Source organism: Hymenobacter saemangeumensis (assembly GCF_039541835.1).
Taxonomy (GTDB): Bacteria; Bacteroidota; Bacteroidia; order Cytophagales; family Hymenobacteraceae; genus Hymenobacter; species Hymenobacter saemangeumensis.
The window spans coordinates 115,343-170,278 of the sequence record NZ_BAABGZ010000008.1 but is presented as its reverse complement, the minus strand read 5'-3'; the positions used below and the strand labels follow the sequence as shown (position 1 = coordinate 170,278).

General features: G+C 63.2%; 53 protein-coding genes (2 of these 53 only partly in view). 23 read left to right on the top strand and 30 right to left on the bottom strand.

Going from position 1 to position 54,936, the window contains the following annotated elements:
• The 3 genes from ABD919_RS01985 to ABD919_RS01975 all read right to left on the bottom strand — a co-directional run.
• On the bottom strand, window positions 1-389 hold the beginning of the coding sequence (locus ABD919_RS01985) for an O-antigen ligase family protein (protein ID WP_345233303.1). The gene continues 880 nt to the left of window position 1, outside the view; the window shows 389 of its 1,269 coding nt (coding positions 1-389); its start codon is at window positions 387-389; its stop codon lies beyond the left edge, outside the window.
• A 78-nt stretch (window positions 390-467) separates the two neighbouring features.
• On the bottom strand, window positions 468-1,511 hold the full coding sequence (locus ABD919_RS01980) for a glycosyltransferase family 9 protein (protein WP_345233302.1): 1,044 nt from the start codon (window positions 1,509-1,511) through the stop codon (window positions 468-470).
• Window positions 1,508-2,347, bottom strand: a complete 840-nt coding sequence (locus tag ABD919_RS01975) for a glycosyltransferase family 2 protein (protein WP_345233301.1) — start codon at window positions 2,345-2,347, stop codon at window positions 1,508-1,510. Before ABD919_RS01975 ends, ABD919_RS01980 begins: the two co-directional genes overlap by 4 nt.
• A gap of 99 nt (window positions 2,348-2,446) precedes the next feature.
• Here ABD919_RS01975 and ABD919_RS01970 point away from each other — a divergent pair, with 99 nt between their 5' ends.
• The 3 genes from ABD919_RS01970 (at window position 2,447) to ABD919_RS01960 (ending at window position 4,568) form a co-directional block, all read left to right on the top strand.
• Window positions 2,447-3,634 carry a hypothetical protein gene (locus ABD919_RS01970; RefSeq protein WP_345233300.1) on the top strand — a complete coding sequence of 396 codons (1,188 nt, stop codon included), beginning with the start codon at window positions 2,447-2,449 and terminating at the stop codon, window positions 3,632-3,634.
• 86 nt (window positions 3,635-3,720) lie between these two features.
• Window positions 3,721-3,951, top strand: coding sequence for a hypothetical protein (locus ABD919_RS01965; protein WP_345233299.1), 231 nt, complete (start codon window positions 3,721-3,723; stop codon window positions 3,949-3,951).
• A gap of 107 nt (window positions 3,952-4,058) precedes the next feature.
• The gene (locus tag ABD919_RS01960; protein WP_345233298.1) at window positions 4,059-4,568 is read left to right on the top strand and encodes a GNAT family N-acetyltransferase; all 510 of its coding nucleotides are present in this window, start codon (window positions 4,059-4,061) and stop codon (window positions 4,566-4,568) included.
• A 93-nt stretch (window positions 4,569-4,661) separates the two neighbouring features.
• Here the strand turns inward: ABD919_RS01960 and ABD919_RS01955 are convergent, their stop codons facing one another.
• A complete protein-coding gene (locus tag ABD919_RS01955) occupies window positions 4,662-6,797 on the bottom strand; it encodes a T9SS type A sorting domain-containing protein (RefSeq protein WP_345233297.1) in 2,136 nt (711 codons plus the stop codon).
• Between the two features lie 59 nt (window positions 6,798-6,856).
• The gene (locus tag ABD919_RS01950) at window positions 6,857-7,744 is read right to left on the bottom strand and encodes a LysR family transcriptional regulator (RefSeq protein ID WP_345233296.1); all 888 of its coding nucleotides are present in this window, start codon (window positions 7,742-7,744) and stop codon (window positions 6,857-6,859) included.
• A gap of 427 nt (window positions 7,745-8,171) precedes the next feature.
• Between ABD919_RS01950 and ABD919_RS01945 the strand changes: the two genes are divergently transcribed.
• On the top strand, window positions 8,172-8,525 hold the full coding sequence (locus tag ABD919_RS01945; protein ID WP_345233295.1) for a hypothetical protein: 354 nt from the start codon (window positions 8,172-8,174) through the stop codon (window positions 8,523-8,525).
• Window positions 8,526-8,609: 84 nt separating this feature from the next.
• On the opposite strand, the gene ABD919_RS01940 is transcribed toward ABD919_RS01945, so the two are convergent.
• Window positions 8,610-9,593 (bottom strand): glycoside hydrolase family 43 protein, encoded by a 984-nt coding sequence (locus tag ABD919_RS01940; protein WP_345233294.1) that lies wholly within the window; start codon window positions 9,591-9,593, stop codon window positions 8,610-8,612.
• Between the two features lie 26 nt (window positions 9,594-9,619).
• Window positions 9,620-9,814, bottom strand: a complete 195-nt coding sequence (locus tag ABD919_RS01935; RefSeq protein WP_345233293.1) for a hypothetical protein — start codon at window positions 9,812-9,814, stop codon at window positions 9,620-9,622.
• A gap of 49 nt (window positions 9,815-9,863) precedes the next feature.
• Here ABD919_RS01935 and ABD919_RS01930 point away from each other — a divergent pair, with 49 nt between their 5' ends.
• Window positions 9,864-11,672 (top strand): M61 family metallopeptidase, encoded by a 1,809-nt coding sequence (locus ABD919_RS01930; protein WP_345233292.1) that lies wholly within the window; start codon window positions 9,864-9,866, stop codon window positions 11,670-11,672.
• Between the two features lie 32 nt (window positions 11,673-11,704).
• Window positions 11,705-11,905, top strand: a complete 201-nt coding sequence (locus ABD919_RS01925; protein WP_345233290.1) for a hypothetical protein — start codon at window positions 11,705-11,707, stop codon at window positions 11,903-11,905.
• Window positions 11,906-12,020: 115 nt separating this feature from the next.
• Here the strand turns inward: ABD919_RS01925 and ABD919_RS01920 are convergent, their stop codons facing one another.
• Together ABD919_RS01920 and ABD919_RS01915 are read right to left on the bottom strand one after the other, a co-directional pair.
• Complete coding sequence (locus ABD919_RS01920) at window positions 12,021-12,542, bottom strand: DinB family protein (protein ID WP_345233289.1); 522 nt, start codon at window positions 12,540-12,542, stop codon at window positions 12,021-12,023.
• Window positions 12,543-12,640: 98 nt separating this feature from the next.
• The gene (locus ABD919_RS01915) at window positions 12,641-13,603 is read right to left on the bottom strand and encodes a helix-turn-helix transcriptional regulator (RefSeq protein WP_345233287.1); all 963 of its coding nucleotides are present in this window, start codon (window positions 13,601-13,603) and stop codon (window positions 12,641-12,643) included.
• A gap of 184 nt (window positions 13,604-13,787) precedes the next feature.
• Between ABD919_RS01915 and ABD919_RS01910 the strand changes: the two genes are divergently transcribed.
• Entirely contained in the window at window positions 13,788-14,066 is a 279-nt protein-coding gene (locus ABD919_RS01910) for a hypothetical protein (protein WP_345233286.1), read from the top strand.
• A gap of 16 nt (window positions 14,067-14,082) precedes the next feature.
• Here ABD919_RS01910 and ABD919_RS01905 read toward each other — a convergent pair whose 3' ends face one another.
• Window positions 14,083-14,784, bottom strand: a complete 702-nt coding sequence (locus ABD919_RS01905) for a head GIN domain-containing protein (RefSeq protein ID WP_345233284.1) — start codon at window positions 14,782-14,784, stop codon at window positions 14,083-14,085.
• Between the two features lie 753 nt (window positions 14,785-15,537).
• On the opposite strand from ABD919_RS01905, the gene ABD919_RS01900 reads away from it, so the two are divergent.
• Complete coding sequence (locus ABD919_RS01900; RefSeq protein WP_345233283.1) at window positions 15,538-16,725, top strand: hypothetical protein; 1,188 nt, start codon at window positions 15,538-15,540, stop codon at window positions 16,723-16,725.
• Between the two features lie 292 nt (window positions 16,726-17,017).
• On the opposite strand, the gene ABD919_RS01895 is transcribed toward ABD919_RS01900, so the two are convergent.
• The 5 genes from ABD919_RS01895 to ABD919_RS01875 form a co-directional block, all read right to left on the bottom strand.
• Window positions 17,018-19,303: a PAS domain S-box protein gene (locus ABD919_RS01895; protein WP_345233281.1), complete on the bottom strand. Its 2,286-nt coding sequence runs from the start codon at window positions 19,301-19,303 to the stop codon at window positions 17,018-17,020.
• Between the two features lie 120 nt (window positions 19,304-19,423).
• A complete protein-coding gene (locus ABD919_RS01890; protein WP_345233280.1) occupies window positions 19,424-19,864 on the bottom strand; it encodes a BLUF domain-containing protein in 441 nt (146 codons plus the stop codon).
• A gap of 347 nt (window positions 19,865-20,211) precedes the next feature.
• Window positions 20,212-20,952, bottom strand: coding sequence for a LytR/AlgR family response regulator transcription factor (locus tag ABD919_RS01885; protein ID WP_345233278.1), 741 nt, complete (start codon window positions 20,950-20,952; stop codon window positions 20,212-20,214).
• Window positions 20,933-22,057 (bottom strand): sensor histidine kinase, encoded by a 1,125-nt coding sequence (locus ABD919_RS01880; RefSeq protein ID WP_345233277.1) that lies wholly within the window; start codon window positions 22,055-22,057, stop codon window positions 20,933-20,935. The genes ABD919_RS01885 and ABD919_RS01880 overlap by 20 nt, the downstream gene beginning before the upstream one ends.
• A gap of 100 nt (window positions 22,058-22,157) precedes the next feature.
• Window positions 22,158-23,093 carry an alpha/beta fold hydrolase gene (locus tag ABD919_RS01875; protein WP_345233275.1) on the bottom strand — a complete coding sequence of 312 codons (936 nt, stop codon included), beginning with the start codon at window positions 23,091-23,093 and terminating at the stop codon, window positions 22,158-22,160.
• Window positions 23,094-23,356: 263 nt separating this feature from the next.
• Here ABD919_RS01875 and ABD919_RS01870 point away from each other — a divergent pair, with 263 nt between their 5' ends.
• From ABD919_RS01870 to ABD919_RS01860, 3 genes are all read left to right on the top strand, one after another.
• A complete protein-coding gene (locus tag ABD919_RS01870) occupies window positions 23,357-23,866 on the top strand; it encodes a carboxypeptidase-like regulatory domain-containing protein (RefSeq protein ID WP_345233273.1) in 510 nt (169 codons plus the stop codon).
• A gap of 89 nt (window positions 23,867-23,955) precedes the next feature.
• Window positions 23,956-24,510: an RNA 2'-phosphotransferase gene (locus tag ABD919_RS01865; RefSeq protein ID WP_345233271.1), complete on the top strand. Its 555-nt coding sequence runs from the start codon at window positions 23,956-23,958 to the stop codon at window positions 24,508-24,510.
• 309 nt (window positions 24,511-24,819) lie between these two features.
• The gene (locus ABD919_RS01860) at window positions 24,820-26,232 is read left to right on the top strand and encodes a T9SS type A sorting domain-containing protein (RefSeq protein WP_345233270.1); all 1,413 of its coding nucleotides are present in this window, start codon (window positions 24,820-24,822) and stop codon (window positions 26,230-26,232) included.
• A gap of 199 nt (window positions 26,233-26,431) precedes the next feature.
• Here the strand turns inward: ABD919_RS01860 and ABD919_RS01855 are convergent, their stop codons facing one another.
• Window positions 26,432-26,815, bottom strand: coding sequence for a transmembrane 220 family protein (locus ABD919_RS01855; protein WP_345233269.1), 384 nt, complete (start codon window positions 26,813-26,815; stop codon window positions 26,432-26,434).
• A 209-nt stretch (window positions 26,816-27,024) separates the two neighbouring features.
• On the opposite strand from ABD919_RS01855, the gene ABD919_RS01850 reads away from it, so the two are divergent.
• Both ABD919_RS01850 and ABD919_RS01845 read left to right on the top strand, forming a co-directional pair.
• On the top strand, window positions 27,025-28,500 hold the full coding sequence (locus ABD919_RS01850) for a PQQ-dependent sugar dehydrogenase (RefSeq protein WP_345233268.1): 1,476 nt from the start codon (window positions 27,025-27,027) through the stop codon (window positions 28,498-28,500).
• Between the two features lie 101 nt (window positions 28,501-28,601).
• Window positions 28,602-29,012 carry a c-type cytochrome gene (locus tag ABD919_RS01845; RefSeq protein WP_345233267.1) on the top strand — a complete coding sequence of 137 codons (411 nt, stop codon included), beginning with the start codon at window positions 28,602-28,604 and terminating at the stop codon, window positions 29,010-29,012.
• 15 nt (window positions 29,013-29,027) lie between these two features.
• On the opposite strand, the gene ABD919_RS01840 is transcribed toward ABD919_RS01845, so the two are convergent.
• The 9 genes from ABD919_RS01840 to ABD919_RS01800 all read right to left on the bottom strand — a co-directional run bounded on the left by ABD919_RS01840 (window position 29,028) and on the right by ABD919_RS01800 (window position 36,609).
• Window positions 29,028-29,471, bottom strand: a complete 444-nt coding sequence (locus ABD919_RS01840) for a hypothetical protein (protein ID WP_345233265.1) — start codon at window positions 29,469-29,471, stop codon at window positions 29,028-29,030.
• Window positions 29,472-29,805: 334 nt separating this feature from the next.
• Window positions 29,806-30,516 (bottom strand): pirin family protein, encoded by a 711-nt coding sequence (locus ABD919_RS01835; protein WP_345233264.1) that lies wholly within the window; start codon window positions 30,514-30,516, stop codon window positions 29,806-29,808.
• Entirely contained in the window at window positions 30,513-31,097 is a 585-nt protein-coding gene (locus ABD919_RS01830; RefSeq protein WP_345233263.1) for a nitroreductase family protein, read from the bottom strand. The genes ABD919_RS01835 and ABD919_RS01830 overlap by 4 nt, the downstream gene beginning before the upstream one ends.
• Window positions 31,098-31,223: 126 nt before the next feature.
• Window positions 31,224-31,940 (bottom strand): pirin family protein, encoded by a 717-nt coding sequence (locus tag ABD919_RS01825; RefSeq protein ID WP_345233262.1) that lies wholly within the window; start codon window positions 31,938-31,940, stop codon window positions 31,224-31,226.
• Between the two features lie 135 nt (window positions 31,941-32,075).
• Window positions 32,076-32,609, bottom strand: a complete 534-nt coding sequence (locus ABD919_RS01820) for a YceI family protein (protein WP_345233260.1) — start codon at window positions 32,607-32,609, stop codon at window positions 32,076-32,078.
• Between the two features lie 256 nt (window positions 32,610-32,865).
• The gene (locus ABD919_RS01815) at window positions 32,866-33,594 is read right to left on the bottom strand and encodes a LytR/AlgR family response regulator transcription factor (RefSeq protein ID WP_345233258.1); all 729 of its coding nucleotides are present in this window, start codon (window positions 33,592-33,594) and stop codon (window positions 32,866-32,868) included.
• A 1-nt stretch (window position 33,595) separates the two neighbouring features.
• Complete coding sequence (locus tag ABD919_RS01810; RefSeq protein WP_345233257.1) at window positions 33,596-34,684, bottom strand: sensor histidine kinase; 1,089 nt, start codon at window positions 34,682-34,684, stop codon at window positions 33,596-33,598.
• A 228-nt stretch (window positions 34,685-34,912) separates the two neighbouring features.
• Entirely contained in the window at window positions 34,913-35,704 is a 792-nt protein-coding gene (locus ABD919_RS01805; protein ID WP_345233255.1) for an SDR family NAD(P)-dependent oxidoreductase, read from the bottom strand.
• Window positions 35,705-35,793: 89 nt separating this feature from the next.
• Window positions 35,794-36,609: a phytanoyl-CoA dioxygenase family protein gene (locus tag ABD919_RS01800; protein ID WP_345233253.1), complete on the bottom strand. Its 816-nt coding sequence runs from the start codon at window positions 36,607-36,609 to the stop codon at window positions 35,794-35,796.
• A gap of 275 nt (window positions 36,610-36,884) precedes the next feature.
• On the opposite strand from ABD919_RS01800, the gene ABD919_RS01795 reads away from it, so the two are divergent.
• A complete protein-coding gene (locus ABD919_RS01795; protein ID WP_345233252.1) occupies window positions 36,885-37,646 on the top strand; it encodes an energy transducer TonB in 762 nt (253 codons plus the stop codon).
• 103 nt (window positions 37,647-37,749) lie between these two features.
• Window positions 37,750-39,312 (top strand): hydroxymethylglutaryl-CoA reductase, encoded by a 1,563-nt coding sequence (locus ABD919_RS01790; RefSeq protein ID WP_345233250.1) that lies wholly within the window; start codon window positions 37,750-37,752, stop codon window positions 39,310-39,312.
• A 312-nt stretch (window positions 39,313-39,624) separates the two neighbouring features.
• On the opposite strand, the gene ABD919_RS01785 is transcribed toward ABD919_RS01790, so the two are convergent.
• The 3 genes from ABD919_RS01785 to ruvX form a co-directional block, all read right to left on the bottom strand.
• The gene (locus tag ABD919_RS01785) at window positions 39,625-40,602 is read right to left on the bottom strand and encodes a zinc dependent phospholipase C family protein (protein WP_345233248.1); all 978 of its coding nucleotides are present in this window, start codon (window positions 40,600-40,602) and stop codon (window positions 39,625-39,627) included.
• A gap of 140 nt (window positions 40,603-40,742) precedes the next feature.
• Window positions 40,743-41,354: a peptide deformylase gene (gene def, locus ABD919_RS01780; RefSeq protein WP_345233247.1), complete on the bottom strand. Its 612-nt coding sequence runs from the start codon at window positions 41,352-41,354 to the stop codon at window positions 40,743-40,745.
• A 102-nt stretch (window positions 41,355-41,456) separates the two neighbouring features.
• Complete coding sequence (ruvX, locus tag ABD919_RS01775; protein WP_345233245.1) at window positions 41,457-41,882, bottom strand: Holliday junction resolvase RuvX; 426 nt, start codon at window positions 41,880-41,882, stop codon at window positions 41,457-41,459.
• Window positions 41,883-42,230: 348 nt separating this feature from the next.
• On the opposite strand from ruvX, the gene ABD919_RS01770 reads away from it, so the two are divergent.
• The 3 genes from ABD919_RS01770 (at window position 42,231) to ABD919_RS01760 (ending at window position 46,363) form a co-directional block, all read left to right on the top strand.
• Window positions 42,231-43,910: a S41 family peptidase gene (locus tag ABD919_RS01770; RefSeq protein WP_345233243.1), complete on the top strand. Its 1,680-nt coding sequence runs from the start codon at window positions 42,231-42,233 to the stop codon at window positions 43,908-43,910.
• Between the two features lie 546 nt (window positions 43,911-44,456).
• On the top strand, window positions 44,457-45,659 hold the full coding sequence (locus ABD919_RS01765) for a homogentisate 1,2-dioxygenase (RefSeq protein WP_345233241.1): 1,203 nt from the start codon (window positions 44,457-44,459) through the stop codon (window positions 45,657-45,659).
• Window positions 45,660-45,832: 173 nt separating this feature from the next.
• Window positions 45,833-46,363 carry a hypothetical protein gene (locus tag ABD919_RS01760; RefSeq protein ID WP_345233239.1) on the top strand — a complete coding sequence of 177 codons (531 nt, stop codon included), beginning with the start codon at window positions 45,833-45,835 and terminating at the stop codon, window positions 46,361-46,363.
• A 162-nt stretch (window positions 46,364-46,525) separates the two neighbouring features.
• On the opposite strand, the gene ABD919_RS01755 is transcribed toward ABD919_RS01760, so the two are convergent.
• Window positions 46,526-47,215 (bottom strand): hypothetical protein, encoded by a 690-nt coding sequence (locus ABD919_RS01755; RefSeq protein ID WP_345233237.1) that lies wholly within the window; start codon window positions 47,213-47,215, stop codon window positions 46,526-46,528.
• A gap of 195 nt (window positions 47,216-47,410) precedes the next feature.
• Between ABD919_RS01755 and ABD919_RS01750 the strand changes: the two genes are divergently transcribed.
• The 5 genes from ABD919_RS01750 (at window position 47,411) to ABD919_RS01730 (ending at window position 53,981) form a co-directional block, all read left to right on the top strand.
• Complete coding sequence (locus ABD919_RS01750) at window positions 47,411-47,938, top strand: hypothetical protein (RefSeq protein WP_345233236.1); 528 nt, start codon at window positions 47,411-47,413, stop codon at window positions 47,936-47,938.
• Window positions 47,939-48,091: 153 nt separating this feature from the next.
• Window positions 48,092-48,463, top strand: a complete 372-nt coding sequence (locus tag ABD919_RS01745; protein WP_345233235.1) for a DMT family protein — start codon at window positions 48,092-48,094, stop codon at window positions 48,461-48,463.
• A 162-nt stretch (window positions 48,464-48,625) separates the two neighbouring features.
• Window positions 48,626-48,958: a CD225/dispanin family protein gene (locus ABD919_RS01740; protein ID WP_345233233.1), complete on the top strand. Its 333-nt coding sequence runs from the start codon at window positions 48,626-48,628 to the stop codon at window positions 48,956-48,958.
• 6 nt (window positions 48,959-48,964) lie between these two features.
• Window positions 48,965-49,363: a DUF2752 domain-containing protein gene (locus tag ABD919_RS01735; RefSeq protein WP_345233231.1), complete on the top strand. Its 399-nt coding sequence runs from the start codon at window positions 48,965-48,967 to the stop codon at window positions 49,361-49,363.
• Window positions 49,364-50,000: 637 nt separating this feature from the next.
• Window positions 50,001-53,981: a cadherin-like domain-containing protein gene (locus tag ABD919_RS01730; protein ID WP_345233229.1), complete on the top strand. Its 3,981-nt coding sequence runs from the start codon at window positions 50,001-50,003 to the stop codon at window positions 53,979-53,981.
• Between the two features lie 228 nt (window positions 53,982-54,209).
• On the opposite strand, the gene ABD919_RS01725 is transcribed toward ABD919_RS01730, so the two are convergent.
• Window positions 54,210-54,936: the end of a hypothetical protein gene (locus tag ABD919_RS01725; RefSeq protein ID WP_345233227.1), read on the bottom strand. Its footprint extends 776 nt past the window's final position; the window shows 727 of its 1,503 coding nt (coding positions 777-1,503); its start codon lies off the right edge, out of view; it ends in the stop codon at window positions 54,210-54,212.

Below are 54,936 nucleotides of genomic sequence, written 5' to 3'. Positions count from 1 at the left end.
GCCACCGCCGCCGCTACCAGCACGTAGCAGCGCCCCACCCAGCGCCGCTGCTCGCCGCTGAGCGGCACGGCCAGCGCAAACACCAGCGGGATACCAAGCCAGGGCAGCTGCCGGAACAGCTGGTGCCGCCACTCAGCGAGGTTTTCGGTGTAGAATACACTCAGCAGCAAAAGCAGATACACAGCAGCCAGCGCCCACACGGCCCGGATGCGCAGGGCCTGGCGCAGGGCAGGCCGCCAGCCGGGATTGGTAAAGGCAGCCACCACCCCCAGCACGGGGCTAAGCGACACCAGAGCCCGGGAGGCAAACAGCCCGATGGCCCCTGCCAGACAGGCAATAAACAGCAGCAGCTGAGATAAGCGGCCGGAACGGTATAAGTCAGTTAGCAATGAGCAATGAACAGTTAGCAGTTAACAATGAGCAGTGAACAGTGAGCAGGTGGCAGTGCGCCTTTAATCTGAGCTAAGCTACGAAGGGAGCATGGGCAAAGGCTGCCAGGCCAGCACCTGGGCGGCCACGGTAAGCGGGGCAATGGCTCGGATGCAGGCGCAGGTAGCGGGCTCGTCGCGGCAGTCCTCGCAGCCGGGCTTGTCGAATACCGTGAAGGCGGCATGCTCGCCCAGGGGGCCCCAGCGGCCGGGGTGCATGGGCCGGATGGGCGGGTACAAGCCCAGGGCGTGGCGGCCCAGCGCGGCAGCCAGGTGCAGGGGCCCGGTGCTGCCGGCCACCAGCCCATCGGCCGCGGCGATGAAAGCCAGGAACTGCGGCAGGGCCAGCTGCCCGGTGAGGTCGGCCGTGATGAAGAAGCTGTGGGCGGCCAGCCAGGGCGCCAGCTCCTCCCCCTCGGCGGCGGTACCGGTGATGAAGACGCGGTGCCCGGCCTCGTGCAGGAGCTGGGCCAGCTGGCCGAAGTTGGCCAGGCCCCACTCGCGGGCGCTGCCGCGGCTGCGCGGGTGCAGGATGACGTTGAGCTGCCCATGCTGGCGGGCCTGCAGGAGCTGCTGCCATTGTGGGGCCAAGGTCTCGGGGGCCTGCAGCTTTACCAGTGGCGCTATTTCCAGCAGGGGCAGCTCCCCGGCGTGCCCCAGGGGCTGCAGCAGGCTGAGGTTGAGCTGGGCCTCGTGCAGGGGCGAGTGGCGGCGGCTAAGCTTGACGAGGCGGTTGCAGGTAAGCCAGTGAATCCAGCGGTTGCGGGTGCCGATGCGCACCGGGATTTTGGCTTTCTGGGCCAGGCGAGCCAGGGCTTTCCGGGGGAAAACGTGGATAATAGCCGTTGCTTCTTCCCGGCGCAGGCGCTGCACCTGCTCGGCTTCGGGCAGCTGCTGCAGCTCGTCGAAGTTGATGAAGCCATCCACCCAGGGGCAGGCGGCGGCAATAGGCGCGGTATAGGTGCGGCCGATGAGCACCACCCGGCAGCCGGGAAACAGCTGCTTCAGCCGCCCGCACACGGGCAGGGTGAGCACAACGTCGCCAATGGCGTCGGTGCGGGAGACGAGGTAGGTCTGGCTCATGGGGCAGTGGTGCTGGGCCCCGCCCCCCGGCCCCCTCCCCTGCGGGGGGGGGGGAGGCGGCTGGGGGTTGACAACACGTCGGGGTCGGTTTTCAGCTTGGCGAACTTCAGGAATACGCCCAGGGCGGAGATGGTGGCGATGCTGAGGCCGGCGAAGCCGTCGAGAAAGCCCAGGCGGAAGAAGTAGCCGTGCACGAACTTCCACCAGGGCTTGAGCAGCAGGTGGAAGAGCGTAACCCGGGTGTTGCCCTTCAGGGCCTGCTCCTGGGCCGTGATGGTGGTGAACTTGTTGAGCTGGGCCACGTGCTGGGCAATGGAGTGGTAGCTGTAGTGCAGGGCATCGCCGGCCAGCTGCCCGGTGCTGAGGCCGGCCTCCACTTCATACCGCTCGTGCAGCAGCAGGCCGGTCCAGCGGCCCTGGCGCCGGTCGTAGAGGCGCAGCTTGCGGTCGGGGTACCAGCCGCCGTGGCGCACCCAGTGCCCGCAGTAGTTGGTGAGCCGCGCCAGGGAGTAGGCCGCGTGCTCCCAGTGGGCCTTCGCCCGGCGGATGGACTGGCGCAGCTCCTCGGTCAGCACCTCGTCGGCGTCGAGCTGCAGTACGTGGTCGTACTGGGCCTGGGCGGTGGCGAAGTTCTTCTGCTCGACGTAGCCAGCGAAGGCGTTTTGCACCACGCGGGCCCCGTGCCGCTCGCAGATGGCCACGGTGCGGTCGGTAGAAAAAGAGTCGACTACCAGCACCTCGTCGGCCACGTCGCCCAGCGCCTCCAGGCAGCGGGCGATGTTGGCTTCTTCGTTGAAGGTGATGATGACGACAGACAGGGGCAGCAAGCGGCACATGCCGGCTAAGGACCGGGCCGGGCAAAGGTAAGGCCGCCGGGAGGCTCCATTCGGCCCCATATTTACCGGGCGCTTCGGCCAGCCCACTCTTTTCTGCTTATGCCCCTGGTTTTACCACCTTCGCCCACTTTCGCTACTGCCAAAGGCTGGCGCATCTTCCTCTATGTGCTGCTGCCGCCCATGGCCGCCATTTTTCTTGCTATGCCGCTTCTGGCGCAGAACGCCAAGGAGCCCAGCCTGGGACTGACGGCCTTCATGGCCGTGCTGGGTATTGGCATGGGTGGCTTTTTCATCTATGGCTTGCTGGAAACGGTAAGATGGCGGCTTATCCTGGGCCCGGAGCAGCTAAGTCAGGTAGGTGCTTTCAAAACCAAAACCCTGGCCTGGGATGAAGTAAAAGGTTACCGCATCACGCAGCAATACACCTTTGTCGTACCCAAGGACAAGCGGAAGAGCACGCTCAAGATTGGCTACACCACGGAGCGCTACGTCGAGCTGCAGTCCTGGCTGGCCCGGCATTTTCCCAACGCGGATGTTCTGGAGCAGGAGGCCGCCGAAAAGGAGGCGCTGGCCGACCACGCCCTGGGCAACAGCACCGAGGAAAGAAGCGAGCAGCTGGCCCGGGCGGCCGGCACCGCCAAGCTGCTCAACATTGCCGGCGGCCTCAGCGCTGCCTGGCTGATTTTCTTTCCGCGCCCTTACGAATGGGCGGTTATCTGCGCCCTGGCGGTGCCGCTGCTCGCGGCGGCCGCACTGTGGCGGCATCAGGGGGCGCTGCGCCTGAATGAAACCACCAATAGCCCCTACCCTTCTGTATTGCTAGCCGTGCTCCTGCCCAGCCTGGCCCTGAGCATCCGGGGCTTGTTCGACTTCGAGATAGTAGCCTATCAGCAGCTCTGGCCGGTGGTGGGCCGGGCGGCAGTAAGCATGGCCCTGCTGCTGGGACTGGGCACCCGCGAGTGGCTGTTTCGCCGGCAAACGGCCTTTGCGGCTTCGCTCACACTGGTTTTTATGGCCGCCCTCTACGGCTATGGCGCCAGCACCTGCATCAACGCGGCGTTTGATGGGCAGCGGGGCCGGGTCTTCCACACCCAGGTACTGGCCAAGCATTCTTCCTCCGGCAAAACCACTACGTACTACCTCACCGTGCAGCCCTGGGGCCCTTTCCCGGAAGTGGCCGACATACAGGTAGCCCAGGAGCAGTACCAGCTGATGCGCCCCGGCAGCGTAGTCGATATTCGCCTGCGGCCCGGCCGGCTGGGGGTGCCCTGGTATGCGGTAGAATAGCCCCGGCTACCTCACCACGCTCCAACTTTCGTAACGCTAAGCCGCCCGCCTTGCGTAACTTGCACCGCCAATCGATTCCCCTTCACATGAAACAGAAGTTCCTCTCCGGCCTGCTGGCCCTTGCCCTGCTCTCGTTCACGCTGCCCTCCTGCGGCCCGTCGGTAAAAGAGGGCGACGATGACATTGTTACCACCGAGCTGCCCCCGCTGCCTGCTGCCCCCGACACCACCGGCGGCAAGGCCATGCCCGCGCAGTACCGGGAGCTGAACGCCGTGAACGCCACGGAAGACATCAAGAAGATGCAGCCGCAGATGTAATCTTTACAATGAACAGTTAACAGTGAGCAATGAGCAATGCCTACCGGGCACGCTCATTGCTCTTTTTTTGCCTGAAATTCCCCTCACACTTCATTGCTCATTGTTCATTGCTCACTGATAATTGCATCCTGCGCCGCGGCGTGGAAGCCGACCTGCCCCAGGTGCTGGGCCTGATTAAGGAGCTGGCCGAGTACGAGCGGGCTCCCGAGGCCGTCACGAATACCCTGGAGGCCATGCGGCGCGACGGATTTGGCCCGGTGCCCATATTCGGCTTTTTCGTGCTGGAGCGCGGCGCCGACATCATCGGGCTGGCCTTGTTCTACACGGCTTACTCCACCTGGAAAGGGCGCATGCTCTACCTCGAAGACCTGGTGGTGACGGAAAGCGCCCGGCGCGGCGGCTACGGCAAGCTGCTGTTCGACGCTGTGGTGGCCGAGGCCCGCGCCACCGGCGCCCAGCGCATGAAGTGGCAGGTGCTGGACTGGAACGAGCCGGCCATCGGGTTTTACAAGAAGCTGGGCGCCAACATCGAGAATGAGTGGCTTAATGGCAACCTCGACGCGGGGCAGCTGGCGGCTTACGCGGTATCTGCGCAAGCTGAGGAAAGAGGAAGTTAAAAACCATGCTTGTTGGCTTTTAGCTGCTATTACGCAGCAACCCTGAGAAATTGCATTAAGGCTGCCGATAAAACGCAACTCCTGTGACGGCCGCTAGAGCCGCACAAACTTGCGGCTGCCTCCCTGGCCCTGCTCATCGCGCCAGCGCAGCACATACATACCGGGGCTTAGCCCCGTCACATTCAGGCTAAGCACGTTGAGGCCCTGGCGGGCCGAGGTCTGGGTGCGGCGCTGCAGGCGGCCCAGCGCGTCGTACATGAGGAACAGCACGGCACCACTGGCCGGGGCCGGATACTGCAGGTAAAGCCGCTCGCCCTGCACGGGGTTGGGGAAAATAGCGAAGTCGGGCGACTCTCCTTCGCTGGTGACGGGGGTGGCCTCGGTGTAGTCGAAAGAGCCATCGGGCCGCTGCAGGCGCAGGCGGTAGAAGTGCAGGCCCTCGCGCAGCTGCTGGTCTACGTACTGGTACTGCCCGCTGCCCTGGCCAGCCCCGGGCGTGGCCACGGTTTGCCAGGCCGTGGTATCAACGCCATTGGTGCGCTGCACGGCAAAGCCGCTCAGGAAGCATTCGTCGCGGGTAGCCCAGCTCAGCACGATGCCCGTGCCGCCCGCAAACCGCGCGCTAAAGCGAATAAGCGGGGCCGGGAGCATGGCGGCACCGCCGCAGCCCAGCTGCCGAAAGCTACGCTCGCGCAGCACCCGGCGCCCGCCAGCAATGTCGCTGGCCGGGTCGAGGCTGCGGGTGTTGCGCCCGGGCTGCACGGCGTAGTGCATCACGGCGCCGAGCTGGATAAGGTGTGACAGCTGCTGGGCGTGGCCCAGCTCGTGCAGGGCTACGGTTTCGAAGTCAATCTGCCGCAGGGCCCCAATGGCCAGGGCGGGGCCAAACTGGAAGTTGGCGGCGTCGTCGAACTGCATGTCGATTTCCTTCACGTAGAACACTACCTGCCGGTTGGCGTCGTAGCAGCCGCTGTAGTAGCTGGTGGTGCGGCCCAGCACCTGGGCCGGCAGGGCGTCGCTGGCGTTGTCGAAAGCCACCACGTTCTGGCCATCGTCGGCAATGGCGTTGCTGGCGATGCTACTGCCCACGCGCCAGTTCATGCCCGTCTGGCAGCGCCAGGTGTTGAGGGCCCGGCGCCAGGCCGCGCCGGGGGCCGGCTGGGCCCGGAAGTTGGCGCTGAACCGGAAGCTGATGCCGCCGCTGTCGTTGCTGGCTACGTGGTTGGGCCGGGCCAGCAGGTTGCCCTCGGTGCTTTCCACGTTGGTGAGGGCGTAGATAATGGAAATTGTGCCTGGGCTTTCAGTTTGCAGCTGGCCGCCGGTGGTGAGGCGCACCCGTCCGCTGCCGGCGGGCTTACGCCCCTCCCCGGCCGAAGGCACGCGCACCTGAACGCGGGTAGGCGTCCAACTCACATAGTCGCTCTCCCGGGCCTTCACCCAGGTAGCTCCGCCGTCGTCGGCGTTTTTGAACTCAACAAAGCCCGAGCCGCGGGAGGCCCCGAAGTCGTTGCCCACGATGGTGAGCACGGCATCGACCCCGGCCGGCAGCTGCGCGGGCTGCAGGTCGCTGATGCTGGGGGCCTTGGTGCGCAGGCTGCCCTGCGGGGCCTGCAAAAGTGCCTGGGCGGCCCGCAGCGCGGGGTTGGGCTGCAGCACGCGGCGGGGCTGGCCGGTCAGCTGGGCAAGCTCCTGGTAGAAAGCGGCCCCGATGCTGGGGTAGGTGCGGAAAGGCTCCCGCGCCGTGTTGTCGGCCAGGCTGTACCCGATAAAGCCCTGCTCGCTGCCGAAGGGAGTCCAGAGCCGGCCGCTTTCGGCGGGCAGGCCGGGCCAGGGGGCGGGGCTGAGGAAGAACACGCCTTGCTGCCCCGGCTCCAGGTGCAGGGTGTTGGTGAGGGTTTGCTGCGTCAGCCCCAGGCGGCCGCCTTCGGTGATGAGCACCAGGCCGGCCGTATCGGCCACGCTGCCTTTCAGCAGGCTGAACACCCGCAGGCGGTGGCGGGTGTAGAGGCGGCGGTGGCCGGCGTCCCAGAAGCTCTGGGCATCGCGCACTTCCGCTTCGAGGATTAAGCCGGCCTGCTGCACGCGCAGGGCCGGGTCCAGGGGCAGCAGCAGGCAGTGCAGGTCGGGGGCGGCCGGCTGGGCCCGGGCAGTAAAAGCAGTGCTCAGGGCAGCCACCAGGGCCAGCAAGGGGGCGGCCTGACGCAGCCGGGCGTAAAAAGACACTATCATAGGCAGCAAAAAAGCAGAACGTGCCTAAGATACGGGAAGCCCCACATTTGGGCTAAGGCTCAGACCAGCATTTCCTGGCGCAGCGAATTCAGGAAGCAGTCGAAGTACAGCGGGTAGTCCTGGTGCTTGAGGCGGGCGGCGTAGTACTGAATAAACAGGCCCTCGGGACCTACGCGCACGCTGCGCAGCTTGCCCGCGCTGAGGTAGGGCTTGGCGGCCCAGCTGGCCATCACCTTCACGCCCATACCCGCCTTCACCAGCTCCAGCGAGGCCTCGGTGAGGGGCACCACGCTTACGCCGCCAGGCTCCACGCCGGCCGGGGCCAGCAGGCGCTGGTTGAGAATAACGCTGCTGAGCGGCAGGGAGTAAATGATGAGGGTTTCGCTGGCAAAGTCCTCGGCCGTGACAAAGGGCCGGTTTTCCCAGCAGTGCCCGGCCGGCACCAGGGCCCGCAGCTCGTCGCTGAACAGCTCGATGTACTCGATGTTGGGGTCGGGCACGGGGTCGTTGGTGATGACGACGTCGACGTTGCCGCTGCGCAGACGCGGCAGCGGGTTGCTGGTGGCCTCGAAGTCGATGCGCAGCTGCACGTGGGGAAAGTCGCGGGCGAAGGTTTTCATCAGGCCCGGCAGCCAGTGGTAGCTGGTGTAGCACTCGGTGCTGAGGCGCAGCACGCCTGTTTCGCCGCCTATCAACTCCTTTATTTCGGCGTGGGTGCGGTTCCAGCGGCTGAGGATGTCGTGGGCCGCGTCCAGCACCTTCTCCCCCACGGGCGTGAGCACCATCTTCTTGTTTATGCGGTAGAAGATGGGGGCGCCCAGCTGCATCTCGGCTTCTTTGAGCTGGTGGCTGAGGGCGCTGGGCGTGAGGTGCAGCTTGTCGATGGCGCGGGCAATACTGCCTTCTTCCACGATGGCGCGCACCAGGCGCAGATGACGGATTTCCATAAGCGGGAGCAGGTTTTAGGCGAAAGGCAATGCGACAATGGGCAAAGCCGCCGCTACCCCGGTAAAGCTGCGGCCGCGCGTCCAGACGCAAAAATATTGCCCGGGGCTGCAGCAGCCAGGCGCAATTTCTTCAGGAAGTAGCTGAAAAAAATTCAGCTTCCTTTTTGTGGGGCTGCAGGCAACGGTGCGGCCAGCAAAAGCGCCTAACAGCCCAACTACCGCTGGTTGAATTTCCTTCAGCCAGATGATGAAATAAACTCGCTTTTCTGGTGTGGCAGGGCCCGCCACCTTTGCGCCATCCCAATGCCACACCCCATGAAGCAGTACCTGCCCCACGCCCCACCTGCCGCCCGCGCCGCCCGCCGGGCCGCCCACTCTCCGCAACCACCCCTCTCTTTTTCCTCACTCCTATTTTTTCTGTAACCTCATGCGTACTTCCCTTCTTCTCCTCCTTGCTGCCCTGAGCCTGAGCACTGCAGCCACTGCCCAGACCACCCTCCTCGCTGCCCACACCAGCACCACCCTCAGCGCCCCCGACCCGGGCACCAAGCCCGAAGCCCGCAGCCTTATCACCCAGGTGGTAGAGGCCGAGCTGCAAACCCCCGCCCTGCAAAAAAGCCGCGCCAAGCTGGTGTATGTCGACATCAAAGGCGATGCGGCCACGGCCCGCGTGGAGCAGGCGCGTCCGCTGCCCGTTCGCAGCTACTACTACCACCTGCGCCTGCAGGACGGCCAGTGGGTTATCACCGGCCGTGACAACTCGCCGCAGGTGAAGCTGTAATGCCGGGAGCGCCCGGGCTGCAGCTCAAAAAATGTATGAATCCACCCCATACAAAGCCCTGGCCCTGGCCGGGGCTTTGTTGGTTTACTGGCCCTGGGGCGCGGGCTGGGGCTGCCAGGAAGGCCCGCCGCCCCGCACCCGGGGCCAGCCCTCTACATACTCCAGCTTATCGAGCAGCAGCACCCGGCGCGAGTACCCTTCGGAGTCGTCGATGGCATCGAAGGTGGGCTGCCGGGGGCTGATGGCGTGGTAGGCAATCCAGTCGTCGCCGGCCGCGTCGGTTATCACGCAGTTGTGGCCGGGGGCGCGCCAGTGGGCATTTTCCTCGAGCAGGGTAGCGTAGGGATTTTGCGTGTAGGCCGCCAGGGTTTCGAAGGGCCCGGTGGCGTGGCGGCTGCGGGCCACCAGCACGGCGTAGTGGGCCTGGGCCCCGCAGCAGTTGTCGCCCGAGAAAAACAGGTAGTACCAGCCGTCGCGGTAGCGCACCCAGGCCGCTTCCACCAGGCGGTGGTAGTCGCGGGTATCGTCGGTGGAGCTGGGATGTACCAGGGCCTGGGGCACCGTGCCCGGCTGAAACGACAGCCGGTCTTCGGCCAGCTCCTGCACCCAGATGGGGCCAAAGCCCGAGCCCCAGTACAGCAGACGCTGCCCGGTGGCGGGGTCGTCGAAAGCCATGGGGTCGATGCAGGTGAAGCCCGGCCCGTTGAGCAGGGGCTGCCCGATGTCGGTGAAGGGGCCGGCGGGGCTGTCGGCCACGGCAGCGGCCAGGCTCAGGCGGTCGGCACCATCGGGGCGGGCCGAGTAGTACATGTAGAAGCGGCCCGCGTGCTCGCTCACGTGCGGAGCCCATATTTTCTGGCTGTGCCGGGCCCATTGCGGCTTTTCGGGCAGGCAGTCGCCCAAATATTCCCAGCGAACAAGGTCCTGGGAGCGGGCCACCTGCATGTTGATGATGATGCCGCTGCGCTTGGTCTGGGTGCCGTAGGCGTAGTACCAGCCATCGGTGCAGCGCAGCAGGGCCGGGTCGGGGAAGTTGTCGTCCCAGATGGGATTGGTGTAGGTAGGCATCGGCAGCGGGGGTATAGGCGTCTTGGTTAAAGTAGCTTGCGAAACCCAGTGAATACGCGCAGCAGCAGCCAGGGTGTTGTCGGTGCTGCTGCACCGAGCCGGCTGCGGGCCCAGCCTGGGCGCCAGGGGCAGCCGGCCAGGGCCGTGGGCCGGAGAATAGCTACGGCCCCGTACTTGTGCAAGGAAGAGCCCGGCACGCAACGCCCGCCAGCTTTAAGCATCTGTTAGCCCTGAATTCATTTCCCATTACTTACCTCATCCATTTTAAGAATGCCTGCCTTTTTACGACCTGCCGCCCTGGCTTTTCTGCTGGCCGGTGCCCTGCCTGCCCTGGCGCAGTCGGCTGCCGAGCTTACCTACACCATCAGCATGGACCCGGCGGCCAACTCCAACGAGTTTCAGGTGAAGCTGGAGCTGCCCAAGCTGGGCAAGGAGCAGGCCATCTACCAGTTTGCGGCCACCGCGCCAGGCACCTACCAGGTGATGGACATGGGCCGCTTCGTGCGCAAGTTTGAGGCCTTTGATGCCAAAGGCAAGGCCCTGCCCAGCAAGCAGGTTTCCACCAACCAGTGGCAGCTGGAAAGCCCGGACAAGACCCGCGAAATCCGCTACACCATTGCCGAAACCTGGGACACGCCGGTGCAGGAGCACCAGATTTACCACATGTGCGGCTCCTCGCTGGAGGCCGACCACGCCCTGCTGAACGGGCAAACCCTGCTGGGCTACCCCCAGGGCTGGCAGGCGCGCCCCCTGCGCATGAAGCTGAATTACCCGAAAGCCTGGAAAGCCGGCTCGGCGCTGGTGCCCGATGCCCAGGGGTACTACCACGCCAAAAACTACGACCACGCCGTGGACTCGCCCATTCTGCTCGGCCGCCTCACCGAGGCCAGCACCAAGCTGGGCGATGCCGACGTGGCCTTGTACTGCTACTCCAAAACCGACCTGGTGAAGGCCGAGCCCCTGCTCAACCACATGCAGAAGATGCTCGGGGCGGCCCAGGCCTTCCTGGGCGGGCAGCTGCCGGTGAAGCGCTACGCCTTTCTCTACCACTTCGAAGACGAAGAGCACGGCGCCTGGGAGCATTCCTACAGCTCGGAATACACGCTGGAAGAGCGGCCCCTCACGCCGGAGTCGGCCCAGGCCATTACCGACATGGCCGCGCACGAGTTCTTCCACATCGTGACGCCGCTCAACATTCACTCCGAGATTATTCAGCAGTTCAACTTCGTGAACCCCACCGGCTCGCAGCACCTGTGGCTGTACGAGGGCGTGACGGAGTGGGCGGCGCACACCATGCAGCTGCGCAGCGGCCTCATCAGCCTCGACGAGTACCTCAACACCCTGCATAGCAAGGAAAGCTTCGAGCGCACCCGCACCGACACCACCTACAGCCTCACCCGCCTGGGGCTGAACTCCTTTGCTGACGAGGGCCAGGCGCAGTACATGAACATCTACCAGCGCGGCGCCCTCACGGCTACCCTGCTCGACCTGCGCCTGCTGCAGCTCTCCGGCGGCAAGCGCGGCCTGCGGGAGGTGCTGCTGGAGCTCACCCGGCTCTACGGCCCCGACAAGCCCTTCAGCGAGCAGAACTTCTTTGAGGAGTTTACCCGCATGACTTACCCGGAAATCGGCGACTTCTTCCAGCGCTACGTGAAAAATGCCGAGCCCCTGCCCCTGCAGGAATACTTTGCCAGCGTAGGCATCAACTACAGCCGGACCCGGGCCACGGGCAAGCAGGAAGCACGACTGGGCATGGGCTTCGGCCCCCGTGAGGGCAAGGTGGTAATTACGCAGCTGGCGCCCGAGGTGCGGGCCTGCGGCCTGGCCGAAGGCGACGAGCTTCTGGCCTACCAGGGCATCAGCCTGGGGCCGGCCACCATGGGCGACATCATGAAGAAAATCCAAGCCAGCAGCGCCGGCCAAGCCTATGAGCTCACCATCCGCCGCGGCGGCAAGGAGCAGAAAGTAGCCTGCAAGCTGCAGGGACGCCCCGAAGTAAAGCGCTTTCACTTCGAAGCCGACCCCACGGCCACGCCGGCCCAGCTGGCTCTGCGTCAGGTGTGGCTGAAGAATCTGTAGGTTTGCATCATCTTCCTTAACACTTTACGCCCATGCTGCTTGCCATTCTGCTCCCCGGTTTATCAATGATGCTGCACGGCCACATTCTGCGCGGCCTGCTCTGCTTTTTCCTGCAGTTTACCCTGATTGGCTGGCTGCCGGCGGCTATCTGGGGCGTGGCCTCCCGCAACCAGGACCTGGCCGAGCGCCGGCACCGGGAAACCCTGGAAGTACTGAGGGCCCGCGGACGCTAGGCCCTCCCCTGACGCTTCCGGCCAGCCGGACAGGCATAGCCCGAATTACAAGCACTAAATGAGACAAGCCCCGGCGCTAAGCAGCCGGGGCTTGTCTCATTTAGTAGAACCCGCTTCAGGCAGCAGGCTCATCGGCCGAGGGGCCGTAGATGCTGGGCACGGGCACGTCGAGCAGGCGTAGGTAGAGGCTGAGCTGACCGCGGTGGTGCACGCAGTGGCTGATGAGGTGGCGCACAATCTGGGTGCGGGGCTGCTGCAGAATGATGTAGTCGCCGTGGCGCAGGGTCCAGGCTTGCTCAAACGCCTCGGCACTGGCTTCCTCCAGGGCGGCCTGCGAGTCGGCGCCGCCGGCATCGAAGCGGCGCAGCAGCTCGGCAGAGGTAGCAGGCAGCTCGGCATGGTCGGCGGCGTAGTTAGCCAGGTCGTACTCCGCGGTGCGCAGGGTGCTGGCGATGTTGGCCAGCAGGTCGGCCACGTGCGAGGACAGCTTGCCCAGGGTCATGGACTTGGGGTGGGGCTGCCAGCCGAAGTAAGCTTCGGGGGCGCGCTCCAGCACGCGGCGGGTGAGGTGCAGCTCGTGGGCGAGCTCGGGCAGGAAAGCCTGCGCCTGGGGCGCGGGGGCAAGGGCAGTCAGCATGGCTGGTGTGGGGTTTGGTGGATGATGACGCAAACCTCGCGGCCGGGTATGACAGCCCTGTGTCAGCAGTGCGATGCCCGGCAAAACTTTTTTGCTTTCTATGTGGGCTGGCAAAAATGCTCGTAGGCTTCGCGGGCTTTTTCGCGCAGCGCCGCTTCCAGCGCAGGCGGACTTACGGGGCTAACAAGCGGCCCGAACAGCAGCAGCCAGCGGGCCAGGGAGTCGAGGCAGCCCGTCAGGAAAGCCATTTCCGTGCTGCCATCGGGCAGCACCCGCTCCTGCGTCCAGCCAAAGTAGTGCTTGTTTTCCTGGGCCTGCGCCAGCCCTTGCGGGGCAAAGCGCACCACCGCGGCGTAGGCCTGACGCCGCTCGGCCTGCTCGGCCCAGTAGCTCTGCAGCGTTTCGGGGCGGGGCGCAAACTGCTCGGTGCCTACCTGCAGGCCGGCAATGCGGTCGAGGCGGAAGTCGCGGAACTCCTGCCGCAGGCGGCAGTAAGCCACCACGTGCCAGTACTGCCCGAAGTACACGGCAATGGGCTCTACCTCGCGCCGCGTAGCTGCTCCGTGGTGGCCCGCGCGGTAGTCCAGCGCTACGACCCGGCAGCCGGCAATGCTGGCCAGCAGCTGCTGGTGGATATTGGGGTCGGGCAGGGCTGTGCTGGCAGTCCGCGCCCGGCCCGGCAGCACGGTAATGCGCGGGCCCAGGGCTTCGAGGTAGTCGCGGTCGGGGCGGCGCAGCACGGCCCGCAGCTTGTCCATGGCCGCGGTGCTAAGGCGGGCCGTGCCGGCGTCGGTCAGGCGGGCAGCCAGCTGCTCGGCCAGGAGCAGGGCCGTGGCTTCTTCGCGGGTAAACATCACCGGGGGCAGGCGGTAGCCCTCGGCCAGGGAGTAGCCCACGCCGGCTTCGCCGCACAGGGGCACGCCGGCTTCTTCCAGGGTGCGCAGGTCGCGGTACACGGTACGCAGGCTCACGCCGTAGCGCTCGGCCAGCTCCTGCCCTTTTACCACCCGTCGGGCTTGCAGCTGCACAAGAATGGCCGTGATGCGGTCGAAGCGGTTCATGCCTCAAATTACCGCAATTTCCCGGCTGGTGCAGCTGTTGAAAGAAGTTAAGAGTGAAGAGTTAAAAGTTAAAACCTGTTCCGGTTCTCAACTTTTAACTCTTCACTTTTAACTTAATCTACCGTCCTGGCATTCGCATAAGCGCTGGCTACGGCGCAAAACCGGGCCGCTACGTAAACAGCCGGTGCCTGCTTCCACTCTACTTCTGCGTGTTCAAGCCACCTGGCCTTTGCCCGGCCTGGGCCTGCTGGCGCTGCCTGATGCCCCTGCCCGCCGGCTGGCCGGCTACGACCTGCACACCGGCCTGTCTATAGAAGCGGTGCTACCCGAGGGAACACGGCACGCGGGCTCGGCCACTGTGGAGGAGATAACCCGACAGGCCCAGACCCAGCGAGGGCTGCTGCTGGACCTGGGCGCGCTAGCCCACCTGCCGGCCGGCACCGAAATCTGGCTACTGGAATAAGCTGCCAGGGGCTGCCCTACTGGGCGCGGCGCACACTGCTGCCGCCACTGGCATTGGACTTCAGCACCCGGGCCTGGCCTTTGTAGCGCACGTCGGAGCCCCCGCTGGCAGTGGCGCTCAGCTCATCGTCTACGCTCACGTTGGCATCGGCCCCGCCGCTGGCGGTAATAACGGCCGCCTTGCTTTGCAGGCCAAAAGCCAGGTAGTCGGCCCCGCCGCTCACGCTCACCGTCTGGCGCTCTACGCGGCCATCGAGGCGCAGGTCGGAGCCGCCGCTGGCGGTGCCACTCAGGGTGCTGGCGTTTAGGGTCAGGGTTACGTCGGAGCCGCCGCTGGCCGTCACCCGGAAGCTGGTGGCTTTAATGGGCGACTGCCCACGCACATCGGAGCCGCCGCTGGCTGTCACGGCCTCCAGCTGCGGAGCCGTTACGTAGACGTTGGCTTTGCGATTGCTGCTGAGCAGGTTCTTCCAGGAGTAGCCCTTCTCCCAGTTAATCACCAGCGTGCCGCCCTTCACTTCGGTAATGAGGTGACGCTGCACGTCGTTGTCGGCCTCCACCACTACGGCGGTGCTGGGCCCCTGGGCCAGAAACACATCGATGCCGCCGCCGGCCTCTACGGCCCGGAAGCTGCCGGGGGTGCGGCTTTGTTTGGTTTGGGCAAGAGTGGTACCGGCCGTGGCCAGCAGCGTGAGCAACACCAGGGAGAAGCGCTTCATACGGGTTGAGCTGTTGTTAGTGGGAGTGTGTAAGCCTAGATGCAGCTACCTGCGCTGGCGTTGTCTGGGATTTTATTTTTGACGTTCGCCTTGCCGAAAATAGCGGCCTCAGCTGGCCCAGTGCGCCTTCTATTCAATAATTAAGATAAATTTCTCATTGCCTTTGCCCCAATGCTTGTGTTGGGCAGTATGGAAGCCTATCTTGCCGGCACTTTCCCCCGCCCCATCTCCTGAATGGGGCGCTGTGCTGGCCGAAGTATTTTCGGCCCTTCTCCTTCACCGCAGCTTAAGCTGCCCGTGAACCTCAGGCTTCCTGCCGCCGGCAGGCTACCCGTTGTTCGCATTGTGCGTGTACTGCCAGCCGGCTTCCGGCGCAGCCGCGTTTCTACCCCTTGCGCCCTCGGTACGCGGCTGGCTGCAGCAGCTGCGGTTGAAACCGCCCTATCAGCGGTTTTGCGTTTTCTCCTTTTGGTTTTCTGATGCCTGGCGACCCGCTTTGGGCACTATCGGTAGTGCTGTGCCCTTGCTCGCGCAGGCGCCGCCCGGAAACCTGCGCCTCCGGCTTTTTCGCTGCCCGCTGCTGCCCGGATAGGCTGGCGGCCGGGCCCCCGAATGCCCACGGCGCTGCGACATCACATGCGGGCCCCACTTCCCGGGCCCGGGCAGGAGCTACGCCTGCCAACAGGGGCGGCTGCCGAAAAGCCCCACCAAACCGAGTAGGCACTTCAACTCACATTTCAACTCAACCATACCATGGGCTTTCTTGGACTTATTCCGGCCGACGAGCTGGCCGCTGCTTACAACACCCAAACCAAAACCCTGACCCTCTTTGCCACTGGTGAAGTGCAGGATTACACTTACGGCATCACCTTCGCGCAGGTACCGCTGATGGGCGGCCTCAAGTTTCAGCTGGAAGGCTGGACCGGGCCGCTGCACGACTCGAAGTCGCCCTACACCCACGAGCAGAACTTCAGCATTCAGCTGCCCTCGCCGGTGGCGCCCTCGGGGCAGGTTATCATCGCCGATGCCAACCATCCCGAAGGCGTGGCCGTGGAGGTACGCTTCCTGGGCCTGCTCCCACCCGGCGAAAGCCAGCCCGCTCCTCAGCAGGCCGTAGCAACGGCCGCCCCGGCCATGGTGCCCGGCCACGAGCAGCTGAACGTGCTGTTCAAAATGCCCTTCCTGATTAAGGAAGCCGCGGCCGTACCCCAGGGCGGCAGCATCGCCATCAAGTTCGACTCCACTATGCTGGAGCTGCAGCAGGCCGGTATTGAGGGCAGCAACATTGCCTGGACGCTGAACTCCCTGCAAACCGGCAACACGCAGGTGGTAGTGAGCGTGTTCGGCGGCATCGCCCAGTACGTGCTGCAGAAAGTGTACGACGTGCGGGTGTTCGTGCTCGACGAAGTGCAGAACAGCAGCCCGGCCCCGCAGGCCATCCTCAGCTTCCTGGGCCGGGTAAACATTGCCGTGCGCCTGGTGCAGGACCAGTACCCCGACGCGGCCCTGTACGAGGTGGAGGCCCTGCCGCCCAGCCCCCGCTCCTGCACCAATCCCAACGAGCTGTCGAAGCTGAAAGTGGTGTTTCAGGCAGGCAAAGGCACGGTCATCATTGAATCGACGGGCTGGGGCACGTTTGGGCCGGTGCAGTACATCGCCCAGCCCTGGATGGAAGACGTGGTGATTCCCTGGCCCGTGCGCATGGAAGCCACTGAGGCCGACTCGCTGCTGAAGAAAGCCGGCTACACCGGCGCCTACGGCGCCATGACGCTGCGTCACCCCCTCTACCCCGGCATCAACCAGCCCTACTACATCTTCTCGATGAAAACCGGGCAATACGTATTTGTAGGAGTGAACGACAAAAAGGTGAGCGTGAATCCCGTGGGTCAGGCCATTCCGGTGGCCGAGGCCAGCGACGTAGCCCAGGCCCAGGAAGCCTAGCAGCTCCGCGCTCACACCTTCAGCCCTGCTGAAGGATAAGTACCATTTGGTAGATTTAAATGACTTCGGAAATGCCCCGGCTTTTGGCTGGGGCTTTTTTTGTTAGCCCCTCCGGCACCAGCCAAGCACTGCAACTATGCCGGACGACACCCTATTACCACCTGCTGTTCCGCACGAGCTGGCGCGCTGAAGCAAGAAGTTTCTGGTTCCTTGTTTCTGGTTAGAACGTCAACCAGAAACCAGCAACCAGCAACTAGAAGCCGCTGCTTCGCCAGCCATCCCGTAACAGCCCTTACTCAAACCAGTGCACCGTGAACGTGGTGCCCTCCCCCACGGCGCTGCTTACTTCCAGGTGGCCGCCATGGCTTTTCACGATGCGCTGCACCAGGTACAGGCCCACGCCGGCCCCGCCAATGTGGGGGTGTTGGCGCTCGAAGAGCTGAAACAGCGCCTCGGCGTCGCTGCGCAGGTCCATACCCAGGCCGTTGTCCTGCACCCGCAGCTGGGGCTGCCCGGTTTCCGAGAGGCTGCTGGCTACCACCAGGTGCGGTGGCCGCTCGGGGTGGGCAAACTTGAGGGCGTTGCTGAGCAGGTTATGCAGCACGCTGCGCAGGTTCGCCCGGCCGTAGAGCAAGGAAGGCGCCGCCGTGAAGTCGAGGTCGACGGTGGCGCCGGCTTCTTCTACCTGGGCGCGCAGGCCCAGCAGCACTTCGTCGGCCACGCTGCCCAGGTCGATGGCTTCGGCCGGGGCAGAAAGCTGGCGCTGCTGCTGCACGGTGTCGGCCAGGTCGCGCAGGGTCACATCGAGCTGGCCCAGGGCGTCGTCGACCATGCCCAGCATTACTTCCTGGTCGGCATCGTTGAAGGTGGCGCTGCGGCGCAGCTCGTCGAAAAGGCCGCGCAGGTTGTTCAGGGGCTGGGTGAGGTCGTGGGAAGCCGCGTACACGAAGGTGTCAAGGTCGCGGTTGGTGCGGGCCAGCTCATCGTACTGGGTTTGCAGCACTTCGCGCAGGCGGTGCTGGTCTTCCACGTCGGTGCAGGCCCCAAACCAGCGCGGCCCGCGGGTATCGGTCAGCTGCCGGGCCCGGATGATGTGCCAGCGGTACTGCCCGTCGTGGCGGCGCATGCGGTACAGGCCTTCGTAGGGCTCGCCGGTGGCCACGCACTGCACCCAGCGCCGCGCCGCCGCGGCCTGCTCGCTGGAGTCGAGCAGGGCCACCCAGCCGGTGGGGCCCAGCTCCTCGGCCGACAGGCCGGTGTATTCGGCCGTATGCTGGTTGTAGTAGTCAATAAACCCCTCGGCCGTAGCCGTCCAGATAAGCTGGGGAATGCTGTCGGCCAGGAAGCGCAGCTCGGCCTCGCCGCGTCGTAGGGCGTCGGCCAGCTCGCGCTGGTCGTGCACCTCGGTCACGGCCCCGTGCCAGAACACGGGCTGGTCGGGGGCGTGCAGCTCGGGCAGGGCGCGGCTCAGCAGCCAGCGGTACTGCCCGTCGTGGCGGCGCAGGCGGTACTCGTAGCTCCAGCCGATGCCGGCGGCGCGGGCGGCTTCCGACTGGTACTGCACCCGCAGCCGGTCGTCGGGGTGAATGAGCAGGGGCCACATGGTGCCCAGGTCGGCCGTGGGCGGCTGCCCCGTGAAGTAGTACCACTGCGGGCTCACGTACTCAAACCGGCCGGCCGCGTCGATGGTGAAGGTGATTTGCGGAGCCGTTTCGGTGAGCACGCGCAGGCGGGCGTCGAGGCGGCGCGTTTCAATGGCCAGCTCGTTGGCCCGCTGCCGGGCCTGCTCCTGCACGGTTACGTCGACGGCAAACACCAGCAGGCCGCGCACCTGGCTGTGCTCATCGCGCAGGGGCTGCAGGGAAATATCGAAAAAGCCCGGGCTGGCGGCTTCGCCGTCGGCGCCGGGCCGGGGCATGCCGTAGGCTTTGGCCACAAAGCCCCGCCCGGAGCCGTACACCTGCTGCATCACCTCCAGCAGGTCGGCGGGCACGGCGCCGGGGCGGGCCGTGAGGGCCTCCCCCACCGGCGCCTCGCCGCCCAGCAGGGCCTGCATGGGGGCATTCACAAACTCAAAGCGCAGCTCGGGCCCCAGCAGCGTGGCAATGCTGGCCGGCACGTGGCGCAGAATCTCCTGGAACTCCAGGTCCTGCACCCGCAGCTGCTCGGTAAGCTGGCGGGCGGGACTGCCCTCGCGGCCGGGCCGGCGCGTGGTTTTTTCCGTTTTCTGGGCCGTGCACAGCACGTAGCCGGGCCGGGGGCCGGGCCCAGGCCGAAGCTGGGGCTGCCACCACTGCGGCTCATCACCGGCAGGGCCGTAGGGAACCGGCGGCAAGGGCGGCAGCTCCCGGGGGAAAGCGGCCAGAGCGGCTTCGGCGCCTTCGCACCAGGCTTTGCCCAAGGCCGCAAAAGGGTTTGTCTCCGACAAGCTGATTCCTTCTACTTCAGCAGCCTCTACCCCGGCAATAGCCAACAGGACCTCGGAGGCGGCCAGCACGCGGCCGTCGTTGCCCAGCACCAGGGCCGGCAGCGGCTGGGATGAGAACAGAAAAGCGAAGTCAGCAGGGGCTAGTGGCATAGGCAGATAACGGACCGTCGTTGCCGGCTGTTTTCCGAAGCTGGCAGTTCACGGTGGTAAAAGCTCCACAAAACCGATAGGTAGCGGCCTTTGTTTTGAACGAGTTAGATACCGGCTAATTTACGCTTGCGAGTCGACTGCCGGCTCGGGGCCGAATACGGCCTGGCGCAGCAGGTCCAGGAGCAGGGAGTCGGCAATGGTGAGCGTGGCGGGGTTGGCCGGGGCCTCGTCGGGCGAGAAGAAGTCCTGGAACTGGGCAAAGGCGGCCGGCTCCAGGGGGTGGAACGCCATAGACCAGCCATCGAAGCTGCGGGCCGCAATGGGGCGCTTGGCCAGCCGGATAACGTTGGAGTGGCGCCCATCGCGGGAGATTTTCTCAAACAGGGGCTCCAGCACCTCCGCTTCGCCCTCGATGAGCTGGGCAATGTTGCCGTGGCTGTAAAACAGCACGCCGGACACGTTGTGTCGGGCATTGTCGCGGCGGCACTGTTCGAGCAGCTCCCGCAGGTTGTCGTCGGACAAGGGGCGCACGGCCCGGCTCATGTAGATAATATGAATCATGGATAATTGGCAGCGGCCGGGAAAGACCTGCAAGATACGGCCGGGCTTACTCTCGGCCGGCAGCCGGGGCTGGCAGGCGGCTGGGCTTGCTTTTCCTTTAGAAAGACACCATTAAAGCGGCCTGCAGGTCAGTGCACCCTTCTTTGGGCAGTTAAAAGCTAAAAGTGAAGAGTTAAAACCCGGACGGATTTTCAACTCCTCACTTCTATACTTCTCGCGAAGTGGTCTGCGAAACCTGAACGATGTAGAGAAGCAACCCAAGGTCAGCGTCTCTACATCCGCCAGACGATTTTCGCAAGGCTCTTTGGGACGAGTATCATTCTCAACCCACCGAGAAAGAACCACTCTTACAGGCTCAGCAGCTCGCGGAAGCGTACCGACTGCTGGCGCGACACCTCCACCTCCTGCCCGTCGGTGAGGGTGATGCGCAGGGTGTTGCTAAACCAGGGCTCGATGCCGGCAATCCACTTCAGGTTGACAATCTGCTGGCGGTTGGCGCGGAAAAAGACTTTGGGGTCGAGGCGACTCTCAAGCTGCTGCAGGGTGCGCGGAATCAGGGGGCGGTGCTCCTCGAAATGAATGCGGGTGTAGCTGCCGTTGATTTCAAACAGGCGGATGTCGGCCAGGCGCACAAACCAGCACCGGTCGCCGTCTTTCACAAACACCTGGTCCTGGGCCGTGAGCGGGGCCGGGGCGGGCTCCTCCGGCTGCGGGGCAACGGGCACTGCCGCGGGCTTGCTGAGCTTGGCGCGGGCCTTGGCCAGGGCAGCGGCCAGCCGGGCTTCCTGCACGGGCTTGAGCAGGTAGTCGAGGGCATTCACCTCAAAGGCCTGCAGGGCGTACTCGTCGTAGGCGGTGGTGAAGATGACCTGGGGCGCAGCCTCCAGCGAGGCCAGCAGCTCGAAGCCGCTGGTGCCGGGCATGTGAATGTCGAGCAGCAGCAGGTCGGGCTGCAGGGCCTGAATCTGTTCGCGGGCCTCGTCGGCGTTGCGGGCCTCGCCGGCAATGTGTACCTCGGGAAAGGCCTGGAGCAGGTGGCGCAGCTCGGTGCGCGCCAGGCGGGAGTCGTCAACCAGCAGTGTGTTCATAGGAAGCGGAAGTAAGGGCGGGGCGGGTAGCGGGGAAGCCGGTGACGGGCAGGCACAGCTCGGCTACCACGGTGTCGGCCTGCTGGGGGTCGTTGGCAATGTGCAGACTGGCGGCCGGGCCAAACAGCAGCTGCAGCCGCTCGCGGGCGTTGCGCAGGCCCACGCCTTCGTGGCCGGGGCGGGGCTGGTAGCGGCCGGTGTTGCGCACGGTCACCAGCAGCTCGGCGGCGTCGGGGCTGAGCTGGGCGCTGAGGTGGATTTCGCCGCCCCCGGGCCGGGAGGCAATGCCGTGCTTGATGGCGTTTTCCACCAGCAGCTGCAGGGTCATGGGCGGAATCTGCACTTCGAGCGCGGCCGGGTCGGCCACCAGGCTGTAGCGCAGGCGCTCTTCCAGCTGCATGGCTTCCAGCTCGCAGTAGTGGCGCACAATCTCCAGCTCCCGGGCCAGGGCCACCTTCTCGGTGCTGTTGAGCTGAATGGAGTAGCGCAGCAGGTCAGACAAATGGGTAATCATGTCGCGGGCGCGGGCGGGATTTTCCAGCACCAGGGCCCGGATGTTGTTGAGGCCGTTGAACATGAAGTGGGGGTTTATCTGGGCCTTGAGGCTGCGCATCTCGGCCTCCTGCACGGCGGCGGCCAGCTTCCACTTGTCAATCTCGGCCTGCTTGTAGCCGTCGAGGTAGTGCAGGCCGAAGTAGATGGCCGACCAGCCCCACATAGTGAAAAACACGTTCAGGGCGTAGCCGATGTACTGCACCCAGGGCATGGCCTTCAGCTCGCCCGGCGGTGGCACCAGCAGAAACATCAGCACGGTGAGGCTGCCGATAATCACCTGGCTGACTACCCCAATAAGCACATGGGCCACCAGCAGGCGGGGCAGCAGGGCCGCAATGGGCAGCTTCACCCAGCCATGGCGGCGCACGTAGTTCCGAAACAGGTGGCTCAGGCCAAGCAGGGTGCCCGTCACCCAGACTTCGATGGGGATGATGTAGACCGAGAACTTACCGAAGATGGCGGCCAGCGCGCCCCCGAATAAGCCGTACAGCGTCCAGCTGATAAGCTGCAGCTTCCAGTATAATCGGGGTCGGATAGTGAAGGACGACATGGCCGGCAGTGGGAAAACAAAGGCAAGTTAGAGTAGGGCGGAATTCCATTCCGCGGAAAAGGTGGTCGGCTCTGTTGGCCTCGCGGAATGGAATTCCGCGTTACTTCCTGGCCTGCCGCAGGAAGCTGTCGGCCTGGGTGAAAAACCAGGCGGTGTCGTCCCACATCAGGAAGTGGCGGCCGGCTTCCGACATCTCGATGCGGTGCTGGGGCAGCTGGGCGTACTGCTGGGCGAAGATGGCGCGGGTGCTTTCCATGGTGGAGCCGTAGGCTTTGTAGGCGGCCCAGGCGCCCAGCACCAGCACCGGCTGCTGGATGCGGGCCAGGTCGGCGCGCAGGTCGGTGGTGCTCAGCTCATACATGGCCTGGCCCACGGTGGCCGGGTCGGAAGCGACGCCCCAGCGGTCGGCCAGGGAAATGCGGGCCGTGTCGGTGATGAGGCCGGCCAGCATCTGGCGGCGGGCGGCGGCGGGCATGGGGCCGCTTTGCATCTGCTTGCGCATGGCTTCGGCGCGGGGCTTCACCTTTTCCGCGGTCAGGCTGGGGTCCTGAATGGCCGACATAAAGGGCAGAGAATCCAGAATCAGCAGGGGGCCCAGGGCGTTGGGCTGGGTGCTGCTCATCCACAGGGCCAGGAAGCCGCCGAGGCTATGGCCAACTACCACGGGCTGGTTCAGCTTCTGCGCTTTCACGTAGGCCAGCAGCTGGTCGCGCACGGGCAGCAGCAGGGGGCTGGCGCCGGGCACGGCGGGCTGTCCGCCAAAGCCAGCCAGCGACACTACGTGGCACTGGTACTGCTTCTGGTAGTGGGCCACGGTTTCGTCCCACACGGCGCCGGGGCAGGTCAGGCCCGGAATCAGCAGCATGGGCTGGCCTTTGCCAACCACTTTCACCGTGAACAGCGGGTGGGCGGCGGGGCTGTCGGCAGCTGGCTGGGCTAGCTCGGTAGTAGGGGTGGCACCTATTGCGCTGGCAATGGCAGCGCCGGTGAGGAACAGGGCCAGGGGCAGGCAGCGGGCGATGGAAGTGAGTTTCATAAGGATTCGGGGCGTTTTGGTGACATGATGATGCAAACCTAGCGGCGCCCCTAAGCCCTCGAAACAGAATTTAAGCGAGCCGTCGAACGGGCGGCCGAACGGTTATTAAGCCCGGCGAATGGTATGCCTGGGAAGTAGCCTCTTTCAAGCGGCCCTGCTTATGTCTTTCTTTTTTACCAAAAATCATGTGTTCGTTACAAACCAGTGCTACACATTAGCGTATCAGGCGCAGTGTATTGTAGTTCTACTCCTATTGCCGCCTTATGCGTTCCTACCTACTTCTCAGCGCCTGTATTGCGCTTTTGACTGCTGCTCCGGCCCTGGCCCAGCAGCACAAAGCAAAGGCTGCGGCCAGCCGCACTGCTAAAACCAGCAAAGCAGCACCACGAAAGCAGCAGGCCGCTCCGAGCCAGCCGGCTGCACCGGCAATGCCGGCACCGAGCGAGCCCGCCGCGCCCGCCCGCCTGGCCTGCGCCCCTTTAACCGGGCAGGTGCTGGACGTAAACAGCCGCCCGCTTATCGGTGCTACCGTGATGGTAAAGGGAACCTCCCAGATATACGTCACCGATGCCGAGGGACGCTTTCAGCTGGGCGACGCCATATATGCCGACCAAGTGCTGCTGGTTGAGTCGCCGGGCTATACCGTCCAGGAAATGTCGCTTGCCGACTGCTCCCTGCCTGTCATTATGCTGAAGCCGGCTCCCGGCACCCGCATTAAGCAAAGCGGCAAGCGCGCCGGGCAGGTAATACGGATGGGCAACAACGGCCTGTAAAGCGGCCTGCCCGTTTGTCGTAGAAAAGCCCGGCCCAGACAGGACCGGGCTTTTTTGCGGCTTTCTACACCTTCGCTATTCACTTTGCTATGCTATCCGAAGCTGAAACCACCCAAATAAGCAAGTACCTCAGCCTGGTGCTGCGCCACAAGCCCGAGATGATTGGCCTTGCGCTGGACGAAAACGGCTGGACCGACGTGCCCACCCTGCTGCACGCCCTGAGCCGCCGGCAGATAACGCTCAGCCTGGCTGACCTGCGCCACGTAGTGGCCACCAATAACAAGCAGCGCTTTGCCTTCAACGACGACCAGACCCGCATCCGGGCCAACCAGGGCCACTCGGTGGAAGTAGCGCTGGGCTATGAAGAAAAGCAGCCACCAGCGCTGCTTTACCATGGCACGACGGTACGCTACGTGGGCGATATTCTGGAAGAAGGCCTTAAAAAGCAAAGCCGCCACCACGTCCACCTAAGTGCCGACGAGGCCACGGCCCGCACCGTAGGCCAGCGGCGTGGCAAACCCATTGTGCTGGGGGTGAAAGCCGCAGAAATGGCCGCCGCCGGGCACAGCTTTTACCAGTCGGCTAACGGCGTATGGCTTACCGAGCACGTGCCGCCGGCATTTATCGAGCCTTTGCCTGAATAAGGAAAACCACATTTATGGCCCCCAATTCAAGCAGGCAGTATTATAACTGTACTATGTATAAACACTACAGTTTTTGCACTTTTCAATAAAACGGGTAAGCAGGGCATTTATTTAAAAATCTAATCATTAACTCTTTATTAAAACCATCATCTTTGCAAGGGACTGAACCATTTTTATCCGGGCTTGCTTAGCTTTGCAATCCCCTTCTTTTGAACTTCTGGCTAAAGTGCAGTTTATCTACCGCCCCGCACGGGCTGAAGTTCTATTTCTACCACCAGTCCTATCCCTAATTATGTTACCTCCCCCCACTTGGTTCGTCCACTACTTTTCCTGTTTGGCAGCCTGCTGACGCTGACTGCCCGGGCTCAGACCCCAGCCTACAACTTTTATTACGGCAACCTGCATTCGCATACCAGCTATTCGGATGGCAACCAGGACGAAGCGACGTCGGGCGCCAGCACACCGGCTGATGCCTACGCCTTCGCCGATGCCTCGCTGCAAATGGACTTTCTGGGTGTGAGCGAGCACAACCACTCCCAGGCGGGGATGCAGCGCAGCAACTACGCCCTGGGCCTGCAACAGGCCGCGCAGGCTACCAACCCACAGTTTGTGGCCTTATTCGGTATGGAATGGGGCGTCATCTCGGGCGGCGGCCATATGCTGGTGTATGGAGTAAACCAGCTCCTGAACTGGGAAGCGGGCAACCTCGACGTGTTTGTGCCCCGCAACGACTACCAGGCCCTGATGCGGCAGATTAACCGGCGCCCCGGCGCCTTCGCCCTGTTTGCCCACCCCGCCAACCTGGACTACGGCGACCTGGCCGGCGCCGCCCCTTTCAGTCCCACGGCCGACAGTGCCGTGGTGGGTACGCCGCTGCGCTCGGGCCCGGCAACGTCGACCAACGTCACGTATTCCAACAACAGCACTTCTTCCTTCGAAAGCACTTACCAGCGCATGCTGGCCAGGGGCTACCACGTGGGCATGGGTTTCGACCACGACAACCACAACACCACCTTCGGCCGCAGCACAGCCGGCCGCCTCGTGGTGCTGGCGCCCACCCTCACCCAGGCCAGCATTATGCAAGCCATGCGCGAGCGCCGCTTCTATGGCTCCGACGACTGGAACGTGCAGGTTACCCTGAGCTGCAACGGGGCGCCGATGGGCAGCATTCTGACCAGCCCGGCCCCGGCAGCTCTGAGCGTCACGGTGAGCGACCCCGACAATGAAAGCATCCGCAGCATCACCCTGATGCGCGGCGTGCCTGGCAGCCTGGTCAACGCCGTAAGTGTGGCGACCAGCACAACGGGGGCCGCCGCCCTGAGCTATACCGACCCCGCCCCATCCGGCACGGCGTATTACTACGCCATCATTATTCAGGCCGACGGCAACCGTATCGTGACTTCGCCCATCTGGTATACCCGCAGCGCAGTAGTTAGCGCCGCTACCGTGGCGGCCAATCCCCTGGCATTTGAGGTATTTCCCAATCCTACCCCCGGCACCGACGTCACGATTTCCTATTACCTGCAGCATCCGGCGGCCGTGAGCCTGGAGGTGATTGATGTACTGGGCCGTAAGGTGTACGCTCTAAGCCAGAACGAGGTACAGGCCAGCGGCCCGAAGGCCTACACCCTGCCTGCCACCGGCCTGCCGGCTGGCATCTATACCATCCGCCTGACGCAGGACGGCGTCGTAACGCATCGCAAGCTGGTGGTCAGCTACTAGCAGCCCACAGGCAGCGCCGGGTCAACCAGTCGGCGCATACGGATTGTTGTTTCTGACCAGTTTTTTAAGTGGAGAAGCCCTGACGAATGAAAGTTCGTCGGGGCTTTTTCTTTAAACGACAATAGCCGTGGGCCGGGCCCTGCGCCAGCGGCCGTGTGCCATCTCAACTCAAGCATTCCGGTGCTATACTGCGGCCGGTTCAGCGTTTTCCTGTCCATGCCGGGGCAGGAATTGCTGCCCTCCGGTAGCTCCGCAGCCAGGCGGCGGCCCCCAGGCCCAGGGCGGCAATCAGCAGGCCGAGCGATTCCCGCCCTTCTTCCACGGTAGTGCCCGGGTTCATGGGGCCGGTCAGGCCGTCGAACCGGGCGGGCCACCACCACAGGGCCAACGCTACATACGCCAGCGCCAGCCCCGCCGGCAGCCAGCGCGGCATTTCCCGGGCAGTAGCCGCCCAGGCCATTACGGCTGCCGGCACCAGGTACAGCGTTACCCACAGTGCCGGGTCGGGGTCGTTGAGCTGCAGGTAGGCGAAAGCCAGGTACATCAGGGACAGGCCCCCGAATAAGTAGCGGTGACGGCGCATAAGCAGTAAAAAATCAGCTCCTTCTCATAGGCCATCAGCTAACCGCGCGAATGGCACATTGCAAGGCATGACCACCTTACGCGGGGCCTGGGCAAAGGATACACGCCGCCCGTACCGCCCAATGTAAGCTCAACCATAACTTGGCATCGGCGCTACGAGTAGAAGAGCAGTCCGGCTTCGCTGTCCGGATTTCTTTTCCTTCTCTCTTTATGCCAACACCTACCCTATTTCACCGTTCAGCTACTGGCTTGGCGGCCCTCGCCCTTGTGCTCACTGGCAGCCTTACCGGCTGCTACAAGCTGCGGGGCCATTACGGCGGCCCCAAAACCTATGAGCCCGCCACTCGTCGCCTCGATGCCGCCGACGTGGCCCTGCCCGCCGGCTACAAGGCGGAAGCCATTGCCCAGGGACTGACCTACCCTACTGGGGTGGCGTTTGATGCCCAGGGCACGCCCTACATTCTGGAGGCGGGCTACAGCTACGGCGAAGTATGGACGGCGCCCCGCCTGCTGCGGCTCGAACCCAACGGGGAAACCAAGGAGGTATACAGCGGTGGCAAGAACGGCCCCTGGACGGGCCTGGTCTTCCACGAAGGCGCCTTTTACGTGTCGGAAGGCGGCAGCCTGGAGGGCGGCCGCATCCTGCGCATTACGCCCGCCGGGCAGATGTCGGTGCTGGTCGACAAGCTGCCCAGCCTGGGCGACCACCACACCAACGGCCCGGCCATCGGCAGCGACGGCTACGTGTACTTCGGGCAGGGCACGGCCACCAACTCCGGCGTGGTGGGCCCCGACAATGCCGACTTCGGCTGGCTGACCCGCAACCCCAAGTACCACGAGATTCCCTGCCAGGACATCACCCTGGTTGGCCAGAACTTCGAGTCCGACAACCCGCTCACGGAAGACAAGAAAGACAAAGTCACCACCGGTGCCTACCTGCCTTTTGGCACGCCCAGCACGGCGGGCCAGGTAATAAAAGGACAGCTGCCCTGCACCGGCGCCATCATGCGCGTGCCGCTGCGCGGCGGGCCGCTGGAGCTGGTGGCCTCGGGCCTGCGCAACCCCTTCGGGCTGGCTTTCCACCCCAATGGCACGCTCTACACCACGGAGAATGCCTACGACACCCGCGGCAGCCGCCCGGCTTATGGGGCCGGCGATGTGCTCTGGGCCGTGAAGCCCGGCACCTGGTACGGCTTTCCTGACTTCTCGGCCGGGCAGCCCATGAACACCTCCGACTACGAAACGCCGAAAAACGACCCCAAATTTCTGCTGGCCAAGCACCCGCAGACGCCGCCCAAGCCCGCGGCCATCCTGGGCGTGCACTCCTCTTCCAACGGCTTCGACTTTTCGCGCTCGGCCAGCTTCGGCCACGTGGGCGAAGCATTTATCGCCCAGTTCGGCGACATGGCCCCTAACGTGGGCCGCGTGTATGGCCCGGTGGGCTTTAAAGTGGTGCGCGTGAACGTGCAAACCGGCGCCGTCGAAGACTTTGCCGTAAACAAGGGCCGCACCAACGGGCCCTCCTCGGAAATCGGCCGGGCAGGCCTGGAACGGCCCGTAGCTGCCCGCTTCGACCCCAAGGGAGAAGCGCTCTACGTGGTCGACTTCGGCATGATGCCCATGACGGAGCAGGGGCCCTCGCCACGCAAGCAAACCGGCGTGCTCTGGAAAATATCTAAAATATAATGGTTGTCAGATGTTCGTTGTCAGTTGTCAGTATCGTTCTGCCGGCTGCTTCATCAGAACAACCTGACAACTGACAACCAACAACTGACAACTACCACGCTATGAAACGCGCTTCCTCCCTGCTCCTGCTGCTGCTTGCCCTGTGGCTGGCCGCCGCCTGCACTACCGCCCGGCGCTCCGAGCCCGTAGCGGCCCGCCCGGTACCGCTAAACGATGCCCGGCTGGCGCGGGGCCACCTCGTGTACATGGAAAACTGTCAGAAGTGCCACCCCGGGGGCGAAGCCGGTGCCGGCCCATCGCTGAACAATGTTCCGCTGCCGGGTGTGGCCCTGCGCGCCCGCGTGCGCAGTAGAGCCTTTTTCCTGGGCGTGGGCCGCATGCCTTCTTTCAAGAAAAACGAAATCAGCTCCGAGCAGCTCGACGACCTGGTGGCCTACCTGAAAGCCCTGCGCCGCGCCAAACCCGACGAAGCCCTGACCAGCGGCCCGGTGCGCGACCCGAAAAAGCTGTAGCGACGCGAGCCGCCGCTACAGGCCGGGGCCGAAGGTGCGGCAGGTGCCCAGCCAGTGCATAGCCGCCTGCTCTTCCACAAAGCGCTGCACGCGGTACGGGCGCCCGTCGAAATATGTGAGCGGCGGCACTTTAACATCCTGCTCCAGGTCTTTCAGGTGGCTGGGCATGAACAGGAAGGCCAGATTCACGGGCGGGCCCAGGCGCTCGCCCAGCAAGGGGAAAAATGTTTCCACCATCCAGGGCGTCGCCTGCTGGTTGGCGTGGTTGCGGCGGCGGGCATCTATCAGCCACAGCCGGGCCTCAAAAGTTTCGGCTGCTTCCAGCAGGCGGTGGTAGCCGATGCGCAGCTCTTCTTCCGTGGGTTGGCGCAGCCAGCGCCCTACCAGCACTTCCAGGTCGGTGCGGTACTGGTACTCGAGGTAGTCGAGGGCGACGGCATTGGTTTCGAGGAGAGGCATCAGCGGGTTGATAGAGCGGAAAGCCTGAAGGTACCACGGCCCGACTTATAATTCCTGGAAATAGCCTTTCGCCCCCCTCTTCGGCACCTGGTCTTGAAGGCCTCTACGCATTGTCCCCAGTAAACCAGGAGAAACAGCAAAGGGCTTCCGCGCGCGGAAGCCCTTTGCTGTTTCTTCTAGCAGGCCTTGCCACCTGCCGCTGCCATTAAGTAGTCGCTCAAAAGTAAACGAGTTGTTAGTTGTTAGTTATTAGTTGTCAGCTCGTTCTTACAATGCAACTATCAGAACGACCTGACAACTAACAACTAACAACTAACAACTGACAACTGATAACTTAATGATTGATTGGAGCCTCAATCAGCAGGAAGCGGGTGCCGGGGCCACAGGCCAGGCTGACCTCTCCGGTTTCCCAGAGGCCGATGCTGTCGCGGGCTGCCAGCTGCTGGCCGGCTACCTCTACGCTGCCGCTGATGACAAACACGAACAGGGCCTTGTTGAGCGGGTTGAAGCTATACGCCACTGTCTGCGGCTCTTCGTAGTAGCCAAGCGAGAGGCGGGCGTTCTGATTTATCCAGCAATGCGCCTGGCCTTCTTCGTTGCTGACAATGGTGGTGAGGCGGTTTTTGCGCTGCTCCTCCGGGAAGTGGCGGCGCTGGTAGCGCGGGGTGATGTTCTGCAGCTTGGGCTCAATCCAGATTTGCAGGAAGTTCACGTCGTCGTCGCCCACGTTGTATTCTTCGTGGCGCAGGCCGCTGCCGGCGCTCATTATCTGCACCCAGTCCTGGTGCACCACGTCCTTGTAGCCCATGGAGTCGATGTGGTTCATGCTGCCGGCTAGCAGCACGGAGATGATTTCCATGTTGGCGTGCGGGTGAATGCCAAAGCCCTTGCCGGGCTCCACAAAGTCGTCGTTGAAGGCCCGCAGCAGGCCAAAGCCATTGCGCTGGGGGTTGGCGTAGCTGCTGAAGCTGAACGTAAAGTTGCTTTTCAGCCAGCCAATGTCTTTGCGGCCGCGCTCATCGGCGCGGGTGATGGTGTATTTCATACGGTTACGGGCAGCTGCTGGGGGAATACAAACTCGTCGAGAGCCTTGCGCCGGCGCGGGGCCAGCTCGCGGCTGCGGAAAGGCTCCTCCAGCTGCTCGGCCTCGCCGGGGTAGCCCAGGGCCAGGAAGGCCACTACGTCGAGGGTATGGGGCAGGCCAAACACCTCGCGGGTGCGGGCCATGTCGAAGCCGCCCATTACGTGGGTGCCCAGGCCCAGCGCCGTAGCCTCCAGGGCCAGGGTGGCGTTGGCCGCGCCCACGTCGTGCATGGCCGTGCGGTTCGGTTGCCCATTGTCGTAGTGAGTTTTCACCAGGGAGATGGCCAGCACGGCCGCATGGCGGGCCCAGGGCTGGTTGCCCGGCAGCAGGCAGCTAAGCAGGCGCTCAAAAGCTTCGGTGTCGGCCTGGTGCGCGTAGATATAGCGCCAGGGCTGCTCATTCATGGCGCTAAAGGCCCAGGAGGCGGCCTCAAACACCTGGTTGAGCGTATCAGGCGCAATGGCCTGGCCGGTGAAGGAGCGCGGGCTCCAGCGCTGGCGAATCAGCGGGCTAACGGGATAAGTGGTGGGGGCGGTTTTCATCGAATAAAACAGACGTTGGGGTTAGGACTTCAGAGCTTAGATATTAGACCTTAGACATGAGACGTTAGAAAGTTCTTTCGGCCGAACGATTCTCATGTCTAAGGTCTAAGGTCTCATGTCTAAGCTTTAAAACTCCATCGGCACTTCCATGAGCAGGATTTCGGCGTCGGCATCGGCGGTGATGCTGAATTGCTCGGTGTCCCAGATGCCAAAGCCGTCGCGGCGCTGCAGGGCCTGCCCGGCTATGCTTACCTCGCCTTCCAGCACAAAGGCATATACGCCGTTGCCGGCTTTCTTCAGCTGGTACTCGGTGCTGAAGCCTTTGTCGAGCTTGCCCAGGTGAAACCAGGCATCCTGGTGCAGCCACACGCCTTCGTCGTCGGGGTTGGGCGATACTACCTGCAGCAGGCGGTTGTGGCGGTCTTCGAGGCGGAAGCTCTGCTGGTCGTAGCGGGGCTTTACGTCGCGGTCGTTGGGAAACACCCAGATTTGCAGGAACTTCACCGGGTCTTTGGTGCTGTGGTTTTTCTCGCTGTGGGCAATGCCGGTGCCGGCGCTCATCACCTGCACGTCGCCCTGCCGGATAACCGCCTTGTTGCCCATAGAATCCTGGTGCTCGAGGTCGCCCACCAGCGGAATGGAAATAATTTCCATGTTGTCGTGTGGGTGCCGCCCAAAGCCCATGCCCCCGGCCACGGTGTCGTCGTTCAGCACGCGCAAGGCGCCGAAGTGAATGCGGGACGGGTTCTGGTAGCCGGCAAAGCTGAAGCTATGGTAAGAATTCAGCCAACCGTGGTTGGCGTGCCCCCGGGTGTTGGCGGAGTGCAAAACAGTCTGGGCCATTTCTCAGGTCTTAGGTATTAGGAACTTAGGGATTAGTAGCTCAGGTATCAGGCTTGCTTAGGTCTTGGCCTTCGTGATGAGGAAATGGTTGAAAAACTACCCAAGACCTAACGACCTAATACCTAAGCCCTAAAATCAACCCTGCTTCACGAGCTGGATTTCGCTGTGCAGCTTGATTTCGTCGCTCACTACCACGCTGCCGGCTTCGGTTACGGCGTTCCAGGTGAGGCCGAACTCCTTGCGGCTGATTTTGGCGTCGACGGTAAAGCCGGCCTTGGTCTGCCCGTAGGGGTCGACCACGATGCCGCCCAGCTCCACGTTCACCGTCACGGGCTTGCTTACGCCGCGAATGGTGAGGTCGCCGTGCAGTAGGGCCGTGTCGTCGCCGGTTTTCTCAAACTGCCGGCCCACGAAGCGAATCTGCCCGTGGCTGGCCGCATCGAAGAAGTCGGCCGACTTCAGGTGGGCGTCGCGCTGCTCGTTGTTGGTGTTGATGGAGTCGACATCGGCCGTGAAGACGATGGACGAGGCCTTGCTGAAGTCGTCGCCCTCGGTGCTTACCTCCAGGTCGAACGTTTTGAAGTAGCCCGTGACGGTGGTAATCATCAGGTGCTTCACTTTGAACTGCACTTCGCTGTGGGCGGTGTCTACTTTCCAGTTGGTGGCCATGGTATTAGGGTTTTTGAGGGGAAGAAAAAAAGGTGATGGGGCAACGCCGGTTGCTCCGACGCCACCACGCCGCTTTTCCAGCTGCGCGCTACAAATGTACATACATTTAATGTACATACATTAGTTCCGGCAAAAATTTTTCACCCCTCCCTAAAACAGCGCGGTCCGCAAGACCGGCTCCCGGTGGGGGCCGGCCTTGCGGACCGCGTCGATACGTTTGCCAGCAGCAAGCAGAAGCAGGGGCTGGGCGACCAGGTTAAACCCAGCGACTCAGGAACTGCATGAAGGCGTCTTTGTATTGGTCGCCCACGGGGATGGTAAAGCCTCCAATCTGCACCGTGAGGCGGCGCACGGCTTCAATCTTATCCAGGGCCACAATAAAGGAGCGGTGAATGCGCAGAAAGCGGCGGGGCGGCAGCTTTTCCTCCATGGTCTTGAGGCTCATCAGGGAAAGCAGGGGCTTGGGCGTGCTTTTCAGGTGCACCTTCACATAGTCTTTCAACCCCTCCACGTACAGAATATCGTCGAAGGCCACGCGCACCAGCTGGTACTCGGCCTTGAGAAAGAGGTGGTCTTCCTCGGTGGCCGGGGCGGCCTCCTGGCTGGCCTGCTGCCGCTCCACGTAGTTGCGGGCCTTGGTAGCCGCCCGTAAAAACTCCTCGTAGTTGAACGGCTTCACCAGGTAGTCCAGGGCATCGACGCGGTAGCCTTCCACCGCGTACTGCGAAAAGGCCGTGGTGAACACAATGCGCGGGCCGTCGGGCCCCAGCACGCGGGCCAGCTCCAGCCCGGTAAGCTCCTGCATCTGAATATCGAGAAAAGCCAGGTCGACGGTTCCCTTGTGCTCGTGCAGGCCGCGCAGGGCTTCGATGCCGCTGCCATAGCGGCCCACCAGCTCCAGAAACGGCGTTTGTCGGATAAAGGCACACACCAAATCCAGAGCCAGGGGCTCGTCATCAACGGCAATGCACTTGAGCGTGGTCATGCTATGCTACTTGAATGGTGAGATGAACCCGGAATTCGTTTTCGGGCGTGCGCTCGTCTACCTGCAGCTGGTAGCGCCCGGGGTAGAGCAGGTCGAGCCGGCGGCGGGTGTTGGCCAGCCCGATGCCGTTGCTGCCGGCCAGGTCGGCGCCGGGCGCGGGCAGGCGGGAGTTGCGCACTTCCAGCTCCACAATACTGGCCTGGGGCTGGCGCAGGGCAATGCAGATGTGGCTGTGGGCCGTGGCGGCCACCCCGTGCTTGAAGGCATTCTCAATAAAAGGCAGCAGCAGCATGGGCGCAATGGGCGCGTCGTGCAGGGGCTCGGGCCGGTCAAACACAATGCGTACCCGGTCGGTAAGGCGCAGCTGCATCAGGTCGATGTAGTCGCGGATAAAATCGGCTTCCTGGCCCAGGCAGGTGCTGCCGCTGGTGGTATCATACAGCACGTAGCGCATCATGCGCGACAGCCGGTGAATGGCGGCGCGGGCCTTCTCGCCGTCGCTCAGCGTAAGCGAGTAGATGTTGTTCAGCGTGTTGAAGAAGAAGTGCGGGTTTATCTGGGCTTTCAGCGTGGCCAGCTCGGCCCCTACGCGCTGCTGCTCCAGCTCCTGCCGGGTGCGGGCATCCTGTTGCCAGTGCTGCACCACGGCAATGGCGGTGCTGATGCCCAGCACCAGCAGCGTCGTCAGAATACTTTTGGGGTCGAAGCGAAAGCTGCCGATGATGGTGCGCGGCGGCGGCGGCGGCAGGTTAATGGCCTCAAACGCCCGGTTGATAAGGTTTGTCAAATCCAGGGCGGTGCTCAGGGCCCAGCTCAGCAGCTGAATGCCGGCTACCAGCCCCAGCAGGGCCAGCCCCAGCCGGCCCATGTGCCCGCGAAACAGCAGCCGGGGCACCAGCACGCGGGCGTTGAAGTAGAACAGGGCTATCCACACCCCAAACATCAGCGCCTGCTTTACCCAGAACTGCGTGGGCAGCGAGGTGAGGCGCCCGGTAAGGGGCTCAAACAACAGAAAGGTGACGCCGAACAGCAGCCACACCAGCACATGAATAAGCGGGGTGAGGTAGCGCCGGAGCGAGAATACAGCCATAAGACATGAAGGGGCTGTTACAAACTTAGCCTTTCCCGTGCCCCTGCGCACTGGCGCCCGACCGAGAGGTTTACTCCATCGACTACTGCCCCCGATTTATCGGCAGGCCGGAGCCATTGGCGGCCACCCTTTGCAGCCTAAGGCCCTGCAGGATACCCGTAGCGCGGAATTGCATTCCGCGACCCTGCGACGGCTTGGCGCGCGCCAGTCGCGGAATGAAATTCCGCGTTACAGGTACTTCTCGTAGATGCCGGCGGCGATGCGCTCGGTAAGGCCCTTGGGCACGAGGCTGGTGAGGCCGGCCGACACTTTGTTGATAATGCCGGGCACCACTTCGGCCTGCCCGCTGAGCATGCCGGCCACGGCTACGGCGGCCACGGCCTCGGGCGTCATCGACACCTTCTCGGCGGTTTTCTGCAGCTCGCTGCCCATGCCGGCGCGGTCGGCAAAGCTGGTGGTGGTGGCCCCGGGGCAGAGGCAGGTGACCGACACTTTGGTATCCTTGAGCTCGTAGCGCAGGCCCCGGCTGAAGCTGAGTAGAAAGGCTTTGCTGGCGGCGTAGAGCGTGAGCGAGGGCACGGCCTGGTAGGCGGCGGTGCTGGCCACGTTCAGGATGTAGCTCTTCTGGCTGTCGCGGCCGGCCCGCAGGGCGGGCAGCAGGGCGTGGGTCAGGGCCACGGGCAGGGCCATGTTCAGCTGCAGCATGTTCTGCTGCTCGGCCAGGGGCAGCTGCTCGAAGCGGCCCCAGAGGCCGTAGCCGGCGTTGTTCACCAGCACGGCCAGGTTCGGGGTCTGCTGCTGCACCCAGCCCGCTACCGTTGTTGCCGCCTCGGGTTCGGCCAGGTCGATGGCCAGAAAGTCGGCCTCGCGCTGGTGCTTGAGAATGATTTCCGAAGCCAGCTCCTGCAAGGCCTCCCCGGAGCGGGCCACCAGCAGCAGGTCGTAGCCGCACTCGGCCAGGGAAAGCGCCAGGGCGCGGCCAATGCCGCGCGAGGCGCCAGTAACTAATGCGTAAGCCATAATCAATGAACAATTATCAGTGAGCAATGAACAATTGCCAGGTTCCTTGAACAACACTGCTCATTGCTCACTGATAATTGTTCATTGGTTTACTTCACCAAGTGTAAAAACCGCAGGTAGAACGGCGTGGGGCTGTTCTCGGTTTTGGGCTGGTACTTGCCGGCGATGATGGGCACGTACATGACGCGGCGGCGGGAAGCTTCGCCCACCAGCGGCGACTGCGCCACGCGGTGCCACATTCGGCCGTCGTGCACGGTAAGGTCGCCGGCTTCGGTTTCCACGGCCAGCTCGTGCGGGTCGTAGAAGACGTCCTTGTAGTACTTCTTGCGGAACAGCATCTTGTGCAGGCCCTGGCGGTGGGTGCCGGGAATGATGCGCAGGCCGCCGTTGGTAGCCTTGGTGCCGTCGAGGTGCAGGCCCACGTTCAGCATGGGGCCGATTCGCTTGCCGTAGAACACGTCGCGCAGCGAGTCGGTGTGCCAGCCCATCTGGCTGAACTCCGAGCCCTCCACGTTCACGTAGTGGTTGACTACCAGGCCGTCCTTTTCGTTCTCCCCTACCCGGCCGCCTTCGGCTTCGAGCAAGGGAAACAGGGCGCGGTACCGCTCGTCCTGCAGCAGCTCGTGCAGCACGGGGTGGTACTGGGAGGCGAAGGCAAAGCGCTGCACAATGGGGGAGCCGTCCACATCCTTGCCGTACTTGATGGGCACGCCATTGACTTTTTCCACGCCTTCGGCTATCCATCGGGCCTGCACCTCCTGGGTGGCCTTGATAATTTCCTGCACCTGCTCGGGGCTGGCAAACGGGCGGAAGTGCAGAAAGCCGTACTTAGCAAAAAACGCCCGCTGCTCCGGAGTAAGGGAGCTGCCGAGCGTAAAACGAGGGTAGTTGGCGGATAGTGACATAGCAGAAAGGTAGCGAGGGGGTGGTGGCCCCTGGTAAGGCAAAGGTAACATAGCCGGCCCAGGCAGGGGGCCGGCCCTCCTACTGTGGAGCGGCAGCAGAAGACACAACCAGCTAGCCCCACGGGTGTTTTTTCGGCAGCAGGGCGCTTTGCCCAAACAGACTGTGAACCGACCCGGGCAGTTGCCCGGTGCTGACGCAAAAGCGCCGCGCATACTTTACTTTTCAGCCTGCCGTTTGAAAAATCAGTAGTTTTTCATCCATAAATTCAGGCCTTATGCTGCTGCTACCCACCTTCAACGCCCGCCTAAATCCTTGTCCGGTAGGCCCTGAGGCCTTCACGCCCCAGGACCAGGGCCGGTTTTGCGGGCAGTGCCAGCGCGTAGTGCTCGATTTCAGCCAGTCGGCCGACCCGGTGGCCGACCTGGCCGCCGCCCGCGCTGCCGCGCCCGACGGGCGGGTGTGCGGCTCATTCCGGGCCAGCCAGGTGGCCGCCCCTCCCCTGTCGCGGCGGCTGAAGTGGTTTGTGCTGGCCCTGGTGCTGATTGTGGGGCAGGGCCTGACGGCGCGGGAGGGGCTGGCCCAGGTGCGGCAGGCCACAGTAGTGCCTACGCCAGAACCAACAAGGATTGCACTACTAAAACCAACACCAATGCATGGTCTCGAAGACCTAAAGAATTTGGAGCCAGAGATGCCACAGCCGACTCCAGCAGTATATAGCGGCTCTGTGGAACAAATGCCCTATTTGCACAACAGGGGCGGCACGAAGGCTATTGTAGACCGCATTCACGCACAACTGCGGTGGCCCAAACAGGAAGATGGCAGGATACTGCAGGTAGAAGGGCGCATGTATGCCAGCTTTACGGTAGAAGCAGATGGACAAATAAGCAACGTTAAAACAGTCAAAAGCCTGCATCCGATTCTTGATGAGGCTGCATTGGAAGCCATCCGCGGACTGACTGATATTGTGCCTGGCCGGCAAGGAAATCGGCCCGTGCCCATGAGCCTGACAGTTCCCATCACCTTCCGGTTGAAATAAGCTCAACCGCAGTATTGCTTGGGTATTATCCCCAAAAACCTGCATCTTCACGGCGCGCCGTTGGTGCCCTGGCTTTTTCTTCACTCAAACCACCTTACCCACCATGGTTTTTACGCCCTCCCCGATGCTGCTTAAGCTGCTCTATACGCGCGGCAGCCTGCATAACCTGCCCCAGAACGAAGGTGTTGCCTTCAGCATCAAGAACCGCCTCGACACGGTGACGCTTACCGGCGTAGCCAGGGTGCGGATTGGCGATACGGAGATTCCGGCCGACAAAATCCAGGTGGATATGGGCGGGGGTGAGCGCCGCCCGGCCAGCGCCATCAACAGCAATGGCCAAGCCATTGAGCTGCCCGTGGGCCGCAGCCTGATGTTTGTGCTCGACACGCCGGCCCTGAAGGAAGGCATGCACCCGGTGCAGGTATGGTTCTCGACCGACGCCTTTGGCGACCTGCACGTGGAGGTGGAAGACGCCATCGTAAGCCCCAACAACCAAAAGCCCCGCATTCCGCGCTCCTCGGACGACGACTACTCCGAGGCCGCCATCGCGGCCCGCCAGCGCTTTGCCGAGCAGTTCAGCGAAAAGGAGTTCAAGCACCTCAAGCACTACTCCTTCGACGCCCACATGCTGCAGGGCAACTGCGAGCATTTCGTGGGCGTGGCCCAGATTCCGGTGGGCCTGGCCGGGCCGCTCACCGTGCACGGCGAGCACGCCCAGGGCGACTTCCTCATTCCCATGGCCACCACCGAAGGCACCCTGGTGGCCAGCTACAACCGCGGCATTCAGCTGCTCAACCTCTGCGGGGGCGTGAAGTGCACCGTTATCGGCGACGCCATGCAGCGGGCCCCCGTATTCGTGTTTGCCGATGCCCGCGGCGCCCGCGACTTCGGCCGCTGGGTGGAGGAAAACATCGACCTCATCCGGCCCGAAGCGGAAAGCACCTCGCGCGTGGCCAAGCTGCAGTACATCGATACCTACCTCAGCAACAAGTTCGCCTACCTGCGCTTTAACTTCTCGACCGGCGACGCCGCCGGGCAGAACATGGTGGGCCGCGCCACCTTCGCCGCCTGCTCCTGGATTCTGGAAAACTACAAAGGCAGCAAAATCGAGCACTTCTACCTGGAGTCTAACTTCGCTACCGACAAGAAAGCCAGCCAGATTAACGTGATGCGCACCCGCGGCAAGCGTGTGGTGGCCGAAGCCGTGGTGAAGCGCGACATTCTGCAGCAGCGCATGCGCGTGACGCCGGAGCAGCTGGCCTACCACGGGCAGGTAAGCAACGTGGGCGCCTTCATCTCGGGGGCCAACAACAACGGGGCCCACTCCGCCAACGGCATCACAGCCATGTTCATCGCCACCGGCCAGGACGTGGCCAACGTGAGCGAATCGTCGGCCGGCATTCTGTATTCGGAAGTGACCCCGGAGGGCGACCTCTACATCAGCATCACCATTCCCTCGCTGATTGTGGCCACCCACGGCGGCGGCACCGGCCTGGCCACCCAAAACGAGTGCCTGCAGATGCTGGGCTGCGTGGGCCGCGGCACGGTAAATAAGTTTGCCGAAATCGTGGCCGGCGTGGTGCTGGCCGGCGAGCTCAGCCTGGGCTCGGCCATCAGCAGCTCCGACTGGGTGAGCAGCCACGAGCAGTACGGCCGCAACCGCTAAGGGGCAAAGCAGCCGCTGCACCCTGCCTGCTGCAGCGAGCTTCGGCGCTTTAGGCCTGACCGAGCCTTCAGCCATAAACGCCTCTACTTAAACTGTATGCCCTATGAAAAGTCGGCTACCCGCTGGCTTTTCATAGGGCATTTGCTTTGTACCAGCTTCGTACACGCTTGGCGAATTGGCGTCGAAAACCACCTGCCGTAAGCTGCGATACACCCTGGCTATGCTACTGGGCGCGAACCTGCCGACGCGAGGGGCCGCGGCCTAATTCCCAGCGGAAAGCCTGCCTATTCCCCGCAGCTGAACCCTGCCGGGTTAGTCGTCGTGCCCGGGCATGGCCAGGGCGGGGGCGGCCGCCGCCTCTTTGGCTTCGCGCTCCAGGCGCTGCTTCTCGGTTTCGGAGGCCGTGCGCGTCATCTTGCTTAGGTCGGGCGAGCCGGCATCGACCCAGCAGGTGTACCAGAACGAGCCGATGAGGCGAACGGCGTAGCGCATCTGCCGCTCCACCTGCCCGTTCAGTCGCCGGTGGTACTCGCGGCTGAAGTCGCGGGAATAGGCCCGCACCGTAGCACTCCCGCGCTGCTCGTAGCCAAACTTCTGGTCTTCGGGGAATCTGGCCGTCACCTCCTTCTCAAAGCGCAGCACCGAATCGACGGCCGCGTTGGAGCGGATTACGGCGTTCCAGATAACGTCGGTGGGGTTTTCCAGGTAGAGGGCCGAGCCTGTAAACAGGTCGTAGTCGGCGCTGAGCAGCTCGGGCAGGCGCGACTCCCACAGGCCGTGAATGCCCTTCTGCCCGGTAAGCTGCCCATTGTAGTTGCGGGTGGTGTGCAGCGGCACGCAGGCGTCGGCCACGTAGTGCCCCATGTCGGCCGACAGGCGCAGGATGCGGTCGGTGTCGCGGTCGCGAAACGCCGCGGTGAGCTGGTTTTTCATGCTCACCACGTGCCAGGGCACAATGCCGTGCTTGAGCAGGGAGTCTTCGCCGTACCTGGCAATGGCATCGGCGTAGCGGCGCGGCAGGCGGTAGGCCGCGCTGTCGCCGTAGCGGTCCACGTCGATGAAGTGCCTGGGGGCTTCGCCGGGCACCACCACCCGGCGGGAGTCGGGCCGCGTGGCATTCACCGTCAGGTAGTCGATGTTGGCTTTAAAAAAGCCCACCATGGCGGGCGGCAGGGTGTACACTGCCAGGCGGTTGAGCAGGCGATGCCCGAAAAAGCCCCAGCCCTGTGCCTGCCGGGCCCAGAACAGAAAGGGAGCCCAGAGCAGAAGCAGGAGTAGATGCTTTTTCACGGGGTAATCAATATATGTACGAAACCAGAGGAACGCTAAAAGTAGAAAGAAACAGCGTCATAGCGAATAAAAAAGCCATGCTGAGCGCCGGCTCAGCATGGCTTTTTGAAATTTTCAGCTACTGGCTGCTCTACTGCAACCTACCGCCGCCCGGTCACGGCCGGGAACTTCATGCGGTAGTCGTGCCGCACATCGCCCTTGCTGATGCGGGCCAGCTTGCCTTTGAGCAGCTGCTTCTTGAAGGTGGAAAGCTTGTCGGTAAACAGAATACCTTCCAGGTGGTCGTACTCGTGCTGAATCACGCGGGCGGCCATGCCGGAGAAGGCCTCTTCGTGGGGCTGCCGGTTTTCGTCTTCGTAGCGCAGCACGATGTCGGCGTGGCGATACACCATCTCGCGCACGCCGGGAATGCTTAGGCAGCCTTCCTCAAAGCCCCACTCCTCGCCGGTTTCGCTCACCATCACCGGGTTGATGAATGCGCGCTTGATGGGCGCTTCGGGCGCCTCGCCGCTTTCCTCCAGCTCCTTTTTGTCGTCCTCATCCAGCTCCACCATGGGGCCGGTGTCAATTACGAACAGGCGCACGGCCTTGCCAATCTGCGGGGCGGCCAGGCCCACGCCCGAGGCGTAGTACATGGTTTCGTACATGTCGGCAATCAGCTTGCTAAGCTCTTCGGCGGGCAGGTCGGCGGCGATGTTGCGGGCCCGGGTCTTCAGCACGGGGTCGCCAACGGCTACAATGGGGTAAATCATGAGGGGAGTTATGAATTATGAGTTATGAATTATGAGTTGGCATTATGAATTGTGAAAAGCGGCTTCGTAGCGGCATTTAGACAATAATTCATAATTCATCACTCATAATTCCCCACCAGCTGGTGAGTTCAGAAATGACTGCAGGATAAGCGTGGCGCTGACGCGGTCGACGGTGGCTTTGTCGCGGCGGGCTTTCTGGCCCAGGCCGCCGGCCAGCATGGCGGCGTGCGCCATGCGGGAGGTAAACCGCTCGTCGAGCTCGTGCACGGGCACCTCGGGTAGCTCGCGGCGCAGGGTGCGCAGCAGGCCCACCACGGCGCTGGTGACATCGGTGGCCTCGTTGAGCAGGGTGCGGGGCATGCCTACCACAATGGCCTTGAGGGGCTCGCGCTGGTGGTAGGCCTTCACGTAAGCCAGCAGGTCCTTGCTGTGAATGGTATCCAGCGGCGAGGCAATGATGCAGAGCGGGTCGGTCACGGCCAAACCCACGCGCTTGTTGCCGTAGTCGATAGCAAGGATGCGGGGCATGGGGTAGGGTTTTTGTTGTCAGTTGTTCGTTGTCAGTTGTCAGGGCTCGGGGGCCGGCTTTATCAGAATAGTGCTGAAAACCGACAACCAACAGCTGACAACAGGTGCACGAGGTGCCGGCACAAAGATACAACCGCTCTAGGGCGGCTTTGGATTCGCCTTCCGGTACTGTCGCCTGTATAACGCCCCGCCTGGCCCGGGCCGTTGCCTTTTTAACTTAATATTTTGGACTGCTGCCAGAAAATAGCGGGGCCAATATGCTGGCATGAAGTAAACCCCGAAAAAATTCAATAAATTTGGTATCCACCCGAGTCCTTCGTATTCCGCAATCAGCTCTACTTCACGCGCATGCCGGCTTCTGAGTTTGCTGAACGGCCCACAACCGGGCGCCGCCCTGCCTGGTGGCAGCGGGCCTGGCTGCGGCAGGGCGCGCTGCTGCTAGCAGCCGTAGGCAGTGGCATGCTGGTGGCCAACAACCCCTTCCGGCCCGGCTCCGACAATCCCGACGCTACGGCGCGGGGCTACCTGCGCTTCCGCGAAATCCTGAGCTACATCGACCGCGACTACGCCGACAGCGTGGACACGGAAGCCCTGGCCGACTACGCCGTGGCGCAGATGCTGGAAAAGCTAGACCCCCACTCGGTGTACATCCCGGCCAAGGACCGCGAGAAGACCGACGCCTTCCTGCAGAGCGACTACGACGGCGTGGGCCTGGAGTTCAACCTGGCCCGCGACACCATGACGGTGGTGGCCCCCATTAGCGGCGGGCCGGCCGAGCAGGCCGGTATTCAGCCCGGCGACCAGATTCTGACCCTGGGCGGCAAGCGGGTGTCGGGCGCCCGCATGAGCAACGCCCAGCTTACCCAGCTGCTGCGTGGCCCCCGCGGCAGCAGCATCGCGCTGAGCCTGCTGCGGCGGCGCCAGCCCAAGCCCATCAGCCTAAGCCTGACCCGCAGCCGCATTCCCAACTCGTCCATCGACGCGGCTTACCTGATAGATGCCGAAACGGGCTACATCAAAGTCAGCCGCTTCGCCTCCAATACCTACGACGAGTTTAAAGTAGCCCTGGCCGACCTGCGCCGGCAGGGCCTGAGCCGGCTGGTGCTCGACCTGCGCGGCAACCCCGGCGGCTACCTCGACCGCGCCACCAAGCTGGCCGACGAGTTTATTGCCGGCTCCCGCCGCCTGGTGTACACCGACGGCAAGGGCGACCAGTACGATTCCCAGACCTACGCCCGCATTGCCGGCGAGTTTGAGGAAGGCCCACTGGTGGTGCTGGTGGACGAAGGCAGCGCCTCGGCCGCCGAAGTAGTAGCCGGCGCCCTGCAGGACCACGACCGCGCCCTGATTGTGGGACGCCGCACCTTTGGCAAGGGCCTGGTGCAGCAGCCCATACCCCTCAACGACGGCGGCGAGCTGCGCCTCACCATTGCCCGCTACTTCACGCCCTCGGGCCGCTCCATTCAGAAGCCCTACGGGGCCAGCTATGCCGAGTACAGCCGCGACCTGCTGGAGCGCGAAAAGCGCGGCGAGCTGGCCTCGGCCGACAGCAACCGCCTGGCCAAAGGACGGCGCTACCGCACCACCCACGGCCGCAGCGTGTACGGTGGTGGCGGCATCATGCCCGACGTGTTTGTGCCCCGCGACACCCTGGCCCACTCGGCCTACTTTACCCGCCTGCAAAGCAGCGGCCTGCTGCGGGCCTTTGCGCTTACGTTCTATCAGCAGCACAAGGCCGAGCTGGAAGGCCTGCGCTTCGAGCAGTTCAACACCACCTTCCGCATTAGCGACGCCCAGCTGGCGACTCTGGCCGAGCAGGCCACCCGCGACAAGCTGCCGGCCGACCCCGCGGCCGCCCGGCGCTGCGCCCCGCTGGTGCGCAACCAGCTCAAGGCCTACATCGCCCGCAGCGCCTACGGCCCGGTGGCCTACTACACCGTGCTGCGCGAGCAGGACCCCGAGCTGCTGCGCGCCATTCAGGCCGTGAACGACAGCGCCGCCCAGTTGGCTTTGCTGGGCAGTAAGTAGGCTTTATCCAATACCAGGTGGTGCTTGGAGCAAACACTCTTAAATAAGAGTAAGCATCAGAACAAAAGCTTATTCTGGAAAACTCTTTTTGAGCCGACGGTGTATATTTGCCATGTTAGTAGCCCTAACAAAAACAAGGGGGCAAGCCCTCCGGCCTGTCCCCTTGCCAACTACCGCTGGAGCAAGAAGCTTAGCAGCAAGAAGCCAATGGCTTTTGCAGCTCCGCTCACAAACCCCAGCAAGCCAGCCCAACCGACTGACTGCAGTAGTTTTTTCGCACGTTTGTCTCTCATGTCAGAGAAAGAAGTTAGGTGCTCATCCACCTGCTTCTTTGAAACCCCGGCTCTTCGACCAGCCGGGGTTTCGTCTTTTCAGACAAGCCGAGGTGAGGTGGGATAACCGTGCGATGCCGTAAAGATACCCTGACGTGGTGCTGGTATAATTAGCGTAGGTACCAAAGCTCGGTAGTGTTACGCAGCCGCGCAGTGAAACTTCGCGTTGCTTCCTGTTGTACCTTCACAGCCCCATCCCACCCCCTATCTCGTTATGGCTTTTTACCACCGCCTCGGCCAGATTCCGCGCAAGCGCCACACCCAGTTTCGCAAGCCTGACGGCTCCCTGTACTCGGAGCAGCTGGTGGGCACGCTGGGCTTTCATGGCGTGTCGTCGCTGCTCTACCACATCCACCCCCCTACCCAGATTAAGGAAGTAGGCGAGCCCCAGCCCTTCTCCCCCAAGCTGCTTAAGGACCGGCCCCTGCAGCCCGAGCACCTGCGCACGCTAAGCCAGACCAGCACCGGCGGCGACTACCTGGCTGCGCGCCAAACCATGCTCGGCAACGCCGACGTGACGCTGAGCATCTGCAACCCCACGGCGCAGCGCATGGACTACTACTACAAGAATGCCCTGGCCGACGAGGTGATATTCGTGCACGAAGGCCGCGGCGAGCTGTGGAGCCAGCTGGGCGTGGTGCCCTTCGAGCCCGGCGACTACGTGGTGATTCCGCGCACCATCATCCACCAGCTGCACTTCGAGGAAGGGCCGGTGCGCCTGCTCATCATCGAGTCGTTCAGCCCCATCGAAACCTGCCGCCGCTACCGCAACCACTTCGGCCAGCTGCTGGAGCACGCGCCCTACTGCGAGCGCGACATGCGCCCGCCCACCGAGCTGGTGCTGGAGGAAAAGCCCGGCGACTACCTGCTCAAGGTGAAAAAGGAAGGCTACCTGCACCAGCTCACCTATGAGCACTCGCCCTTCGACGTGGTGGGCTGGGACGGCTACTTCTACCCCTACGCCATGAGCATTCACGACTTCGAGCCCATCACCGGCCGCATACACCAGCCGCCGCCCGTGCACCAGCAGTTCGAGGCCCACAACTTCGTGATTTGCTCCTTCGTGCCGCGCCTGTTCGACTACCACCCCGAGGCCATTCCGGCGCCCTATAACCACTCCAACGTCGACTCCGACGAGGTGCTGTACTACGTGGCCGGCAACTTCATGTCGCGCAAGGGCGTGGATTTGGCGTCCTTCACCTGGCACCCCAGCGGCATTCCCCACGGCCCGCACCCCGGCACGGTGGAAGCCAGCATCGGCAAAAAGGAAACCCACGAGCTGGCCGTAATGGTCGACACCTTCCGCCCGCTCTACCTCACCGAAACGGCCCTGAAGTACGTCGACCAGCGCTACCCCATGAGCTGGCAGCCCGGCTTCGTGCCCGACCCGCCCCGGGCCGCGGATATGATGGACTAGCCCGCATTGGCAATAAAAAGCGGCGTGGCCTGGTGAGGTAACAACTCACCAAGCCACGCCGCTTTTCTATTTCTGACTGACATGGCAGAGGAAGCCCAGAACCAGCCCTACAGCTTGGCAAAAGGAACTATAAAGCTGAATACGTGGTAGTAAGGCACCACCTACTCTCACGCATGAAAAAACTACTTGCCTGGCTGCCGCTAGTTTTGTTACTGGCCGGAGCCGTAGGCTGCAAGAAGATTCAGCAGCTGCTCACCTTCACCGTAAAGCATTCGCAAACCATTCAGATTCCAGCCATTCCGGCCTCTACGCAAGGCACGCTGGTGACCCTACCGCCCGTCACGGTTGATAACAGCAAGACGTATGGCGACAACAACACCCGGGCCGACCTGGTGAAGGACGTAAGCCTGCACAAGCTCAGCCTCAGCATTAGCAGCCCCAGCGGGCAGAATTTTGACTTTCTGCAGCGCATTGAGCTCTACATCGGCAGCGACCAGAGCGAGCAGGTGCGCCTGGCTTACCTCGACGAGGTGCCGCGCGGCGTGAGCAGCATCGAGCTGCTCTCCACCAACACCAAGCTGGACCAGTACCTCAAAGGCGCTTCCTACACCATCACCACCAAAGTGCAGACGCGGCAGCCGGTAAGCCAGGCACTGACCGTGCGCGCCGACATGCAGTTTAAAGTTACCGCCGACCCATTCTAAGGCCAGCGGCATCGGAACAAAAAAGCCAGCTCTTGAGAGCTGGCTTTTTTGTTCCGATGCCGCTGGTTTCTGGTTGCTAGCTTCTGGTTTCTCGTTGTCGTTCTAACCAGCAACCAGAAACAAAAACCGCTGCTTTGGCAGACGCTGCGCAACAGCAGCTACTTACTTAGCCAGCGCCACCCGGTTGAAGTAGTCGACCATACGAGCAACGTCGGTGGCCTTGTCGTAAGTCAGGCGTTGGCCAGCCGCGAAAGAGCGAACCTCTTCGCCGCGCTTGCCAAATAGCTTCAGCACGTCGTCTTTGGTCAGGGCCACGGGGCGCAGGGGCTCATCGTTGCCCACGCCGGGGCCAGCTACGAGTACCTGCACCAGGGGGCGGCGGCCGGTTTTCTCGGGGTCGGGGCCGGGGGTGTACAGCCAGGCCAGCAGCAGCGGGCCGGCATCCACGGTAGTCAGTACTTCCACAAACTCGCGGCGGGGGGTGCCGGTCAGGCCTTCCTTCACCAGGCGGGGGCGGAAGCGGCGCAGAGGGTTTTCGGGGTCGCCTACCTCCCCGAGGTCGAAGCCGCGTAGGCTGCCTACGGGCCAAAGGTGGGTGGTATCGGAACCGAGCGAGTCCTGCACTTCGAGCAGGCGCAGACCAGCGTGGTAGCGCAGGCCCGGCACCGGGCGACGGCGGTTGTCGAAGGTACGCAGGGCACCGAGCCGAAATTGTCCATCGTCGAGCAAGCCCATGGTCTGCTCACTCAGAGCCTTACGCAGACCAGGAGCCGTGGCGGCCGCGTTGGTCTGCCGGTACAGGGCCAGCGCCTCAGCCTGGTCGCGCGAGCTCTGTGCGTAGGTATTGGACAATGACAGACCCAAAAGCAGGGCAGCCAAAGAATAAGCTGATTTCATGAGCCGGAAAGTATGAAATAAGATAGTTGACAAAGATAAGTGAGACAGCTGCGTTGTTTTGCAGCCGAAAGATGGTTCTGCCCAGCACCTCAACTGTGGAGGAACTTTGCTCCTTCTGCGACGGTATAAAGTCAAATCTTGTTCCAACTTATGAAAAGGTTCCTGCTTCTGACTCCCCTGGCCTTTTTGCTGTTGCTGGTTGGCTGCAAAAAGGTAAACGAGCTGCTCACGTTCTACGTCGACGACACCCAAAACGTGCGTATTCCGTCTAATTTTCCTTTAGGAGGGCTGGGATTTCTGGCCCCTGTGTCGGTAACAACGCGCTCGGAGGAAACCTTCCGCAACAACAACACCCGGGCCGACCTGGTGAAGGACGTGAGCCTGAACAAGCTCACGCTGACCATTGCCGACCCAGCCGGGCAGAACTTCGACTTTCTCCAGAAAATTGAGCTTTTCATCAGCACCGATGCCAACGACCAGATTCGCCTGGCTTATGCCGACCAGGTACCGCGCGGGGTTACTTCGTTTGAGCTGACTTCTACCAACGCTAGGCTTGACAAGTACCTGAAGTCGCCAACGTACACCCTCACCACCAAAGCCCAGCTGGGCCAGCCCATTGCCCGCGATGTAACCGTGCGTGCTGAGTCGCGCTTTAAAGTCACGGCTGACCCATTGTAGCACTCACGACTTGCCTGGCCTGCGCCGGCCGATAAAAGCCCCACCGCCAATACTGGCGGTGGGGCTTTTTTATACCTGTAGGGGCATGGCTGCCGTGCTTTGCAGTTGCAGACTGCTGTAATTGCCGGCTCATCACAACCTACCTGCCACGCCATGAAAGGCCCGCTTACACTTCTGCTGCTCACCATCTCCAACCTGTTTATGACCTTTGCCTGGTACGGGCACCTGCAGTTTAAAAAGCTGGCCTGGTTTAGCAAGCTGGGCATTGTGGGGGTAGTGCTGGTGAGCTGGGGGCTGGCATTTTTTGAGTACGTCTTTCAGGTGCCGGCCAACCGCCTCGGGTACGAGGGCAATGGCGGCCCCTTCAGCTTGTTCGAGCTCAAGGTGATTCAGGAGGTTATCACCCTGACGGTCTTTACCCTTTGTGCCGTGTTTGTTTTTAAGACCGATAAGCTGGGCTGGAACCATGTGGCCGGGTTTGCGCTGCTGGTGGCGGCCGTGTACGTGATTTTCCGGAAATGGTAGGGCCAGCCTACCACCGCTGCCAGGCTGATGTATACCTTTTCCACAGTGCCCGGGCCGAAAAGCCGCTCTCACAGGAAAGTTAACCTGCATGATTTGGTGGTTGAATGCAAATCCCTTAATCTTACCTGAAATTCAACCCTCTTCTCTTTTTTATTTTCTTCCATGGAACAATCCTACAACCCCAATTCTGGCATGCCCGCGGGCGGTATGAACCCAGGGGGGCCACCTCCTAAAAACTGGCTGGTCGAGTCTATCCTCGTTACCATCTTCTGCTGCCTTCCTTTTGGGATTGTGGGCATCATCAACGCCGCCGCAGTGAATAGCAAGTACAGCGCCGGCGACTATGCCGGGGCGCTGGAGTCGTCGAAGAGTGCCGGCAAGTGGACGAAGATTGGCTTGTTCGTGGGCATAGGCGTGTATGTGCTTTACATCGTCTTCGTAGTGGTAATGGGCGTAGGCGCGGGCATGCTGGGCGCCATGCAGGACGGCAACTAGCGGAGCATGAGCGGGCACAAGCGGCTGATGGGGGCGGTGTTGCTGGGGCTGGGGCTGATGGCCCTGTACTTCACGCTCGACCCTGCCCGCTACCCGTTTCCGCGCTGCCCGTTTAACCTGCTTACCGGCCTCTACTGCCCGGGCTGCGGCTCGCAGCGGGCTACGCACGCGCTGCTACACGGCCAGGTAGCACGGGCCGCCGGCCTGAACCTGCTGGCGGTAGCCTTCCTGCCGGTGCTGGCGCTGGGTGCCATCGACGGGGCACGGGCCTGGCTGACGGGCCGCCCCCGGCGCCTGGCGTTGCTTTACCAGCCCTGGCTGGGGTGGCTGGCCGTCACGCTTACGGTAGCGTTTGCCGTTGTGCGCAACCTACCCGGCCCACTTGGCAACTGGCTAGCTCCTTAGTTACAGAACGATTCATCTTTCTGACTATTAAGACCAAAAGTTGAGCGTTAAGAGTTAACAACCCTTTCGGTTTTAACTCTTAACGCTCAACTTTTAACTACTCAACACCCGGTAGACCAGTCTGGCCACTGCCCGGGGCCAGCAAACGGCCTGGCGGCACCGCCCCACAGCACCATCTGGCCCGGAGCTCGTTGCGAATCGATTTTCGGCGGCCTCCGCTTAAGACACCACTGACCTGGTAAGGTTGATTGTAGAAGAACAAGGCCCGGCCGGAAGCATGCTTCCGGCCGGGCCTTGTTCATGATAGCCTGGGCAGAGTGCCGGCAACCCACGACATGCAGGTTTTGGCAATGAAAGCAGCCGGCTAGTCGACTAACGATTTAAGCTGTTGGGCCAAGGGGGACCGTTGTTCGTCCAAGTAGGTGCTGCGGGGGGTTGGAATGCCGGGAAGATGCCAGTCACCTTTGACCTAAAAGCACTCTTCCGCCGGGGAAAAGACGGGTATCTACGGCTTGCATCGACTGGAAGTAGCTGGCCAGCCGCGCCAGACTACCTCCCGCTTTTAAGAGCCTGATTCGCCGCCCGGTAGTTCCTGCCAATGCGCTGTTAAACGCCCGCTACATGCCCTTCTTGTTTTATGAAAAAAGCTACCCTACGAAGTATTCTGCTGCTTCTGCTGCTGTCCGGTATAGGGCACGCGCAAAACCTGCTGACCAACCCCGACTTTTCGGCTGGCAACAGCGGCTTTGCTTCGGCCTACACCTATGTGCTGCCAACGGGTAGCTCCCAGGCAGGCCAGTCCACCATCGGCCCGGATAGCCGGGCCTTTAACATGGGGTTCCCGGCCAGCTACGGCGACCATACCACCGGCACCGGCAACTACCTGATTGCCGACGGCTCGACCCAGGGCGCTGTGGTATGGGAGCAAACAGTAACCGGCCTGACGCCAAACCGTGACTATACCTTCTCTTTCTGGCTGCTGAACGCCATTGCCGCCAACAAGGCTCAGCTGCAGCTTTCCGTGAACGGCACCGACGCAGGCCCGGCCTTCACCAACCCCAGCGACGGCGGCCAGTGGCAGCTGAACACGGTGACCCTAAACACCGGCAGCGCCGGCACCCTGGTGCTGCGCCTGCGCAACCTGACCCTGGCCAGCGGCGGCAACGACTTTGGCCTCGACGACCTGGCCTTGTACCGGCAAACCAACGCCGACGTAAGCACCGCGCTTACCGGACCGGTCACGGCCGGCGCCGGGCAGGTGGTGGGGCCGTTCACGGCTGCGTTCCGCAACGCAGGCCCCGGCGAGGCCAACCAGGTAGTGCAGACCGTGGTGCTGCCGGCCGGGGCCAGCCTCACCGCGGCCCAGGTGGCTGCCCTGCCCAGCGGGGCTACCTACGCAGCTGCTACCCGCACCCTGCACTTCGGCACGGCCGCTGTGCTGCCCGCAGGCGGGGCCAACTCGTTTACGTTCAGCTTCACTGCCCCGCCTACCACCGGCGTGGTGGCGCTGGGCAGCACCGTGAGCACCAGCAGCGTGCAGGCGCCCAATGCCCAGCCCGACCAGGCCACGCTTGGGCTCACGGTGTGGCCGGCGGCGGCCCCGCCCGCGGGCTGCCAGCCCTCGTACGCCACCGGCAGCCCGGCCAGTGGCCTGTCGGCCGACTACTACGCTGGCTACTTTGCCGACAACCTGGCTTTCTTCAGCAATACGCCCGCCCTTACCCGGCTTGAGCCCCAGCTGCGCTTTGCCGATTCCTATACCGACAGCCCCGCCGGCTGGGGCGCCATAATTCCGCCGGCTACGCGGGCCAGCAGCAGCACGAGCTCGCCCGAGCACAACAACCCCGAGCTGTTCTCAGCCCGCTACCGGGGCAGCATCTACCTGCCAGCGGCCGGCGACTACACCTTCTACCTGACCTCCGACGACGCTTCTTATATGTGGATAGATGGCGCTGCCCTGGCTCCCACGGCCACCAACGCCCTCATTAACAACGGCGGCCTGCACGGCAGCCTGCTGCGCCAGGCCACGGCTACGCTGTCGGCGGGCCTGCACAACGTGCTGCTGTACTACGGCGAAAATGGCGGCGGCAACACCCTGGAGCTGGCGTACAGCGCCGCCGGGGCGGCTCCCTTTGCCCGGCAGGTGGTGCCCAACAGCCAGCTGTGCGCCGGCCCCAGCCCCTTGCCGCCCACCGCCCTGGCCGTCACCCAGGCCCCGGCCCTGCTGAGCACCAGCGCCCGCACGGCCCTGCTGCCGCTGGCCGGCACCGACCCAGGCCAGGCCAGCGGCCGGGCCGGCGCTTTCGTGCTGGCAACCCTGCCGGCAGCTGGCAGCGGCACGCTCTACGTGGGCACCCAGCCTGCCACGGCGGGCCAGCTCCTCAGCAGCGCACAGGCGGCTACCCTGGCCTTCGACCCCGAGCCGACTTTTGTGGGCAATGCCACCTTCACTTTTTACGCCGCCAGCAGCAACGGGCAGCTTTCCAACCTGCCCGCCACCTACACCATTCCGGTGGTTGCTCCCATTGCCGACGTCGGCACCACCCTGTCGGGGCCTGCCACCCTGGGCGGGGGCATTTCGTCGGGCGCCTACACCGTTACCTTCCACAACAACGGCCCGCAGTGGGCCACCGACGTGACGCAGGCTGTGCGCCTGCCAGCGGGCAGTACCATGACGCCGGCTCAGCTGGCGGCCTTGCCCGGCACGGCTACCTACAATGCAGCAGCGGCTACCATTACCTTCGAAACCACCTCCGTGCTGCAGAGCGGCAGCGCCATTACCTACACCTTCGGCTTTACGGCGCCCAGCACCCCGGGCACCGCTGAAGTGAGAAGCATCGTGGGCACCAGCACCGGGCAAGGCAGCAATGCGGCACCCGACCAGGCCGTGGTGAACGTTACCATTGCCCCGGGCAACTTCTTCGTGACCAACGACGACAGCAACGAGGTGCCGGGCAATGGCGCTAAGTCGGGCAATGTCATTCTCAACGATGCCAACCCTGCCAACCTGGCCAACAGCGCATTCACGGTACAGCTTGTGACAGGCCCCAGCCGGGGCTTGGTAGTAGTGAATGCCAATGGCAGCTACACCTACACCCCCAACGCCGGCTACCTGGGCCCCGACAGCTTCACGTACCGGGTAAACGTACCCGGCGCCAACCCTCCTTTTTCCAATATCTCGCGGGTGCAGCTGAACGTGTACGATGCGCGCCTGGTCTGCCTTAGCGGCACGGGCACCAACCTGCTGGCCAACCCCAGCTTCACGGCGGGCAATACGGGCTTTACCTCAAGCTATGGCTACGCGGGCACCGGGAACCGCAGCCTTATACCCGAGGGCGTGTACACCGTGGGCAGCAGCGCAGCGGCCTACCACCCCAACTTTGCCGGCAACGGCCGTACCGGCCCCGGCGACAGCTTCATGATTGTGAACGGCTCCCAGGACCTGTCGGTGGTGTACCAGCAAACCGTGGCCGTGCAGCCCAACCGCTACTACACCTTCTCGGCGTATGCGGCCAGCGTGAACCCCGGCAGTCCGGCCCAGCTCGGATTCGTTATCAATGGCAGGTCTACTTCGTCGGTGACAACCTTGCCCACCACGGTAAATACCTACGTACGCCTTTCCGACCTTTGGTTTTCGGGCAGCCAGACCTCGGCAGTAGTGGAGATTCGCGATGTAAACAAGGACGTGGGCGGCAACGACTTCGGCATTGACGACCTCTACGTGGGCACCTGCGTTGTAACCCTTATTGCCAATGATGTAACCAACAGCCGGCTCAGCGACCAGGCCCCGGCCACCCCCCTTTCTGCGCTGCAAGCCACCGTTATCAGTGGGCCGCCGGTGGGCACGTTCACCATTCGAACCCTGCCGGGCGCCGCCGCCGGCGTACTTTACCTGAACAATTCGCCGGTGTTTCCCGGCCAGGTTATTCCGCTGGCCCAGGCCAACCGGCTCGTGTTTGCGCCGCGCTATGGCTACGCCGGCAATGCCGTATTCACTTACACGGCCACCGACACCAGCGGCGCGGGCAGCAACAACACGGCTACGTTCACCATTCCCATCGGCAACCCGCTGCCGGTTGAGCTCACCCGCTTCAGCGCGAAGCCCGTGCAGGACCTAGACGCCCAGCTGACCTGGCATACGGCCCTGGAGCTGGACAACAAGCACTTCGACGTAGAGCGCAGCCTGAATGGCACCGAATTCATAAAAATTGCGCAGGTGCTGGGCCAGGGCAGCACCACGGCGGCCACGATATACGCATTCACCGATGCCGGTATTGGCGCCCGGGCGCGTGGCACGGTGTACTACCGCCTGCGCCAGGTCGACACCGACGGCACGGCCAGCTACTCGCCGGTGCGCACGGTCGTCTTTGCCGGCCCGGCCACCCTGGCCTTCTACCCCAACCCCAGCGCCGGCGAAGCCACCCTCGACCTGAGCGCCTTGCCCCGGGCCGAATACCAGGTAACCATGGTCGATGCCCTGGGCCGGCAGGTGCTGAGCACCTCCCTGCCCGGCGCCCAGGCTCACCCCATGTTGCTGGGCCACCTGCCCCGGGGCACTTACCTGCTGCTGGTGCGCGGCGCCGGCCGCAAGCTAAGCCAGCGGGTGGTGCGTGAATAAGTTGATAGTTGTTAGTTGTTAGTTGTTAGTTGCCAGGTGTTAGCCTCTGAGTAAGCGTTTGACTGTCAAATAACAACCTGCTCTTCTTTGAACGCATTAAAGTCAGGGGCCAGTAGCGCGAAACGTTGTTCTGCACTACTGGCCCCTGACTTTGGCAATGCTGCGCGGTGCCATTCAGGCGCCTGCTGTGCCGTGCGAAACGGATGGTTGCGCCAGGCTACCGCTACCCTAAAATACTTTCACTGCTTTCACTACCTGCGCGGGCCCGCTGGCGGGCTTCAGCCACAGGGTATAGAGGCCTGGTGCGAGCGCGGCCGTGGCCAGAGCCAGCTTTCCAGCCCCTGCCGGCATGGCCGCGGCCGGCTGGCTGAGCACTTGGCGGCCCAGGGCATCGTGCAGCACCACGGCCACGGCCTGCGGGCGGCTCAGCTCGAAGGAGACGGTCAGCTCCTGGGTAAAGGGATTGGGGGATACGCTGGTAGTGGCTGCGGCTTTGGCAGGGGCCGTGGATAGCAGCTGGGCGAAGCCGCGCAGCTGGCCCCAGGCCTGCCCGCCTTTGATATAGCCGACCAGCTCGTTGCTGCTGTCGTAGTAAATACCACCCGCGCCGTATCTGACTTCCCCTAGCCCGGTGGCAAACGACTGGGTCGATACTGCGTCGATTATGATGGCCAGCCGCAAGCTGTCGCCAATTTGCGGCAGACAGGCCTGCCGGTTGGAGAACTGCTGCTCGTAGCGGCCAGGAAAACGCTGGGCGCGCACCCCGACGGACGCTACCAGCCCGTAGTAGCCTGGCGAGTTGGGATACGTGTAAAAGCTGCCGGTAAGCGCGGCGGCCGGGTCCTGCATCTGCTCGGAAACCGTCAGCGTGACCGTCGTGGCGGGGCTCAGCACTGTGCCCGTGCTGCTGCAGAAGCCGAGCGGGGCCGTGGGCGAGCCATACCCGCGGTAGAGG

What these genes read in the sequence shown, in the direction of transcription:
- ABD919_RS01815 (WP_345233258.1), bottom strand. Translation starts at nt 33,594, where the DNA reads ATGACCACGCTCAAGTGCATTGCCGTTGATGACGAGCCCCTGGCTCTG.
- ABD919_RS01925 (WP_345233290.1), top strand. Translation starts at nt 11,705, where the DNA reads ATGCTGCTTGCCATTCTGCTCCCCGGTTTATCAATGATGCTGCACGGC.
- ABD919_RS01810 (WP_345233257.1), bottom strand. Translation starts at nt 34,684, where the DNA reads ATGGCTGTATTCTCGCTCCGGCGCTACCTCACCCCGCTTATTCATGTG.
- ABD919_RS01900 (WP_345233283.1), top strand. Translation starts at nt 15,538, where the DNA reads ATGGGCTTTCTTGGACTTATTCCGGCCGACGAGCTGGCCGCTGCTTAC.
- ABD919_RS01955 (WP_345233297.1), bottom strand. Translation starts at nt 6,797, where the DNA reads ATGATAGTGTCTTTTTACGCCCGGCTGCGTCAGGCCGCCCCCTTGCTG.
- ABD919_RS01935 (WP_345233293.1), bottom strand. Translation starts at nt 9,814, where the DNA reads ATGCTTAAAGCTGGCGGGCGTTGCGTGCCGGGCTCTTCCTTGCACAAG.
- ABD919_RS01890 (WP_345233280.1), bottom strand. Translation starts at nt 19,864, where the DNA reads ATGATTCATATTATCTACATGAGCCGGGCCGTGCGCCCCTTGTCCGAC.
- ABD919_RS01965 (WP_345233299.1), top strand. Translation starts at nt 3,721, where the DNA reads ATGAAACAGAAGTTCCTCTCCGGCCTGCTGGCCCTTGCCCTGCTCTCG.
- ABD919_RS01945 (WP_345233295.1), top strand. Translation starts at nt 8,172, where the DNA reads ATGCGTACTTCCCTTCTTCTCCTCCTTGCTGCCCTGAGCCTGAGCACT.
- ABD919_RS01825 (WP_345233262.1), bottom strand. Translation starts at nt 31,940, where the DNA reads ATGGCCCAGACTGTTTTGCACTCCGCCAACACCCGGGGGCACGCCAAC.
- def (WP_345233247.1), bottom strand. Translation starts at nt 41,354, where the DNA reads ATGATTTACCCCATTGTAGCCGTTGGCGACCCCGTGCTGAAGACCCGG.
- ABD919_RS01845 (WP_345233267.1), top strand. Translation starts at nt 28,602, where the DNA reads ATGAAACGCGCTTCCTCCCTGCTCCTGCTGCTGCTTGCCCTGTGGCTG.
- ABD919_RS01800 (WP_345233253.1), bottom strand. Translation starts at nt 36,609, where the DNA reads ATGTCACTATCCGCCAACTACCCTCGTTTTACGCTCGGCAGCTCCCTT.
- ABD919_RS01850 (WP_345233268.1), top strand. Translation starts at nt 27,025, where the DNA reads ATGCCAACACCTACCCTATTTCACCGTTCAGCTACTGGCTTGGCGGCC.
- ABD919_RS01905 (WP_345233284.1), bottom strand. Translation starts at nt 14,784, where the DNA reads ATGAAGCGCTTCTCCCTGGTGTTGCTCACGCTGCTGGCCACGGCCGGT.
- ABD919_RS01770 (WP_345233243.1), top strand. Translation starts at nt 42,231, where the DNA reads ATGCCGGCTTCTGAGTTTGCTGAACGGCCCACAACCGGGCGCCGCCCT.
- ABD919_RS01835 (WP_345233264.1), bottom strand. Translation starts at nt 30,516, where the DNA reads ATGAAATACACCATCACCCGCGCCGATGAGCGCGGCCGCAAAGACATT.
- ABD919_RS01970 (WP_345233300.1), top strand. Translation starts at nt 2,447, where the DNA reads ATGCCCCTGGTTTTACCACCTTCGCCCACTTTCGCTACTGCCAAAGGC.
- ABD919_RS01735 (WP_345233231.1), top strand. Translation starts at nt 48,965, where the DNA reads ATGAGCGGGCACAAGCGGCTGATGGGGGCGGTGTTGCTGGGGCTGGGG.
- ABD919_RS01885 (WP_345233278.1), bottom strand. Translation starts at nt 20,952, where the DNA reads ATGAACACACTGCTGGTTGACGACTCCCGCCTGGCGCGCACCGAGCTG.
- ruvX (WP_345233245.1), bottom strand. Translation starts at nt 41,882, where the DNA reads ATGCCCCGCATCCTTGCTATCGACTACGGCAACAAGCGCGTGGGTTTG.
- ABD919_RS01940 (WP_345233294.1), bottom strand. Translation starts at nt 9,593, where the DNA reads ATGCCTACCTACACCAATCCCATCTGGGACGACAACTTCCCCGACCCG.
- ABD919_RS01805 (WP_345233255.1), bottom strand. Translation starts at nt 35,704, where the DNA reads ATGGCTTACGCATTAGTTACTGGCGCCTCGCGCGGCATTGGCCGCGCC.
- ABD919_RS01895 (WP_345233281.1), bottom strand. Translation starts at nt 19,303, where the DNA reads ATGCCACTAGCCCCTGCTGACTTCGCTTTTCTGTTCTCATCCCAGCCG.
- ABD919_RS01765 (WP_345233241.1), top strand. Translation starts at nt 44,457, where the DNA reads ATGGCTTTTTACCACCGCCTCGGCCAGATTCCGCGCAAGCGCCACACC.
- ABD919_RS01830 (WP_345233263.1), bottom strand. Translation starts at nt 31,097, where the DNA reads ATGAAAACCGCCCCCACCACTTATCCCGTTAGCCCGCTGATTCGCCAG.
- ABD919_RS01760 (WP_345233239.1), top strand. Translation starts at nt 45,833, where the DNA reads ATGAAAAAACTACTTGCCTGGCTGCCGCTAGTTTTGTTACTGGCCGGA.
- ABD919_RS01820 (WP_345233260.1), bottom strand. Translation starts at nt 32,609, where the DNA reads ATGGCCACCAACTGGAAAGTAGACACCGCCCACAGCGAAGTGCAGTTC.
- ABD919_RS01975 (WP_345233301.1), bottom strand. Translation starts at nt 2,347, where the DNA reads ATGTGCCGCTTGCTGCCCCTGTCTGTCGTCATCATCACCTTCAACGAA.
- ABD919_RS01980 (WP_345233302.1), bottom strand. Translation starts at nt 1,511, where the DNA reads ATGAGCCAGACCTACCTCGTCTCCCGCACCGACGCCATTGGCGACGTT.
- ABD919_RS01795 (WP_345233252.1), top strand. Translation starts at nt 36,885, where the DNA reads ATGCTGCTGCTACCCACCTTCAACGCCCGCCTAAATCCTTGTCCGGTA.
- ABD919_RS01865 (WP_345233271.1), top strand. Translation starts at nt 23,956, where the DNA reads ATGCTATCCGAAGCTGAAACCACCCAAATAAGCAAGTACCTCAGCCTG.
- ABD919_RS01750 (WP_345233236.1), top strand. Translation starts at nt 47,411, where the DNA reads ATGAAAAGGTTCCTGCTTCTGACTCCCCTGGCCTTTTTGCTGTTGCTG.
- ABD919_RS01880 (WP_345233277.1), bottom strand. Translation starts at nt 22,057, where the DNA reads ATGTCGTCCTTCACTATCCGACCCCGATTATACTGGAAGCTGCAGCTT.
- ABD919_RS01930 (WP_345233292.1), top strand. Translation starts at nt 9,864, where the DNA reads ATGCCTGCCTTTTTACGACCTGCCGCCCTGGCTTTTCTGCTGGCCGGT.
- ABD919_RS01790 (WP_345233250.1), top strand. Translation starts at nt 37,750, where the DNA reads ATGGTTTTTACGCCCTCCCCGATGCTGCTTAAGCTGCTCTATACGCGC.
- ABD919_RS01730 (WP_345233229.1), top strand. Translation starts at nt 50,001, where the DNA reads ATGAAAAAAGCTACCCTACGAAGTATTCTGCTGCTTCTGCTGCTGTCC.
- ABD919_RS01920 (WP_345233289.1), bottom strand. Translation starts at nt 12,542, where the DNA reads ATGCTGACTGCCCTTGCCCCCGCGCCCCAGGCGCAGGCTTTCCTGCCC.
- ABD919_RS01915 (WP_345233287.1), bottom strand. Translation starts at nt 13,603, where the DNA reads ATGAACCGCTTCGACCGCATCACGGCCATTCTTGTGCAGCTGCAAGCC.
- ABD919_RS01740 (WP_345233233.1), top strand. Translation starts at nt 48,626, where the DNA reads ATGGAACAATCCTACAACCCCAATTCTGGCATGCCCGCGGGCGGTATG.
- ABD919_RS01870 (WP_345233273.1), top strand. Translation starts at nt 23,357, where the DNA reads ATGCGTTCCTACCTACTTCTCAGCGCCTGTATTGCGCTTTTGACTGCT.
- ABD919_RS01840 (WP_345233265.1), bottom strand. Translation starts at nt 29,471, where the DNA reads ATGCCTCTCCTCGAAACCAATGCCGTCGCCCTCGACTACCTCGAGTAC.
- ABD919_RS01950 (WP_345233296.1), bottom strand. Translation starts at nt 7,744, where the DNA reads ATGGAAATCCGTCATCTGCGCCTGGTGCGCGCCATCGTGGAAGAAGGC.
- ABD919_RS01855 (WP_345233269.1), bottom strand. Translation starts at nt 26,815, where the DNA reads ATGCGCCGTCACCGCTACTTATTCGGGGGCCTGTCCCTGATGTACCTG.
- ABD919_RS01745 (WP_345233235.1), top strand. Translation starts at nt 48,092, where the DNA reads ATGAAAGGCCCGCTTACACTTCTGCTGCTCACCATCTCCAACCTGTTT.
- ABD919_RS01875 (WP_345233275.1), bottom strand. Translation starts at nt 23,093, where the DNA reads ATGAAACTCACTTCCATCGCCCGCTGCCTGCCCCTGGCCCTGTTCCTC.